The organism is Allobosea sp. 10N428 (assembly GCF_056394545.1).
In genome coordinates, this window is the sequence record NZ_JBFTIC010000004.1 from 55,824 (window position 1) to 111,275 (window position 55,452).

Consider the following 55,452-nt stretch of genomic DNA (forward strand, 5'->3'; position numbering starts at 1 on the left):
AGCTGCACCGCTATCTCGGAGTTTGACGGGCTTCGCCCGGATGCCGGCATCGCGCGGCCAAGAACACGGCGAAATGCCGACAACCACACCAGGGAGAACGACGATGAAACTGAAGACGATTCTTGCAACGACTGCGCTCGCCGCCCTGATGGCCAGCCCGGCACTGGCCCAGCAGATTTCGGTCAAAGCCGGCGTGCTGAACGACCGCTCGGGCCTCTATGCCGACCTCTCGGGCGAAGGCTCGGTCATCGCCGCGCGCATGGCGGTCGAGGACTTCAAGGCCGCCGACAAGGGCATCAAAGTCGAGATCGTCTCGGCCGACCACCAGAACAAGCCGGACGTCGGCTCGACCATCGCCCGGCAATGGTATGATCAGGACGGCGTCGACCTGATCCTCGACGTGCCGACCTCCTCGGTTGCGCTGGCGGTCAGCCAGATCACCAAGGAGAAGAACAAGATCCACATCAACTCGGGCGCCGGCTCGTCGGACCTGACCGGCAAGGCCTGCAGCCCCAACACCGTCCACTGGACCTACGACACCTACGCGTTGGCGCAGGGCACCGGCGGCGCCATGGTGAAGGCCGGCGGCGACACCTGGTTCTTCCTGACGGCAGACTACGCCTTCGGCCATGCGCTGGAGCGCGACGCCACGGCCGTGATCACCAAGGCCGGCGGCAAGGTCGTGGGTTCGGTGAAGACACCGTTCCCGGGCACCGACTTCTCGTCCTTCCTGCTCCAGGCGCAGGCCTCCAAGGCCAAGGTCATCGGGCTGGCGAACGCGGGCGGCGACACGATCAACTCGGTCAAGCAGGCGAGTGAGTTCGGCATCACCCAGGGCGGCCAGAAGCTCGCCGGCCTGCTCACCTTCATCAGCGACGTCAACGCGCTCGGCCTGCAGGCGGCGCAAGGCCTGGTCCTGACCGAAGCCTTCTACTGGGATCACGACGATCAGACCCGCGCCTGGTCGGAGCGCTTCGCCAAGCTCAACGGTGGCAAGAAGCCGACCATGGTCCATGCGGGCGTCTATTCCGGCATGCTGCACTACCTCAAGGCGGTCGAGGCCACGAAGAGCAAGGACAGCGCCACGGTCATGGCCAAGATGAAGGAAATGCCGACGGACGACCCGCTCTTCGGCAAGGGCACCATCCGCATCAACGGCCGCAAGGTGCACGACATGTATCTCTACGAGGTCAAGAAGCCCTCCGAGTCGAAGGGCCCGTGGGACTACTATAAGCAGATCGCCGTGCTGCCGGGCGAGCAGGCCTTCCAGCCGCTTTCCGAGAGCGAGTGCCCGCTCGTCAAGAAGTGAGCCACTGAAGCCCGGCTCGGCCGGGCTTCGAACCCTCCGACGTCATTCCGGGCCTGCGCTTCGCTGCGCCCGGAATGACGGACGAGGTTCCATGAAGACATCCAGATGATCTGAGCCCCGCATGTTCGAACTTCTTGGAGTCCCGCCCCAGGCGCTGTTCGGCCAGGTTCTTCTCGGCCTGATCAACGGCTCGTTCTACGCGATCCTCAGCCTCGGGCTGGCGGTGATCTTCGGGCTCCTGAACATCATCAACTTCACCCATGGCGCCCAGTACATGATGGGCGCCTTCGTCGCCTGGATGTGCCTGAACTATCTCGGCATCAACTACTGGGCAGCGCTGCTGCTGGCGCCGATCATCGTCGGTGCGACCGGTATCGCGATCGAGCGGCTGCTGCTCAAGCGCATCGCCCATCTCGACCATCTCTACGGGCTGCTGCTGACCTTCGGGCTGGCGTTGATCATCCAGGGCGTGTTCCGCAACTACTACGGCTCCTCAGGCCTGCCCTATGCCATTCCGCCGCAGCTCGCCGGCGGCCAGAATCTCGGCTTCATGTTCCTGCCGAACTATCGCGGCTGGGTGATCGTCGCCTCGCTCATCGTCTGCCTCGGCACATGGTTCCTGATCGAGAAGACCAAACTCGGCGCCTACTTGCGCGCCGCCACGGAGAACCCGACCCTGACCCAGGCGTTCGGCATCAACGTGCCGCTCCTGGTGACCCTGACCTATGGCTTCGGCGTTGCGCTCGCGGCCTTCGCCGGCGTGCTTGCAGCGCCGATCTACTCGGTCAATCCCAACATGGGCGGAGACCTGATCATCGTCGTCTTCGCTGTCGTCGTCATCGGCGGCATGGGCTCGATCATGGGTGCCATCGTCACCGGCTTCTCGCTTGGGGTGATCGAGGGCCTGACCAAGGTGTTCTACCCGGAAGCGGCCGCGACCGTGATCTTCATCATCATGGTGCTGGTGCTGCTGGTGAAGCCCGCCGGCCTGTTCGGCCGTCAGGCCTGACGCGAGCGAGGGACAATCTCATGACCGACCTTGCCTCGAGCGACACCCCGGCTGCCGCCGTCGTCACCGAGACCGACGACAGCACGGCGCGCCTGCACCGCAACCTGTTCATCGCCATCGCCGCGGTGCTCGTGGTCGCGCCCTTCGTCGCCTATCCCGTCTTCGTGATGAAGGTTTTGTGCTTCGCGCTGTTCGCACTCGCCTTCAACCTTCTCCTTGGGTATGGCGGGCTTCTTTCCTTCGGCCATGCCGCCTATTTCGGCATGGCGAGCTATGTCAGCGCCTACACCGCCAAGAACTGGGGCCTGACACCGGAGCTCGCGATCCTGCTCGGCACGGCAATCGCCGCCGTGCTCGGCACCGTCTTCGGCGCGCTCGCCATCCGCCGCCAGGGCATCTATTTCGCCATGATCACGCTGGCGCTCGCCCAGATGGTGTTCTTCTTCTCGCTGCAGGCGCCACGCTTCACCGGCGGCGAGGACGGCATCCAGGCGGTGCCGCGCGGTAAGTTCCTCGGCCTGATCAGCCTCGCCGACGACCGCGTGCTCTATTGGCTGGTGGCGGCGATCTTCATGATCGGCCTCTTGCTGATCTACCGCATCATCCACTCGCCCTTTGGCCAGGTCTGCAAGGCGATCCGCGACAACGAGCCCCGCGCCATCTCGCTCGGCTATCGCGCCAACCAGTACAAGTTGGCGGTCTTCGTGCTCTCGGCGACGCTCGCGGGGCTCGCGGGCGCAACCAAGGCGATCGTGTTCCAGCTGGCGTCGCTGACCGACGTCTACTGGTCGATGTCGGGCGAAGTCGTGCTGATGACGCTGGTCGGGGGCTTGGGCACCGTGTTCGGCCCGATCGTCGGCGCGCTCGTCATCGTCGCCATGCAGAACTACCTCGCCACGCTCGGCGCCTGGGTCACCGTCGTGCAGGGTGTGGTCTTCGTGGTCTGCGTGCTGCTTTTCCGCGAGGGCATCGTCGGCGTCATCGCCAAGGCGATCAAGAAGCCCCTCTGAGCCGGGACGGGGCCGTCACCGGATCAGCTTCGAGACCGGCCGGAACTGCGGATGCTCCGCCGTCCGCAGCCATTCGAACAGCACCATCTCGGTGGTGACGATCTCGGCGCCATGGCTCGCCATGCGGTTCAGCGCAATCGCGCGCGACTCCGGGACGCGCGAGCCGATCGCGTCCGCGGCGACGACCACCCGCTGGCGGCGATCGAGCAGGCTGAGCACGGTCTGGCCGACACAGACATGTGCCTCGCAGCCGCAGATAACCAGCCCATGATCTCCCGCTAAGGCATCGAGGAAGGCGGGCTCCGCGCAAGCGTCGAAACTCATCTTGGTGACGACCGGACCAGCCCCAGCAAGTTCCGGCACCGTCGTGCCCAGGCCGCGCGGATTCTGCTCCGTCAGAACCGCGGGGATATCGAGCAGGCGCGCCGCCTCGGCGAGACGGCCTGCATTGAGCAGCACCTTATCGCCGTCATGGATCGCCGGCATCAACCGCGTCTGGAAATCGATGACGACCAGCATCACATTCTCGGCGGCCAGCAGCGGCATCGCGAACCTCCTTTCGCCGTTTCCGGTTTACCCACCATAGCGCGCCTCGGCACCCTCAGCGTCAACCTGGCCGGTCACCCGCCGCGGGGTGCCGCTTGACTCGCTCCGGCGCGCCCACACGCCATCGACACGAATGAGGACGCGAGCGTTCCCCTTCGCGATCACGCTGCTGGTGCTCGCCGCCGCTCTCCCGATCTGGCAGAGCAGCCAGGCCGCCGTCGAGGCGGCATTGCCTGGGGACTCACCGAGGCACCGCCCGCCGCGTTGCGCGAGCTAGCCTAAAGAAGATCGCAGCCGCTCCGCCCCCATCGCAGAGCGGCCCCGACAACACGCGGCTGGCGCATGGCTCACGCCAGCACTAATTTCCGGCATTCTCAAAATGCAGATTGAAACACGGTTTCCATGGACAAGCGGCTCGACGCACCGGCCCAGGCCGCATCGCTGACACCTGCCGATATCCGCTCGATCTTGATCGGCGTCATGCTGGCGCTGTTCCTGGCCGCGCTCGACCAGACGATCGTCGCCACCGCGCTGCCGACGATCGGCCGCGAACTCAACGACGTCACGCATCTGTCCTGGGTCGTCACCGTCTACCTGCTGTCCTCGACCGCCGTGACGCCGCTCTATGGGAAGCTCGCCGATATCCACGGGCGGCGGGTGGTTCTGCTCTCCGGCATCGTCGTTTTCGTGATCGGGTCGATCGCCTGCGCGCTCGCACCGTCGCTCTGGCTGCTGGTGCTGGCGCGCTTCATCCAGGGGCTCGGCGGCGGCGGTTTGATCGCGCTTGCCCAGACCATCGTCGGCGACATGGTGCCGCCCAAGGAGCGCGGACGCTATCAGGTCTATTTCGCCAGCGTCTTCATGTCGTCCTCCCTCCTCGGCCCGGTCCTCGGCGGCGTGCTCGCGGAGCAGCTGAACTGGTCGGTGATCTTCTGGATCAACGTCCCGCTCGGCTTCGTGGCCTATTGGATGACGAGCTCGGCGCTGAAGCGCCTCCCGCGCCATGAGCGCCCCCACAAGCTCGACGTGCTCGGCGCCTTGCTAATGACGCTGGGAACCGTATCGCTGCTCCTCGCCCTGTCCTGGGGCGGCACCGCCTATCCCTGGCGCTCCCTGCCGATCGCCGGGCTGGTCGGCATATCCCTGGTGCTTTGGGCGCTCTTCGCCTGGCGGCTGCGGACGGCCGCCGAGCCGCTGATTCCGCTGGACCTGCTCGGCAACCGCGTCGTGCGGCGCGGCACCGTCGCAGCCGGTTTCGGCATGGGCACCTTCATCGGCCTGACGATCTATCTGCCGCTCTATTTCGAGACGGTGATGGGGATGAGCGCCACGCATTCCGGCCTCGGCCTGCTGCCGCTGACCTGCGGAACGGTGGTCGGCGCGTTGAGCTCCGGCCGGGCGATGTCGCATCTGACGAATTACAAGCGCGTGCCGCTGGCCGGCCTCTTCGTCGCGCTTGTCGGCACGGCCGGGCTGTCCGCCTTCTCGGGGCAGCTTCCGCTGTCGGCTTTCTCCGTGATCCTCGCCGTCGTCAGCATCGGCTTCGGCACGCTGCTGCCGGTCGCGACCGTCTCGATCCAGAATGCCGTGAACTCGCATCAGCTCGGCACGGCAACCGCAGTGGCCAACTTCTTCCGCCAGATCGGCGGCGCGCTCATCGTCGCGATCTTCGGCGCGATCGTGCTCGGCGGCGTCGGTGGCCCCTCCGCGCAGCTCTCGCCCGAGGCGCTCAAGCTCGGCACGGTCGATCGCGAGACGATGGTGACGCTGTTCCGCTATGTCTTCGGCGCAGCGAGCCTCGGCTTCGGCTGCGCCCTGATCTCGCTCGCCCGCATGAAACAACTCCCCCTGCGCGGCCGGGCGATCGAAGCGGCCGAGGCGGTCGGCGGCGAGTAGGGCCGGTATCGGATCGGATTGAAGCAACCTGAGCTGAAAACGGTCCCTGGCGGAACCGACAGCGCTGCTGCGCGTTGCCTTGTGCTTGTCATCTGCACGGGCCAGCATGCCACCATTCGCAGCAAGAGGTTCACGCCATGTCCGATCTCGTCGTCATCGTGTATCCGACCGAGGCCCGCGCCGAAGAGATGCGCCAGAAGCTCATCGGCCTGCAGAAGGAATATCTGATCGAGATCGGGGATGCCGCCATCGCGGTGATGCATGAAGACGGCAAGGTGAAGCTGAACCAGCTGCTCAACACCACTGCGATGGGCGCGCTCTCGGGCTCGTTCTGGGGGCTCCTGATCGGCGCGATCTTCCTGATGCCGATCTTCGGCGCGGCGCTCGGCGCGGCTTCCGGCGCGCTCGGCGGCGCCCTGACCGATTACGGCGTCGACGACAAGTTCATGAAGGATYTGTCGAGCAGCCTGCGGCCCGGCAATGCCGCGCTCTTCGTGCTGGTCAAGAAGGTGACAGGCGACAAGGTGCTGGAGGCGATCCGCGGCACGGGCGGCACCGTGCTCAAGACCTCGCTCGACCACACGCAGGAGCAGAAGCTGCGCGACGCACTGGCCGACGCCCATACGGCGACCCCGCCGGCCGCGGACTCGCCGCCCGAACCCTATCCGCAGGGAACCGGCGCGCCCTCGCCGGTGGGGTGAGGTATCCCGGCTTTCCGTCATTCTCGGGCGAAGCGGAGCCGACGCCCGAGAATCGCGTTGGTAAGATGCTCGGGTCAGGCCCGAGCATGACGCGTCGCGACCGACACGTCAGTCCCTGAGCAGTTCGTTGATGCCGGTCTTGGAACGGGTCTGGGCATCGACGGTCTTGACGATGACGGCGCAGGAAAGCGCCGGACCCGGCGTGCCGTCCGGGAAGGGCCTGCCCGGCAGCGAACCCGGCACCACCACCGAATAGGGGGGCACCTTGCCGATATGGACCTGGCCGGTGGCGCGGTCGACGATCTTGGTCGAGGCCGAGATGAAGACGCCCATCGAGAGCACCGAGCCCTCGCCGACGATCACGCCCTCGACGACCTCGGAACGGGCGCCGATGAAGCAGTTGTCCTCGATGATGGTCGGGTTGGCCTGCAGCGGCTCGAGCACGCCGCCGATGCCGACGCCGCCCGAAAGATGCACGTTCTTGCCGATCTGGGCGCAGGAGCCGACCGTCGCCCAGGTATCGACCATGGTGCCGCTATCGACATAGGCGCCGATGTTGACGAAGGACGGCATCAGCACGACGCCCGACGCGATGAAGGAGCCCTTGCGCGCGGCGGCCGGCGGCACGACGCGGAAGCCGGCGGCGCGGAAGCGGTTCTCGCCCCAGCCCTCGAACTTCGACGGCACCTTGTCCCAGAACACGCCCTCGCCCGGGCCGTTGGCGATAATCATGTTGTCGGTGAGGCGGAAGGAGAGCAGCACCGCCTTCTTCAGCCATTGATGCACGACCCAGTCGGCACCCTGCTTCTCGGCGACACGGGCCTGGCCGGCATCGAGCATCTCGATCGCCTGCTCGACAGCGTCACGCACGGCGCCTTTGGTCGAAACGCCGATCTCGGCCCGGTTCTCCCAGGCGGCGTCGATGGTGGCGGCGAGATCGGCGAGGGACATCGGGCAGCTCCGGCGCTTGGAAGGTCGCGGGAGCGATGGCGGATGAGGGGCGCTGCGTCAAGCCGCAGAGCGCCGGCGCAGCAGATAGGTATCCATGATCCAGCCGTGGCGGGCACGGGCCGCAGCCCTGACGCTGGTGATCTCGGCCGAGAGCTCGGCGAGCGACCCGGCACGCAGGATCTCGTCGGGCGTGCCGAGATAAGCGCCCCAGTAGATATCGAGTTCCGATGGATCGATCTTCGTGAAGGTCTGCTCACCGTCGAGCATGACGACGACGCTGTCTTGGTCGGCCGGGAAGCCTGCCGCCAGCCGGCGGCCGGTGGTGATCAGGATCGGCGCGCCGATCGTGTTGAGGGGGATGCGGTGGCGCGCAGCCAGCACCTGGATGCTGCTGATGCCGGGATAGACCTGCCAGTCAATGGCGAGGCCGGAGGCGGCGACGCGGTCCATGATGCGCAATGTACTGTCGTAGAGCGCGGGGTCGCCCCAGACCAGCAGCGCGCCGGTCTGCCCCTCGGCCAACTCGGCCTCGAACAACGCGCGGTAGCGCGTCGCGATGCGCTCATGCCAATCGTCGACCACGCCATGATAGTCGCTGCCGGCCTCGGCCCGGCGCGGGATGTCCACGGGAACGGTGCGGTAGCCCGGCTTGCGGATGAAGCGCGTGCAGATGCCTTCGCGCAGGGCCCGCAGCGCCGCCTTCTCCTCACCCTTGTCGGGGATGAACAGGACATCGGCGCGGTTCAGCGCCTCGATCGCCTCGACCGTCATATGGTCGGGATTGCCGGCCCCGATGCCGATGATGAGGATGTTGCGCATGCCGCTCCGAGGGTTCGCAGCGGCTTAGCATGGCCTGTTAGGGAAATGCGAGATCAGGCCCGGCCGAGCACGGCCATGCCGGCGAGGCTCGGCTGGGGAGCTGGCGTTGCGCTTAACGCCAGCGCCGTCTGACGCGCCTCCAGATCCGCCTGGAGGCGCGGCCGCCAGCCGCAAGGGCATGGCTGATCGCCGCAATGAGCATCCGCCACCTCTCTGTAGACAGAACCGACCGCCTGCGCCGCCAGCTCGATCAGGGTGAGAGGCGGCAGCCGAGTATCGTGGAGCGCCATGCAAAAAGCCGTCAGCACCGCCCGCCGGATCCTGCCCGGGCGGTTTCCAACGATTCTGCGCTCCCCTGATCAAGCCGCACGATCGAGCCCCTTCATGGCGGCATGGAGGCGGCTCGGTGGCCCCTGTTCGGGCAATGTGACGCCAAGCAGATCGACGAGGCGCTGCATGCGCGGCGGGAGTGCCGCATCGGCGGCAAGATCGCCCGGCCCCTTGGCGAGAGCGAGCGCGCGGCGCAGCTCCGGCCGGCTCGCGCCGGTGCGGACGATTTCTTGAATGATGATCTTGTCGATGCGGCCGATTGCGGCCGCGACATCGACCTCGGTGACTCCACCCATTCCGGTCCTCCGTCGGTTGATTCACTGATCGCGGCAGAGAGATAGGCAGTCAGGCGATTCGACGCAACCCTTTGTTATTAATACGTAAATAGAACTATTCGAAGGTAACGGGCCACTCTCGCCCGCGAGCGTGACCGGAAAATGACGCCGCCGGCTCAGGGCTCGCGGACGATCTCCAGCCGGGCGCCATGGGCCGGATCGACGTCGAGCACAGCGTCGTCCGGCCCATAGAAGGAAATCGCATAGGCGCCCTGGCCACGGGCGATGAGATGCGCCGCTGGGGCGGCTGCGGCCGCCGCACGCGGCTCCACCAGCGAGAGGGTCTGTCGCTCGATACGGAACTGGGCGAGACCGAAGCCGAGTCCGGGAACGCTGCCGGTTGCGATGGGTTCGCGGCCGAGCAGAGCACGATAGCGCGCCGTCGAACCCGCGAGGTCCTGAACGGCAACCGTGACGCCGGCGACCCCGGTGACGCCGTTCGGGTGACGACGTGCGGCACCGGTCGGGACGCGCAGATCGCGCGCGGTGACGTCGGTGACGAGGAAGGGAATGTCCGGCTCGGGCGGGCGTGCCGAGCGCCAGGCGAGGCGCGTGCCGTCCGGCTGGAGCCGGCCGCCCTCGATCGGGCCGTCCATGACGATGCCGGCGGCGCGGGCGCGGGCGAGATCGGCCTCGAAGTCATCCGGCAGCACCGCGTAGTCGACGAGGCCGGGCCCGGCGCTATCGAGCACCTGCCACCAGCGGAAACCCGGCACCGGCCGCGGGAAGGCGATGATCTCGAGATAGGCGCCGTCCTCGAACACGACGAGCGCATTGCGCGAGCCCCGCGGATGCTCGCCGCCCGGCAGCACGGTGAAGCCGAGGGCGGCGTAGTCCCGCATGGCCGCATCGAGATCGGCGACGGCGATGACGATATGGTCGATCGAAAGCGGCATGGCTGTCGTCCTGCGATGCGGTGATCAGTCGCTCTGCGCGATGGCTTCGATCCTGGCCATGCCGCCAAGCTGGCGGGCAAAGCTCGCCCAAACCTTGCGGGCGCCGTCCTGCCAGCCGGCGCGGTCCTCGGCCGGCACGGTCCTGCCGCCTTCGGAAGCGGCCTTGGCCATAGAGGCGGCCTCGTCAGCCAGCATGAGCTCGTCGAAATAGGCGGTTCCCTCGGCCACAGCTGCGGCCAACGCCTCGCGGTCGGACGGCGTCAGCGCCTTCCAGAACGGCGCGGCGAACATCACGACGCCGCTAGCCCAGATATGGCCGGTCTCGATCAGGACCGGCACGACCTCATGCAGCCGGAAGCCGACATAGGCGGATTTGGTCAGGTCCATGCAGTCGACCACGCCAGTCTTCAGGGCGTTGTAGGTCTCGGGGATCGGGATCGGCGTGGGATAAGCGCCGAAGCCGGACCAGAGCGCGGTGTGGAGCGGGCTCTGAATGACGCGAATGCGCTTGCCCTTGACGGAAGCGGGCGTCGTCAACGGCTCCTTGGCGAGGAGATGGCGGGCGCCGTAGTTGATGAAGCCCGGCACGATGAAGCCCTGCGCCTCGTAGCGCGCCTTGAGCTCGGCCCCGAGCGGGCCGGCCAGAACCCCTCCGAGATGGTCGCGATCCCGGAAAAGGAAAGGCAGGTCGAGGATCTGCCCCTCCGGCACCCAGCCGGACAAGGATGAGACTGTCGAGAGCGCCGCCTGAATGGAGCCAAGGCGTAAGCCCTCGGCGACCTCTTTTTCGCCGCCGAGCGCGGCATTGGGCACGATCCGCAGATCGAAGCGCCCCGGCGCCGTGCGCGCCAGGATCTCGGCGACGCGCCGCCAGATCTTGGTCTCCGGCTTGTCCTCTCCGAGCAGCGAGGCGACGGTGACCGGCCGGCCGGCGGCAAAGGCCCGCCCGCTTCGCAAAATAGCGGGCGCGGCGAGGGAGCCGGCGGCGAACTGGCGGCGGGTGATCGGCAAGGGTGTGCCTCCTTCAGCGCATGCCGCGGGATCGCGCGAAACGCGCCCCACGGCAAGAGGCGCGCGCGGTTCAGGCCGGGAAGGCGCCCTCGAAGGCGGTCGCCGAGATCGGGTTGCGCTGGCTGGGCGTCTCCCGCGCCTGCAAGGCTTCCGGCAGCTGCGCCTTGTCGCCGGGCTTGCCGATCGCGACCGCCGCCTCGACGCGGTAGCCAGCAGGCACCTTAAGCTCTGTCAGCGCACGCGCACGGTCGAAGCCGACCATGCCATGCGCCTGCCAGCCCAGCCGCACGGCCTGGAGGGCCAGATTGGCCCAGGCGGCGCCGGCATCGAAGGAATGGCTGTAGGACGGCACTTCCTCGGCCTTGCCAGGCACCGCCATGGTCTCCTTCGAGACGACAACGACAAGGGCCGCGGCGTTCTTCGCCCAGGACTGGTTGAACGCGTTGAGCAGGCCGAGCAGCGTCTGCCAGTGTGCCGTGCCACGGCGGGCGTAGACGAAGCGCCAAGGCTGGGAGTTGTAGGAGGATGGCGCCCAGCGCGCCGCCTCGAACAGTGCCTTCAGCTCAGCTTCGGAGATGACCTCGTCGGTGAAGGCGCGCGGCGACCAGCGCTCGAGAAAGAGCGAGTCGATCGCGTGATCGGCGGTGCGGCTGTTGGCAATACTGGTCATCGGAAATCCTGACGGCATGAACGAAACCCGGCACGAGATGCACCACCGCCGGAGCGCCCGCGGGGCCCCCGGCAGGATCGGCATAGGCGAAGGAGGGGTCAAGGAAAGGAAAAACCTTAAGAAGACCCGTTTCGGCAACGCGTTACTTGCCTGGCAGCGCGGCGGAGAACGATGCCGCTTTTGCATGGATTCCGGGGAATGCGGTGTCACTCTTGCGTGATATGCAGGGCGGACCGATCTGCCAGATCGCGGCGGCCAGCGGAGACGACGATGACGGACACCCACGAAATTGCTTCCGGCCGGCTGCGTGCGACGATCCGGGCACAGGGCGGCGAAATGATCGCGTTGTCCGATGCCAACGGGCCGCTGCTCTGGCATGGCGGGCCGGAATGGCCGCGCCATACACCCGTGCTTTTCCCCATCGTCGGGCGGCTCACCGACGACACGCTGATCCTAGGGGGCCAGTCCTATCATCTGACGCAGCACGGCTTCGCGCGCGACAGCCTGTTCCAATGGGTCGAACGAGCGGCGGACCGCGCCGTGCTGGAATTGCGGGAGAGCGCTGAGACGTTGGCACGCTACCCGTTCCGCTTCGTATTGCAGATGATCTACGAGCTCGCCGACGACAGGCTTTCGGTGACGACGCGCGTCACCAACCCGGCCGAGACGAAGCTGATCTGCGGCGTCGGCGCCCACCCCGCTTTCCTCTGGCCCTTGGCGGAGAGCATCGCGAAGGAGGCCCACCGTCTCAGCTTCATGCACGCCGAGCCCGGACCGGGCCTGGGCGTCGAAGGCGGGCTGCTCGGCGCGCCGATCCCCTTGCCTTTCGACGGCACCGAGCTGCCGCTCGCGGAGGCGCTGTTCGCCAACGATGCGATCGTGATCCCGGACGTCGCCAACAGCTCCGTGCGCTTTGCAGCCTTTGACACGGCCGGGCGCGAGGTTCGCGCCCTTACCGTGAGCTGGGAGGGCTACAAGGACCTCGGCATCTGGTCGAAGCCGACCGGCGCCCCCTTCATCTGCATCGAGCCCTGGTTCAGCATGGCGAGCCCCGTTGGCTGGCAGGGCGAGTTCGCGGAGAAGCCGGGCATCCTGACGCTGGCGCCGGGCGAAAGCCGCGATTTCGTCTGGCATGCCACGCCGCATTTCATCCCGACGGCTTCGCCAGCTTGAACGCCCCCGGCGCTATTTCTTCTCGATGTTCCAGAACAGCATGACCGGCGCCGCCAGCACGCCGGCGACATTCGTGCGGCGGGCATAGGGCTGATCGAACTGGCCGAGCACACGATAGGGCTGCACCTCGGCAAGACGCTTGTGCAGCGCTTCGAGCGCGATCTTGCGGCTGGCGTCATCGGGCGCATCGACGAAGGCGCCACGCAGCTTCTCGGCTTCAGCATCGCAAGGCCAGCCCGCCCAGGCGCGCTCGCAGGCCATGTTGGTGCCGATATTGGTCAAGGGCGACTGCATCGTCGCGCCAGAGGCATAGGTGACGAAGAGGTTCCAGCCACCCTGATCCGGCGGATTCTTGTTCTGCTGGCGCGTGGTGACGGCACCCCAATCCGCGAACTGCACGTCGACATTGAAGCCGACTTCCTTCAGCGAGGCGGCGGCAACCTCGGCCATGCGGCCGATCGGCGCGATGTCGTTGCTGGTCGAGAGAACCAGCTTCTCGCCCTTGTACCCGCTCTCCTTGAGCAGTTGCCGCGCCTTCGCCAGATCGGGCTTGGCGTAGCCTTCCGCACCGGCCTCGATGCCGTTCGGGCCGCCGCAGACGAAATAGGCGTTGCAGCGCTTCCACCATTCTTCATCGCCGAAGCCGGCGGCGAGGAAATCGGCTTGATCAGTGGCATATGCCAGAGCGAGCCGGGCCTTCGGATTGTCGAAGGGCGGGTAGAGGTGGTTCGGCCGCAGCATCACCTGATTGGCGAGGTTGGAATAGCGCTCGACCTTGACCTGATTGTTGGCCGAGACAACCGGGATCAGGTCCTGGCTCGGCTGCTCCCAGATGTCGATCTCGCCGGTCTGGAGCGCCGCGGCGGCGGTGGCGGCATCGGGCATGATCAGCCATTCGACGCGGTCGACCTTGACGACACGGCCACCTGCGAGGCCGTCGGCAGGCTCGGAGCGGGGCACATAGTCGGGATTGCGGTCGTAGACGATCTTCGAACCGCTGCGCCATTCCGCGCGGTTGAAGGTGAAGGGGCCGGAGCCGACCGTCTCGGTGATCGGCTTCATCGGGTCGCTCTTGGCATCGGCCTCGCGCATGATGACCGGGATCTGGCCCACAGCCGAGCCGAGCGCGAACGGCACCAGCGCCAGCGGCCGCTTGAGCTTCAACTTGAAGGTCCTGTCGTCGACCGCCTCCATGCCTTCGGTGTACTCGCCGAGCTTGCCTCCGATGGTGTCGCGCTTCATCCAGCGGGCGAGCGAAGCGATGACGTCCTTGGTGGTCACCGGCTGGCCGTCATGAAACTTCAGGCCGGGGCGCAGCGTAAAGCTCCAGCTCAGCTTGTCCGGCGCGGTCTCGAAGCTCTCGACCATCTGCGGCTTGGGCTGGAGGTTCGAATCCCAGGCGAAAAGCGTCTCGTAGATCATCAGCCCGTGCATGCGGGTGATGACGATCGAGGCTGCGACCGGGTCGAGCGTCTTGAGATCGGCATGCGGCGCGACACGCAGCACGCGGTTCGCAGCGGGCTGCGCCTGCGCGGCCGCCGGCAAGGGCAGCAGCGCGGATGCCGTCAAAAGCAGCGCGGCAGCGAAACGGGGCAATTGCATCGGGACGTCCTCCTCAATCGTCATCAACCCAGTTGCATCGCCCACGCGGAGCGGTGTCAGCCGACGCGTTTCAGTTGCAAAATCCTTGCCCTGTGCCCGGCGACCTGCAAGCCGCCGGCGCCATCGAGCCAGAGGCAGGGCCGCGAGCGCCAGGGGCCGTGCAGCAGATCGGCCAGCGCGCGGCCGTTCGGCAGCGGCGTCAGTCGCGAGACTATGCCGCCCGAGGGCCAGGGCATCAGCGCGGTGCCGTCGGCGCGCACCTCGATCTCGGTGCCGAAATGCGGATCGCGCCAGTGGCCCACGAGCCGGGCATCGAGTGCCGCATCGGCGGGGACGCGCCGCAGCGAACGCTGCACGCCGCCGATTGAGCCGGACAGGCGGTCAGCCCCCTCCTGCCGGAGACGGATATCGAGATAAGCCGGCAGGCTGCGCAGCCCGCCTGTGCCGTCCCTCACGAGGCGCTCATAGCCGCCCATGAAGCTGATCGAATCCGGCGTGAGTTCCGCCCAGAACGGACCTTCTTCGGCGGCGAAGAGGCCGGCGGGCGCGTCGGCCGGCACGGGCAGTTCCTGCCCGAGCAGCGCCGCCAGCACCGTCATGGCCGGCCAGAGCGCTTCTTCCTCGCGATTGGTCAGCACGACGACGCCGGCACCGTGGGCCGGCGCCATCAGAAAGTGGTTGCGATAGCCTGTGAGCGAGCCGCCATGGCCGACGATCTCGGTCTCGCCGAGGCGGCTGCAAACGAGCCCGAACCGGTAAACGCTCTCGCTGCCATCCGCGAAATGGCGCGGTATCGTCAGACGTTCGAGCGTGCCGGCGAGCGGTCCGCGCCCCGCCAGCAAGCCGGAGGCCCAGCCGGCAAGATCGGCAGCGGAGCCGGCGATGCCGCCGGAAGCCGAGAAATGGAAGCCGTAATGGCCGCGCCGCCAGCTTTCACCATCACGCCAATAGCCCGTGGCCAGGCCCGGCACGATCTCCGCGCTGTCATAGGGCAGCCGGAAGGCGAGGCCGAGTTCGCCCGACAGCTCCGCGACGATGTCAGCGTAGGGCCTGCCCGTGACCCGCTCCAGAATGCGCTGTCCGAGCCGCCAGCCGGTGTTGGAATAGGCCATCTCCGTGCCGGGCTCGGCACTCAGCGACGGGAAGCGGCAGGCGAGCGCGAAGACCTCGTCGGCGCTCAGCGTCGCCGTGAAGGGCACGCCCTGCTGCCAGAAGGCCTCCATCATGTCCGGCAGGCCGGCGGTCATGTCGAGGGCGCGGCCGAGCTCTACTTCTGCGAGCGGCGCCGACAATTCGGTCAGCCAGTGACCGAGCGGGGCATCGAACGGCACACCCGCACGCAGCAGCGCGACCGCCAGCACATGCTTGCTGATCGAGGCGAAGCGGTTCGGCGTCTGCGGCGTGAAGGGCAGCTGATAGTCGATGCTGGCGAGACCGCCGGCAAAGGCCTCGCGCACGCCGTCGCGATCGAACAGCACGACGGCGCCGCCGGGACCGGCCTCGCGCTGCCAGCTAGCGACAATTTCGTTCGCGCACGCAGCGGCGCGCATCCAGTCCAAAGCCATCCGGCTTGTCCTCAGGCTCGCGGGGCTTCGCCGACCAGATTGCGCAGCGCCCGCATGAAGACGCGCGCTCCGGTGTCGATCGCATCGTCCGGGAAGTCGTAATCGGGGTTGTGCAGATGGGCGGTATCGCCCGAGCCGAGCAGGAACATCGCCGACTTGGCCTTGCGGCCGAACAGGCCGAAATCCTCCGAACCGCGGGACGGCTTGGTCGGGCCGTGCGGCACCTTCTCCTCGTCCATCGCCCGGCGCAGCATCGCGACCGCCTCGGGCTCATTCTCGCAGTGGTGGAAGATGTCGTGATAGCTCATCTCGGCGTCGAGGCTGCCGGCGGCTGCGACCTCGCGCACCAGCGCCTCGGCCTTTTCGCAGAGCGCGCCCATCTGCGCGTCGTTGACGGTGCGAAGCGTCACCCAAAGCTCGCCACGGCCGGGCGCGATGCCGAAGGCCGGCTCGCCGATCCCGGCATGCGTCACGGTGACGAGCGTGAAATTCGCGTCGAGTTCGCCGCCCGGGCCGAGCGCCGTCAGCTCGGGGATGAGGCGGGCGATGGCGGGAGCCGGCGAGCGGCCGTGCTCCGGTGTCGAGGCATGCGAAGTCTCGCCGTTGAGCACGATCCTGAGGCCGCGCGAGGCGCAGTTGGCGGCGCCTTCCGAGATGCGGGCATGGCCGACCGGGACACCCGGGCGATTATGCAGGGAGAAAGCGTAGTCCGGCGCGATCTCGGGGAATTTCGGGTCGGCGATCACGGCGGCAGCGCCGGCTCCGGTCTCTTCCGCCGGCTGGAACAGCAGGATGGCGCGGCCGCGCTTGGGCGGATTGCGGTGAAGCCCGCGTGCCAGCCCGGCGAGGATGGTCATGTGACCGTCATGGCCGCAGAGATGGCCCTTGCCGGGAATTTCGGAGCGGTGGTCGCTGGTCGAGAGCTCCTCGATCGGCAGCGCATCGAGCTCGGCGCGGATCAGCACGGTCGGGCCGGGCTCGGCGCCCTCATAGATCGCGGCGACGCCGTGGCCGCCGAGTTCGGTGACAATGCGGTCGGGCCGGGTCGGCTCCAGAAACGCGACGATGGTGGCAGCGGTCTCGCGTTCCTCGCCCGAGATCTCGGGCCTGCGATGCAGCCGATGCCTGAGATCGACGAGATCGACCATATCGCTGTTGGTCAGGAACACGGATGAGCCTCCCGGGCTGTGGCCGGCGCGTGTGCCGGCTCTTTCCCGCAGAGGTTCGACAATTCATCCGCTTCGGCAACCCGCGTCGTCGCCGGGGGCGGCATGCGCGAGCGCGATGCCGGCCAGAATCAATTGCCGAGCTCGGCCTCGACCTCTGCGTCGAAGGCCTGCGCCAGCATGGCGCGACAAGCCTCGGCCTGCGCGCGGGCGGCGTCGAGCGCGATGTGCGGCATGATTTCCGCGAGATCGCGGAGCGCAAAATCGACAGCCGAAAGCAGACCGAGCACGGGCTCGGGCGCGGCTGGTGGCTGTTGCGGGCGACGGAACGCGATGACCTGACCCATAGGCATACTCACACTGAAGGCGAATCGGCGTTCAGTGTGCGGGCCCAAGCTTCAGAAAGTGGTTAACGGCAAAATTGCGGCAGAGAGACCGCGTCAACCATAGCCGTGCAGGCTCGCGCCGTGGCGCTTCAGCCAGGCCTCCGCCTCCTCGGTATGCGGGCAGAGCTTGTGGGTCAGCGCCCAGAAACGATGCGAGTGGTTCATCTCCTTGAGATGCGCCACCTCATGGGCTGCGAGATAGTCGAGCACCGAGGCCGGCGCGAGAATCAGCCGCCAGGAGAAGTTCAGATGTCCCTGCGAGGAGCACGAGCCCCAGCGGCTCGTGGTGTCGCGGATGGTGATCTTGCGGGCGGGGATGCCGAGCGCAGCAGTGTGGCGCCGCACCGCCTTCTCCAGATCCTCGAGCGCGAGCCGCCTGAGGAAATCCTTGACCCGGCGCGCGACATGGGCCGCCTCGCCCGCGACCGCGATGATGGGGGCGCCGTCCTTGTCCTGCGTCGCCTGCGTCAGCCCGCGGGCCTTCGACCAGTGGACGATCCGATGGGGCACGCCGCGCAACGGCACAACCTGCCCCGGCTCGAACGGCACCGCCAACGGGCGCTTCGCGACACGCGCGGCGATCCAGCCGCCATGATTCTCGGCAAAGGTACGCCCCGCAGCGAAGTCGACCCGTTCGGGCAGGGTCAGGGTGATCTCTCCGGTCGCTTGCGAGACGCGCAGCGTCATCCGCCGCGCATTGGCGCGCCGCTTGATCGATACGGGATAAAGCGTGCCGGCATGCCCGACCTCAATCCGGTCGGGGTCCGGCTGGCGCCTGAACAGGGAGATGCGCATCGCCTACGATTGTGCGGGATTCGCGAGCGATGGGAAAGAGCGGGGCTGCTGCGCCCCGTCAGCCGACGACCTTCAGAGCCTTGCGCTGCTCGTCCGCGCTCTCGCTGCGACGGCTCTTGGCCGCCTCCATGTCGAGGCTGACCATGAAATCGGAGATGCGGGGCTGGATCTCGGAGCGGAAGCGCGAGCCATTGAAAACGCCGTAATGACCAACCTTCGGCTGGAGATAATGGACGCGCTTCTCGGCGGGGATGTTGGCGCAGAGATCATGCGCCGCCTGGGTCTGTCCGACGCCGGAGATGTCGTCGTTCTCGCCCTCGACCGTCATCAGCGCGACGCGGCGGATAGCCTTGAGGTCGACAGGCTTGTCGCGATGCATCATCTCGCCCTTGGGCAAGGCGTGCTTGACGAAGACGGTGTCGACGGTCTGGAGGTAGAACTCCGCCGTCAGGTCCATCACGGCGAGGTATTCGTCGTAGAACTCGCGGTGCTTCTCGGCCGAATCGCCGTCCCCGCCGACAAGATGCTTGAACATGTCGTAATGGGCGGTGACGTGGCGGTCCATGTTCATCGCCATGAAGCCCGAGAGCTGCATGAAGCCCGGATAGACCTGCCGGAACGCTCCCATATGCGGGAAGGGAACGACGGTGATGCAGTTGCGGCGGAACCAGTCCGTGCCGCGCTCCATCGCGAGCTGGTTCACGGCGGTCGGCGAGCAACGGGTATCGATCGGCCCGCCCATCAGCGTCATCGAGCGCGGAGCGCAGGGATCGCTCTCGGCCTCCATGCGGGCGATCGCGGCAATGACCGGCACGGAAGGCTGGCAGATCGCCATGACATGGGTGTCCGGCCCCAGCGTCTGCAGCATGGCGATGACGTAATCGATATAATCGTCGAGATCGAAGCGGCCCTCCGTCAGCGGCACCAGACGCGCGTCGGTCCAGTCGGTGATGTACACCTCATGGCCGGGCAGGAAGGCCTCGACCGTGCCGCGGAGCAGCGTGGCGTAATGGCCCGACATCGGCGCCACCATCAGCACCTTCGGCTGCGGCTTGCGCCGGCCCGCGATCTTCCGGTCGAAATAGACGAGCTTGCCGAAGGGGCGTTCCCAGACGACCCGCTCCTCGACCGAGACCTTGACGCCGTTGATCGTCGTCTCGTCGAGACCGAAGGCCGGCTTGCCATAGCGACGCGTGGCGCGCTCGAACAATTCGCAGGAGGCCGCGACCGTACGCCCGAAAGGCGTATAGGTCAGCGGATTGGCCGGGTTCTTGAAGGCGAGGTGCATGGCGTCGGAGACCCCGCGCACCGGGCTCACCATCATGTGAACCGCTTCGTAGGCATGATAGGCAAACGACATTGTGTCCCCGTACATGCGATCGCGTGTCCTTCTGGCGACGCAGCAAGGAATGATGCGCCGCAATAACGCAGCTTACGTTGATTTTGTTCTCATTCAACCCAGCTAAAGGCTAAGATTCTCCTGCCATGTGGATGAAACCGTCATTCCCGCTCGCGGCGGGAGCCGCGCAGAAGGCCGATCAGCGGTGAGCGCCTCGGACCTCTCGACACCTCTTCTCGCCCGCACGGGCCGCCATCTGCGGCTCGACACGCTGGTCAGGCTGCGCTGGCTCGCCATCGCCGGCCAAAGCGCGGCCGTCGCCGGCGTGCATTTCGGCCTCGGTTTCCCCCTGCCCTTCGGCTGGTGCTTCACGATCATCGCCGTTTCGGCCGGGCTCAATATCGCGCTGCGGGTCCGCTTTCCGCTCAGCCATCGGCTGCAGGATGGCTCGGCGACCGCGCTGCTCGGCTTCGACATCGCCCAGCTTGCGGCCCTGCTCTTCATGACCGGCGGGCTGCAGAACCCGTTCGCAATCCTGTTCCTCGCGCCGGTGATGATCTCGGCGACGGCGCTGCCGCCGGAACGCACCCTGCTGCTCGGCCTGCTGGCGATCGTCCTGGCGACCCTGCTCAGCCGCTTCCACCTCCCGCTGCCCTGGGCGGGCGAGGATCGGCCTGTGCTGCCGCCCTTCTATCAACTCGGCAACTGGGTCGCGCTCGTGCTCGGCCTCGCCTTCACCGGCATCTATGCTTGGCGAGTCGCCAAGGAGGCGCGCGACCTCTCCGACGCGCTCGCTGCGACCGAGCTCGTGCTGGCGCGCGAGCAGCACCTGTCCCAGCTCGACGGGCTCGCCGCAGCAGCAGCCCATGAGCTCGGCACCCCGCTCGGCACCATCGCGCTGGTTGCCCGCGAACTCACCCGCCTCGCCCCGCCGGATGGCGAGATGGCCGAAGACATTGCACTACTGCGCGAGCAGGTCGAGCGTTGCCGCGGCATTCTCGGCAAGCTCTCCAGCCTGCAGGACGACGATGCCGGCCCGCTGGACCAGCTGACCCTCCGGCTGCTGATCGAGGAAGCGGCCGGGCCGCAGCGGCCCTTCGGCGTGCCCTTCGAGATCAGCATGACCGGCGACAAGCCGGAACCGGTCTGCCGGCGCAACCCCGGCATGATCTACGGACTCGGCAACATCGTCGACAATGCGGTCGATTTCGCACGCTCCACCGTCGCGATCACGGCCGAATGGACGCAAAGCCGCGTCGTGCTGACGATCGCCGACGACGGCCCGGGCTTCCCGCCGGATGTGCTGATGCGGGCGGGCGAGCCTTATCTGTCGCGGGGCTCGGCAGAGAACCGTGCCGGCGGCGGGCTCGGGCTCGGCCTCTTCATCGCCAAGACGCTGCTCGAACGCGGCGGCGCGACGCTGGAGTTCTCGAATCGCCCTGCCCCTTCGAGCGGCGCCTCGATCCGCATCGTCTGGCCCCGCGACATTTTTGAAGCGGACCTGCCCGCCATGGGGGGTACCAAGCCGGAAGCATCGGCATTACATGAGCTTAGCTGACCGCAAGCCCGAACGGGCGTGCGGCCGGCGTTTCGAAACCTCACTTCGCGCCACCGCAGCGCGCATGGACAAGCGGTCAGGAGATCAAAATGCAGGACGCGCCGAGCGAGACCGACAGGCCCGAAAACACGGACATGTCGTTGCTGCTGGTCGATGACGACAAACCATTCCTCACCCGCCTCGCCCGCGCCATGGAAGGCCGCGGCTATATCGTTCGCACGGCCGACAGCGTCGCCGCCGGAATCGCGGCGGTCGAGCAGGCCGCACCCGCCTTCGCGGTGATCGATCTGCGTCTCGGTGACGGCAATGGGCTCGACGTGATCGCCCGGCTCAAGGAGCGCCGGCCGGGAGCCCGCGGGGTGGTGCTGACCGGCTATGGCAACATCGCCACCGCTGTCAGCGCCGTGAAACTCGGCGCCTTCGACTTCCTCGCCAAGCCGGCCGATGCCGACGAGATCCATGCCGCACTTGCCGCCGCGCGCGACGCCCGGCCCCAGCCGCCGGAAAACCCGATGTCGGCGGATCGCGTGCGCTGGGAGCATATCCAACGCGTCTACGAGCTGTGCAGCCGTAATGTCTCGGAGACGGCGCGCCGCCTCGGCATGCACCGGCGCACGCTGCAGCGCATCCTGGCCAAGCGCGCTCCACGCTGATTCGACGACCTACAGAAGAAAGCCCGCCGGATGGCATGTCCGGCGGGCTTTCGCTTGTTCGTGAGTTTTCCCTGGCTCAGGTCGCGCAGGCGGGAACGATGCGGGCCGCGCGCCGGTCGAGCGCCACCGCGAAGACGGCGAGGCCGAGCGCGACCAGTGGAACCACAGCCGCGATCGGCGCGATGGCGCCATAGCCCAGTCCCTGCGTGATGACCGCGCCGCCAAGCCAGGCGCCGAAGGCATTGCCGAGGTTGAAGGCGGCGATGTTCAGGCTCGATGCCAGCCCCTGCCCGGCGCCACCGGCCTGCTGCAGCACCCACATCTGCAGCGGGGCTACAGTGGCGAAGGCGGCTGCGCCCAGGGCGAAGGCCGCGATGACGGCTCCGATCCGGCTGTGGAACCCGAAGGTCGAGGCGAACATCACCGCGGTCAGCAGCGCGATGGTTCCGATCAGGGCCGGTGCCAGAGCCCGGTCGGCCCAGCGCCCGCCGAGCAGGTTGCCGATGACGAGCCCGGCGCCGAAGACGAGCAGGATAGGCGAGACCGCCCCCTCGCTGTAACCGGCGAGCTCGACGAGGATCGGCTGGATGAAGGTGAAGACCGCGAAGATGCCGCCGAAGCCGAGCACCGTCATGACCAGGCCGAGCTGGACCTGCGGCCGCGTCAGAACCTTGAACTCCTCGGCAAGCGAGCCGGGGATGATGCGCTCGCGGTCCGCAGGGACGAGCGCGGCAAGGACGACCAAGGCGACAAGGCCGATCGCGCTCACGGCCCAGAAGGTCGAACGCCAGCCGAAGGCGAGGCCGAGCCAGGAGCCGAAGGGCACGCCGAGCAGGGTCGCAAGTGTGAGCCCGGTGAACATCAGGGCGATGGCCGAAGCCTTGCGTTCCGGCGCGACGAGACTCGTCGCGACGAGCGAGCCGACGCCGAAGAAGGTGCCGTGGGCCAGCGCGGTGACGATGCGGGCCGACATCAGCCAGGCGAAGCTCGGCGCCAGTGCGGCGGCGAGGTTGCCGAGAGTGAAGATCGCCATCAGCACCAACAGCGTCGTCTTGCGTGGCAGGGAGCGGGTCGCAATCGTCAGGACGGGTGCGCCGACGAAGACGCCGAGCGCATAGCCGGTCATCAGCAGGCCCGCGAGCGGCACGCTGACGCCGAGATCGCCGGAGACCTGCAGCAGCAGGCCCATGATCACGAATTCGGTGACGCCGATGCCGAAGGCACCGACGGTAAGGGCATAAAGGGCAACGGGCATGGGATGCCTCCGGGAACTTGTTCGGGCCCGGAGATAGCGCCGCGAAGGCTTGTGAATTAGACTACAGCAAAGATCAGCAATTGTGAGTTGAATTCACGATGCCGCGCTCCGAGATCAACCGTTCCGGCGAAATGGAAGTCTTCGCCCGCGTCGTCGAGCTCGGCGGCTTCTCGCCGGCGGCGCGTGCGCTCAGAATGACTCCCTCGGCGGTCAGCAAGCTCGTCGCGCGGCTGGAGGCGCGGCTCGGCGTCCGGCTGATCGTACGCTCGACCCGCAAATTCATGCTGACCGAGGAAGGCACGACATTTCATGAGCGGACGCTGCGCGTACTCGCCGAACTCGACGAGGCGGAGCGGGCGGTCGCAGCCTGCCAGATCCCGCGCGGCCGGCTGCGCGTCAACGCCAATGTCGCGGTCGGCTGGCATTTCCTGCTGCCGCTGGCACCGCGCTTCATGGCGGCCCATCCCGGCGTGCAGCTCGACATCACCATCACCGATCAGGTCATCGACCTGGTGGATGAACGCGCCGACGTCGCGATCCGCGTCGGGCCTATGCGCCCGTCGCAACTGATCGCGCGCAAGCTCGGCGAGAGCCCGACGGTCATCGTCGGCGCCCCGTCGTATCTGGCACGGCATTCGGCGCCGTCGTCGCCTGCCGACCTCGCCGCGCACGACCTGATCACCTTCAACTTCGCGCGCCTCCGCGACGAATGGCCGTTCAGAATCGACGGCGAACGGGTCTACCTGCCGATGCATGGCAAAGTGCTGATCGGTGATGGCGAGAGCGCCCGGCGCCTGGCCGTCGCGGGCCAGGGCCTCACCAGGCTGGCGCTATTCCACGTCGCCGCCGACATCGACTCAGGCGCCCTCGTGCCCGTGCTGCAGGAGTTCAACCCCGGCGATGTCGAGGAGATCAACGCCGTCTATGTCGGCCCTGGCGGGCGTCTGCCCGCCCGGGTACGTGCCTTCATCGATTTCCTGGTCGCCGAAATCGACCTGCGCCGTTTCGCCAAGCCACTGGAGCCGACAAAGGCCCAAGCAGGGCGGGAGCCCGTCTCAATCTGAGCCCACCGGGTCCTCGATCAATGCGAGCCGGCCCGAGGCCAGCCGCGCCAGCGCGATGGTCAGCATCTTGCGGCGTGCCGGGCTCAAGGGATGGCGCGGCGGCTCGCGCAGCAGCTCGCCGCCATAGGCATCGGCGACGATCAGGCCGACATCGTCGGGCAGGACCTCGCGCGGGAACTCCGGCGCGACCGCGAAGAGGAAGCCGTCGCAATAATCGCGATAATCCGGCCATTTGCCATCGACGCGGTAGTCGGCAATGCCGGACTTGACCTCGACGACCCAGAGCTCGCCCGACGGCGACAGGGCGACGATGTCGCCGCGCCGGCCATTGGCGAAGGTCATCTCCTTGACGATGGCATAGCCGCGCTCGCGCAGATGGCGGGCGGCGCCGCGGCAGACCATGCGCGTGATGTCGGGCCGGGCGGGCGATGGGTTGAGAACGGAATCCTGAAGGGACATCCGGTTATGTTCCCTCTTTGTTTCCGAATTTGCAAGCCTCGACCGCCGGTCTAGGGCAGGTTCTCGCGCAGGATGATCTCGATGCTCGGGGCCGCCGTCCCCTCCAGGGCAGGTCGCCCCGCCCGCAGATTGGCGAAGATCGCGATGCAGCTCATCAGCGCCGCATGCGGATGCTGGGTGATGACGGCGTCCATCGTGCCGTCGAGCAGGAGCACGCGAGTCTCGGGCGTCAAGCCATGGCCGACGAAGACGATCTCCTGCTGGCGCCCGACCTCCTTGAGCGCGCGGGCAATGCCCTCCGGCCCGCCGCCGATGTTGTAGATGCCGGCAAGATCCGGGTGCTTGCCCAGCAGGGCCTTGGCCTGGCGATAATTGCGCCCTTCATCGTCCAGCCCTTCGCGCAGCCCGACCACCTCGATTTGGGGAAACATCTCCTCGAAGAGATGGAGGAAGCCCATCTCTCGCTCCTCATGGGCGCGATAGCTCAGGCTTCCGGCGATCATCGCGACCTTGGCCGGGCGCCTGCCGATGAAGCGGGCGACGAGATAACCGGCCGTGCGGCCGGTCGAACGATTGTCGAGCCCGACATAGGCGGCGCGGCGCGAATTGGCGACGTCGGAGATCAGCGTCACCGTGGGCACGCCGCGCTCGGCCAGCGTGTTGACCGCCTCGCGCACGGCGGGGTGCTCCAGCGCCATGAAGGCTATGCCATCGACATCGCGCCCGATCTGCCGGAGCTGCTGGGCCAGCAGTTCGGGTTTGAAGCTCTCGATGAACTCGACGCGGGCGCGCATATTGAACGAGGCGAGCTGGTCCTGCGCCGCCGCGATATGGCGCCCGAGCATGGCCAGGAAGCGATTGCTGCCGGCCGGCAGGAGAAAGGCGAGCCGCATCGGCGTCAGGGCCTGCGCCGGCAAGCTGGAATCGAGGACGTAACCGAGCTCGCTCGCCGCCTTCAGGACGCGCTGCACGGTCACGGCACGTACGCCGGGGCGCTGGTTGAGCACCCGGTCGACCGTCGCGGTCGAGGCGCCCGACAGCGCCGCCACATCGGCGATGCGCGCCATCCGGCGGCGTTGCAGCCCGTCCGCAGCCTTCGAATCACTCATGGAGCAGCATCAAAAACCATCAATAATTGAGTTTGACGACCATCATTCCTGCTTTCTACTCTTGAGGCAAGAAGACCTCAAACAAATCAAATCGCATCAGCGATATCGGGAGGACCACCATGACGAACTTCACGCGCCGCACGATGCTGCGCACGCTGGCCGCCGCCCCCGCCGCCTCGCTCATCGGCATGCCGCACATCGCGCGCGCCGCCGAGATCGAGCTCAAATACGGCAACAACCTGCCGCTCAGCCACCCGCTCAACGTCCGCGCCCAGGAAGCCGCCGAGCGCGTGGCGAAGGAGACGAATGGGCGCGTCGAGATCAAGATCTTCCCGAACAACCAGCTCGGCGGCGACACCGACATGCTGAGCCAGGTGCGCAATGGCGGCATCACCTTCTTCACGCCGTCCGCGCTCGTCATCGCGACGCTGGTGCCGGTCGCGGCGATCAACGCGGTCGGCTTCGCCTTCGCCGACTACGATCAGGTCTGGAAGGCGATGGACGGCAAGCTCGGCGCCCATGTCCGTGACGCCATCTCCAAGGTAAACCTCTATGCCTTCGAGAAGATGTGGGACAACGGCTTCCGCCAGATGACCACCTCGGGCAAGGCGATCGAATCAGCCAAGGAAATGGCCGGCCTGAAGATCCGCGTGCCGGTGAGCCCGCTCTCGATCTCGATGTTCAAGGCGCTCGACGCCGCCCCGGCGAGCCTGCAGTTCTCGGAAGTCTATTCGGCGTTGCAGACCAGGGTCGTCGACGCGCAGGAGAACCCGCTGCCGATCATCCAGGTCGCCAAGCTCTACGAGGTGCAGAAGAGCTGCGCCGTCTCCAACCATATCTGGGACGGTTTCTGGTTCATCGCCAACGGACGCGCCTGGCGCGGCCTGCCCCCCGACATCCAGACGATCGTCGCCAATGCGATCAACGATGCCGGCGTCGCCCAGCGCGGCGACATCAAGAAACTCAACGAAACCGTGCAGGCGGACCTGCAATCGAAGGGCCTCGCCTTCAACAAGACCGACCCCGAATCCTTCCGCGCCAAGCTGCGCGATTCCGGCTTCTACAAGGAGTGGCAGGAGCGCTTCGGAGCGGAGGCCTGGAGCCTGCTCGAAGGCGCCGTCGGCAAGCTGGCCTGAGGAATGCGGGCGGGCCTATAAGGCACCCAACGCATAAAACAGGAAACGCCCCGATGGATGTTCACAGCGCGACCCTTCCCGCTGCCGCCATGCCCACGACCGGGATCGGCCGCTTCGCAGGCCATCTCGACCGCGTGCTGGGCGGGTTGGTCGAGACAGCGGCGGCGGTGCTGGTGCTGGTCGAGATCATCATCCTCGGGGCGGGCGTGGCGGCCCGCTACGTTTTCCACGCACCGCTCGTCTGGTCGGACGAGCTCGCCTCGATCCTGTTCCTGTGGCTGTCGATGCTCGGCGCCGTCGTGGCGCTGCGGCGCGGCGAGCATATGCGGATGACCGGCCTCGTCAGCCGCGTCTCGCCGCAGACGCGGGCGCTGCTGGAGGCGGTCGCGATCACCGCCTCCATCGCCTTCCTGCTGCTGATCATCCCGCATGCGATCGAGTATGCGCAGGAGGAGAGCTTCATCGTCACCCCGGCGCTGGAGATCACCAATGCCTGGCGGGCAGCGGCGATTCCGGTCGGCGTCGGGCTGATGCTGATCGCGGCGGGTTGCCGGCTGCTGCGCTTCGGCTCGCTGAAGCCGGTGCTCATGGCGATCGGGCTGACGGCGCTGCTCGTGCTGCTGTTCTGGCTCATCGGGCCGATACTGAAGCCACTCGGCAAGCTCAACCTCATCGTCTTCTTCGTCGGCGTCGTCGCACTCAACGTCTTCTCCGGCGTGCCGATCGCCTTTTCCTTTGCGCTCGCCACCTTCGGTTACCTCGCCTGTACGACGTCAACGCCGATGCTGGTCATGGTCGGCCGGCTCGACGAAGGCATGAGCCATCTCATCCTGCTCGCCGTGCCGCTCTTCATCTTCCTTGGCGCGCTGATCGAGATGACCGGCATGGCGCGCGCCATGATCCAGTTCCTGGCGAGCCTGCTCGGCCATGTCCGGGGCGGCCTGTCCTATGTGCTGGTCGGCGCGATGTATCTGGTCTCCGGCATTTCCGGCTCGAAGATCGCCGACATGGCGGCGATCGCGCCGGTTCTCTTCCCCGAGATGAAGAAGCGCGGCGCCGAGCCCGGTGACCTCGTTGCCCTGCTTTCGGCGACGGGCGCGCAGACCGAGACGATCCCGCCCTCGATCGTGCTGATCACCATCGGCTCGGTGACCGGCGTCTCGATCGCGGCGCTGTTCACCGGCGGCATGCTGCCCGCCGTGGTGCTGGGCGCGGCGCTCTGCTTCGTGGTGTGGTGGCGCTGCCGCGGCGAGGACCTCAGCAACGTCACCCGCTTCTCCAAGCGCGAGATCGCCAAGCTTGCCCTGATCGCGGCCCCGGCCATCGCCCTCCCCTTCGTCATCCGCGCCGCGGTGGTCGAGGGCGTGGCGACAGCAACGGAAGTCTCGACCATCGGCATCGCCTATGCGGTGCTGGCCGGCATCCTGCTCTATCGCCAGTTCGACTGGCGCCGCCTGCCGCGGATGCTGGTTGAAACCGCCTCGCTGACCGGCGCGATCATCTTCATCATCGGCTGCGCCACCGCGATGGCCTGGGGCCTGACGCAATCAGGCTTCTCGCGCGACCTCGCCCAGATGATGGCGGCCGTGCCGGGCGGAAGCTGGGGCTTCCTCGCCATCTCGATCATCGCATTCACCATCCTCGGCAGCGTGCTCGAGGGCATCCCCGCGATCGTGCTGTTCGGGCCGCTGGTCTTCCCGATCGCCAAGCAGGTCGGCGTGCATGAGGTGCACTATTCGATGGTCGTGATCTTCGCGATGGGCATCGGGCTTTTCGCCCCGCCCTTCGGCGTCGGCTATTACGGCGCCTGCGCGATCAGCAAGATCAATCCCGACGAAGGCCTGAAATACATCTGGGGCTACATCCTCGCCCTGCTCATCGGCCTCGTCGTCGTCGCTGCCGTGCCGTGGATCTCCATCGGCTTCCTCAGAACCTGATACTCAGAAAGCAACGCCCATGAGCCGCTTCTTTGGCCAGATCCGTCAGGCCGGCTATGTCGTCCCGGATATCGAGGCGGCGATGGACTATTGGAGCCGCGTGCTGGGCGTCGGGCCGTTCTTCTACAATCCGAAGGTTCCGATCAGGAACTACCGCTACAAGGGCGAGGCCTACGAGCCGCACAACTCGGTGGCATTGGCCAATTCCGGCCCGCTCCAGATCGAGCTGATCCAGTGCCGCAACGCCGTGCCGTCCATGTACAAGGACTTCACCGATGCGGGGCTGACCGGCCTGCAGCACGTCGCCTACTGGACCTCGGACTACGACGCCGACATGGAGCGCCTCCTTGCCGAGGGTTTCAAGCCGGTGATGTCAGGCGAGGTCGGCGAACGCGGCCGCTTCGTCTATTTCGACACGCATTACCATCCGGGCACGGTGATCGAGCTCTCGGAGGTCGCCGGACCCAAGGGCGAGATGTTCCGGCTGATCCGCGAGGCCTCGGAGACCTGGGACGGCAAGGACCCCGTCCGGCCCTTCCCGGACCTGAGCAAGCTCGCTGCGGCGGCGGCCTGAGATCGCGAAAGCGCCACGTCATGGTCGGGCTTGACCCGACCATCTCCGGACCAGCGCCCTCTGGTCCTGAGATTCTCGGGTCAAGCGCGAGAATGACGCCTTATGAACGGCCTGGATGCGTGCGATGACCGAGAGCCGCTTCGAAGCGACCTACCTGATCGAAACCCCGCTCGACCCGGCTGAGGTCGCGGAGGTGATGGCGGGCGAGCAATCCTGCGGCACCTTCGCCCGCGTCGCGGGCGAGACCGACGAACTACGCGAGCGGGCGCGCGCTGTGGTCACGCGGATCGAAGAGCTGGAACCTGCCACGGAACCCAGCCTGCCGAATGCGTGGCTCACCCGGAAAGGCGTCGGCGGGCCGTGGCGGCGGGCACGGGTCACGATCTCCTTCCCGGTCGACAATGTCGGCGCCAATCTCGCGACGCTGGCCGCCGTCGTCGCCGGCAATCTCTACGATCTCGGCGAGGTCACGGGCCTGCGGCTCGAAAGCATCGCCCTGCCCTGGTCCTACCGCCAACGCTTCCCGCTGCCGGCGCAAGGCATTGCCGGCACGCGCCGCCTGACCGGCGTGGCAAAAGGGCCGCTCGTCGGCTCGATCATCAAGCCGAATGTGGGTTTGAGCGCTGCGCAGGCCGCCGAGCTCGTCGCCAACCTCTGCGAGGCCGGGCTCGACTTCATCAAGGATGACGAGATCTCGGCCGACCCGGTGCATGCGCCGCTGGCCGAGCGCATTCCGGCGGTGATGGCGGCCGTGCGCCGGCATCAGGACCGGACCGGCAAGCATGTCATGGTCGCCTTCAACATCACCGACGAGACCGACGCGATGCGCCGCCATGCCGATCTCGTCGCGCGCGAAGGCGGCTCCTGCGTGATGGCGAGCCTGAATTGGTGCGGTTTCTCCGCGATCGAGAGCCTGCGCCGCTCGACCGATCTTGCCCTGCACGGCCACCGCAATGGCTATGGCGCCTTCTCGCGCCACCCGCTGCTCGGCATCGGCTTCCAGGCCTATCAGGTGCTGTGGCGGCTGGCCGGCGTCGATCATATGCATGTCCATGGCCTGAAGGGGAAATTCGCGCAGGAGGACGAGGAGGTCGTGACCTCCGCCAGGGATTGCGTGACGCCGTTGACGGAAGGAGCCGACGACCGGGTGATGCCCGCCTTCTCCTCCGGGCAATGGGCCGGCACCGCGCAACCGACCTGGGACGCGATCGGCCATGACGACCTGCTGTTCATGGCCGGCGGCGGCATCCTCGCCCATCCCGGCGGGCCGAAGGCCGGCGTCGCCAGCATCCGGCAGGCCTGGGCGGCGGTCGCCGCCGGCATGCCAATCGCCGAGGCAGCCCGCGCGCATCCCGAGCTGCAGCAGGCACTCGACACCTTCGGCGGCAAGGCGGGTTAGCGCGCCGTGACCGCGAAGCGCACGCCTCTCTATGGCTGGTATGGCGACGATTTCACCGGCTCGACCGATACGCTGGCAACGTTGGCCGAAGGCGGATTTCGGGCCCTGCTTTTCCTAAGCCAGCCGAGCGCCGCACAGCTCGACGCCGCCGGTCCGCTCGACGCGATCGGCATCGCCGGGGCGAGCCGGGCCATGGCGCCGGAGGCGATCACAGCCGAGCTTGCCGAGATCGGGCGCTTCTTCGCCGAACGCGGCGTCGGGCTGATGCACTACAAATGCTGCTCCACCTTCGACAGCGCGCCCCATATCGGCAGCATCGGCGCGGCGGTTGCGGCGCTGAGACCCTTCTTTCCGAACCCGCTCGTGCCGATCCTCGGCGGTCAACCCAATCTCGGGCGCTTCTGCCTGTTCGGAAACCTGTTCGCGGCTGGCGGCGACGGCACGATCCACCGCATCGACCGGCACCCGACGATGAGCCGCCACCCGGTGACGCCGATGGCGGAGGCCGATCTGCGCCGGCATCTTGCCGCGCAAGGCCTCGACGATGTCGGGCTCGTCGACTTCCGTGCCTATGCGGGCCACTCGGTCGCACAGGCCGATGCTCTCTCCAACGGAAACGCGGCCGTTCTCTTCGATGTCGCCGCCGAAGCCGACCTCGGGGCGATCGGCGGATTGCTTGCGACTTCGCTGGAGAATGGGCCGATGCTGGCCGTGGGCGCCAGCTCGGTTGCACGCGCCTTCGCGGCCGGACATCCAAGGGAGGTCTCCGCCGCGCCGGCCGACGAGACCCATCAGCGCGGTGGCGGGCCTTTGCTTGCCCTCGTCGGCAGTCTGTCGCCGGTGACCCGCGCTCAGGTCGAAGCGGCCAGGGGCTATGCGATGCTTCCTGTTCGGCCGGAACGGCTGCTCTCGGACGAAGCCTATGCCGCCCATCTGCGGGCAGCGACCCTTTCCGAGCTTGCCCAAGGTGGCGTGATGCTGGTGACCGAGCAGCCGGCGAGCGCGCCGGCGTCAGCAGCTGAAGTGGCGGGCGCGACCGGGCGGCTGCTTGCCGCGATCATCGCCGAGGCGCGCCTTAGCCGGCTCGTCATCGCAGGTGGCGACACCTCGACCATGGCGATCCGCGCCCTGCCGCTCTGGGGCCTGTCCTATCGCGGACCGTGTGTGCCCGGCGCCCCGCTCTGCCGCGCCCATTCCGACGTTTCCCGCCTCGACGGGCTCGATATCGTGCTGAAAGGCGGGCAGATGGGCCCGCCCGGCTTCTTCAACGACGAAGCACGCGCCTAACCCGGCAGGCAGCCATCGGTGCCGGCACCGCAGACCAGCGCGCAGACCTTCTCGCCGCCGGACAGCTCTAAACGTCTCGACTGGAGTGCCGCCAGCGCCGCCGCGCCCGACAGATCCGCGGCGATGCCGAACTCGAACCAGAGCGACTTCGCCGCCTGTTCCATCTCGGCATCGGTGATCAGCACAATCTCGTCGACATTGCGAGCCACCGCCTCGTAGATCGCCTGGTCGGTCTGGCGGCAGGACATGGTGGCGACGCGGGTCTCCAGCCGGTCGAGCGCGACCAAGCGCCCGGCAGCGAGGCAGGCATGCAAAGTCGGGGAGCCCACAGGCTCGATGCCGATGATCCGCGTCTGCGGGCGCAAAGCCTTCACAGCAGTCGAGAGGCCGGTGATCAAGCCGCCGCCGCCGATGGCGACGAGGATGACGTCGACGTCCGGCATGTCGTCGAGGATATCGAGGCCGAGCGTGCCCTGCCCGGCGACCACGACCGGATCGCTGAAAGGATGGGCATAGGTCGCGCCGGTCTTGGCGGAATGGGCGAGCGCGGCGGCATTGGCGTCGTCCCAGATCGCGCCGACGATATGGACGTCGGCGCCCCAGTCGCGCAGCTTGGCGATCTTGTCCGGCGCGGCATTGGACGGCAGGAAGATCGTCGCGGGCACGCCGAGCACATGGGCCGAGCGCGCGATGGCGAGGCCGTGATTGCCGCCCGAGGCCGTAACGACGCCGCGCGCCAATTCATCCTGCGACAGGGTCAGGAGCCGGTTCATCGCGCCGCGCGCCTTGAAGGAGCCGGCGGCCTGCAGCAATTCGAGCTTCAGCATGACGTCGCCGCCGAAATCGCCGCCGCGCGTCTTCGCATAGGGCAGCATCGGGGTTTTCCGGATGTGGGGCGCGATGCGCTCACGGGCGGCGCGGATCTCGTCGAGCGCGATCATCACAGGGTTCCGCGATAGGGCGCCGCGACGATCAGGCAGCAATTGCCCGGCTTCACGCGGCCGGGTTGGCGACGGCCATAAAGGATGCCGTCGGCGGCGTAGTGCAGCGTCTCGGGCGGGCGCGCCGGGTCCCAGGTGCAGTGGATGCGGCCGGCCGGTTCGCCGGCGCTGACCTTGGTGCCATTGGCGTGGAAGGGCTCGAAGATGCCGTCCGCCGTCGCATAGACGTAAGCGGAGATGCCGGGCAGTTCGAGGATCTGGCCGTCGCCGCGCTTCGGCTCAGGCTTCTCCCTGACGACGACGCCGAGATGGTCGAGCACATTGGCGACGCCGCGCCGGCAGACCGAAAGCGCTTCGAGCGAGACCGTGCCGGCGCCGGCCATCTCCGTGCCGACCGTGACGAGCCCGGCCCGGCAGGCGGCGGCGGTCGCCGTACGGGGCTCGCCGAGATTGCTGATGACGACGGTCATCGGTGCGTCGAAGGCCTGCACGGCGGCGACGTTGCGCTTGTGCAGCGCCGGGTCATCAGTCGGCTCGACGATGGCGCTCGGGATGATGTCGAGCGAGGAGCCGCCCGAATGCAGGTCGAGGAAGGCGTCGCCGATCGGCAGGATATGGTCGCTGACGAAGGCCGAGATCTGCTGGGTGATGGTGCCGCGCGGATCGCCCGGGAAGGTGCGGTTGAAGTTCAGCCCGTCGACCGGCGAGGTGCGTTGACCGGCCATGACGGCATGGACATTGTTCGCCGGCATCAGGATGAGGCGGCCCTGGACGCGGCCGGGATCGAGATCGCGGATCAGATCGCAGATCGTGATCGGGCCCTCGTATTCGTCGCCATGGTTTCCGCCCTCCATGATCACGGTCGGGCCGGCGCCGTTCTTGATCACGGCGATCGGCACGCGCGTCGCGCCCCAGGCATCGTCATGCGGCGAGTGCGGGATCATCAGGAAGCCGGTCTGCTTGCCCTCCCGGTCGAGATCGACGGTGAGGAAGGCGCTGGAGGGGCGCGGGTTCGGCTTGGGGCGGGAGCTGGTCATGGCGGGCTCGATGGGACGTGGCTTGGGAGCCCTCCCCGAGGAGGGGAGGTTCGAGATAAGCCGTCATGCTCGGGCTTGACCCGGGCATCTCTGGCCAAATGAGGTTCCGACCAGCGCCTTCTGGTCCGGAGATTCTCGGGTCTGCGCTACGCTTCGCCTGAGAATGACGGATATCGGCCCGATTAGAGCGTCGGCAGCGGGTCCATTGGCATGTCCAGATATTTGCGGTGCAGCCGGTCGAGCTCGCCGTTCATCGAATTGAAGAAGATGAAGCCGTCGAGCCAGCGCACGAGATTATGTTGGTCCATCTGCACGCCCATATGGGCCGGGCTGCGGCGGATGACGAATTTGCGCTCGAACTCCTTGTTCGGGTTCTGCTTGGCGAGCGCCTGCGCCACGATCGAGTTGGTTGCGAGCAGATCGGCCTGGCCGGTGATGTAGGCCGCCGCTGCCGTCGCGTCGTCCTCGGTCCGCATCAGGCTGGCCTTGGGGGCCGTGGCCGAGATGGCGAGCTCCTGCGTCGTGCCCTTGGCGGCGGCGACACGCGCGGAGCCGATCGTCTCCGGGCTGCTCACCGTCGAATTCTTGGCGCCGTAGACCGCCAGGAAGGTATTGGCGTAGGGCGCCGTGAATTGGATCTGCCGGGCGCGCTCAGGGGTCAGGCCCATCACCGAGATGACGATGTCGACCTTGTCGGTCATCAGGAAGGGGATGCGGTTGGCGCCGGTGATCTGCTGCATCTCCAGCTTCACGCCGAGACCCTTGGCGACCATTTCGGCCATCTCGATGTCGAAGCCGATCGGCTTGCGGTCGGCATCCTGGGCGCCGAAAGGCGGCGCGTCGAGCGGCACGCCGATGCGCACCACGCCCTTGGCCAGGATGTCCTGAAGCTTGTCGGCCTTGGCCTCCGCCGCACCGAAGGCTGCGACCGCCAGGGCGGCTAAACCTGCGAACAATGAACGCATCGTCTTTTCTCCCCTCGTTGATGTCGGTTTGTGCTTCCGCCTCAGTGCAGGACAGCGCTGAGGAAGGTCTGAAGCTCCGGCGTCTTCGGCTCGGCCAGAACGGCAGCGGCCGGGCCCTGCTCGTGGATGCGCCCCTCATGCATGAAGACGACGCGCGAGCCGAAGCGGCGGGCAAAACCCATTTCATGCGTCACCAGGATCATGGTCATGCCTTCCTGCGCGACGGATTCGAGCACCTTGAGGACTTCACCGGTCAGTTCGGGATCGAGGGCGGAGGTGACCTCGTCGAACAGCATCAGCTTCGGCCGCATGGCGAGCGAACGGGCGATGGCGACGCGCTGCTGCTGGCCCCCGGAGAGCTGCGCGGGATAGGCGTCGAGCTTGTCCTCCAGCCCGACGCGGGCGAGCACCTCGCGCGCCACCTCGCGGGCGGCCTGCGGCGCCTGCTTCTTCACGACGCGCGGGGCGAGCGTGATGTTGTCGCAAACCGAGAGATGCGGGAACAGGTTGAAGCTCTGGAAGACGATGCCGACCTCCTGCCGCAGCTTGCGCAGATTGGTCTTGGGATCGTTGACCTGCATGCCGTCGACACGGATCACGCCGGCCTGCACCGGCTCCAGCCCATTGATGCAACGGAGCATCGTGCTCTTGCCCGAGCCGGAGCGGCCGATCACGGCGATGATCTCGCCCTTGGCGACGTCGAGCGTCACATCCTTCAGCACCTGGACGGCACCGTAACTCTTGTTGATCCCATGGATTTCAACGAGCGACATCGAGCTTCCGCTCGATCGAGCGGCTCCATTGCGTGAGGGGGAAGCACATTGCGAAATAGATCGCGGCGACAGTGATGTAGACGGCGAAGGGCTTGTAGGTGCCGGCCGCCGTGAGCTGCCCCTCGCGGGTGATCTCGACAAAGCCGATCACTGCGGCGAGCGAGGTATTCTTGATCAGCTGGACGAGGAAGCCGACCGTCGGCGGGATCGCGACCCGGATCGATTGCGGCACGATGATGTGGCGCAGCTGCTCCCATAGCGAGAGCCCGAGCGAGGCACCGGCCTCCCACTGCGTCTTCGCGATCGAGACCAGTGCGCCGCGCCAGATCTCGCCCAGGAAGGCGCTGCCATAGACCGAGAAGGCGGTCGCGGCGGCAATCCACGGATTGACCGAGATGCCGATCAGCGGCAGGCCGAAGAAGATCACGAACAGCCAGACCAGCAGCGGCGTGCCCTGGACGATGTGGATATAGGCCGCCGAAACCCAGCGCAGCGGCGCGAAGGGCAGGATGCGGGCGATGGCGATGAGGATGCCGATCAGCGAGGCGCCGATGAAGGCGGTGACGGTGAGCGCCAGCGTCCAGCGCGCCGCCGCGATCAGATACATCACATCGATGAGGCCGAATTCGCGGATCATCGCCTGACGAACGCCCAGTAGTAGATGCCCGCGAACAGGCCGCGGAAGGCAATCGCGAGCCCGAGATAGAGCACGCCGATGACGGTGTAGACCTCGAAGTCGCGGAAGGTGCGCGACTGCACGATCGAGGCCGCGTGGAAGAGGTCCTCGACCGAGATCTGCGAGACGACGCTGGTCGCAAGCATCAGCAGCACGAACTGGCTGGCGAGCGCCGGGAACATCGCCTTCAGCGCCGGAAACATCACGACATAGCGGAAAACCTGCAGGCCGGAGAGACCGAGCGAATGGCCGGCTTCGACCTGCGCCTTGGGCACGGCCTCGAGCCCGGCGCGGACGATCTCGGTGGTATAGGCGCCGAGATTGACGACGAGCGCGATGATCGCGGCGGTGAAACCGTCGAGCCTCAGGCCGAAGCTGGGCAGGCCGAAGAAGATCAGGAAGAGCTGCACCAGCAGCGGCGTATTGCGGATGATTTCGACATAGCTGCCGACGATCCGGCGCAGCCAGGCCGGGCCATAGACGCGGGCCGCCGCGCAGGCGATGCCGATGACGAGGCCGCCGATCATCGCCGCGGCGGACAGCAGCAGCGTGACCCAGACGCCGTCGAGGATCGATTCCCAGGCCGCGAAAACGTCACGGAACTGCAGGCCATATTTCATGCCCGGCCGCCTTGCGGCTGTCTCGCAGCGTTGTTCGAACGCGCGATATGATCAGGCCACCGCACCATCCGCCTCCCCTTTACGAGGAGGCTAGGTTTGTTTCTTATTTGATGTCAAGCTTCATATATGAAACAGGAAGATATGAGCGACCTGCCCGACTCCGAGAACGGAGACAAAAGTTCCTACGCGGCGCCCGCGCTGGAGAAGGGGCTCGACATCCTCGAGCTCCTCGCCGAGGTCGGCGAGCCGCTCTCGACGCGCGAGATCGCCGAGCGCCTCGCCCGCTCGAAAAGCGAGATCTTCCGCATGGTCTTCGTGCTGCAGCAGCGCGGCTATCTCGCCCGCGAGGCCGGCACCGACCGCCTCGCCCTGTCACGCCGATTGTTCGACCTCGGCATCCGCACGCCGGGCGGGCGCCAGCTCACCTCGATCGTGCTGCCGCTGATGGAGCGCTTCAGCGAGGATAGCGGGCAGGCCGCGCATCTCGTCGTGCTGAGCCGGGCGCAGACCGTGGTGCTCGCGACCACCTCCGGCCATCTCGACGCCAGCGTCATCGTGCGGCCGGGCTATGGAAGGCCGGCGCTCGATGCGAATTCGGGCCTGCTTATCCTCGCCTTCCAGAGCGAGACCCGGCGCCGGCAATTGATGAAGGAGGCCTCCGAGGCCGACCGCGACAAGCTGGAGAGCGACGAGACCAATCGCATCCTCGCGGAAATCCGCGCCACCGGACATCGCGTCGCGCCGAGCCGCGACATCATGGCGGTGACCGACATCGCCTGCCCGGTGATCGGCCCGAGCGGCCATGCCGAGGCGGCGATCCTCGTGCCCTGCCTGCAGCGGCACGGCATCGCGACCGATGAAGCGGCGATCCTGCTCGCGCTCAAGGCCTCCTGCCGGGAGGCGGGTTCGCAGCTCTCGCTCTGAGAAAGTCCCGATTGAGAACGCCGTTGCGACCAGCGCGAGAGGCCTTGACGGTCGCAGTCTTCGGGTGATCCCCTCCTGCCGAAACAATGGGCTTCGCGTGGCTGCCGACAGCACCGATTCCCGGTCGCCGCCGTTCAAACCATCAGGAGATCGTCATGGAGATCATGCGCGCGGGCTCGCGCCCATCCGGAAAAGGACCGGCCGACTGGTTCACCGGATCGGTCCGGATCGACCCGCTGTTCAATCCGCATGCGCCGGAGCGCGTGCAGGGCGCGAGCGTCACCTTCGAGCCGGGGGCGCGGACGGCCTGGCATACGCATCCCCTCGGCCAGACGCTGATCGTCGTCAGCGGGGTCGGCCGGGTGCAGCGCTGGGGCGGTCCGATCGAGGAGATCCGGCCCGGCGACGTTGTCTGGTTCCCGCCCGGCGAAAAGCACTGGCACGGCGCGGCGCCTTCGACCGGGATGACCCATATCGCCGTTCAGGAAGCCGAGAACGGCAAGGTCGTGGAGTGGCTGGAGCAGGTCTCCGACGACCAGTATGGCGGCTGATGGCCGGCATAGTGGGGCGAAACGATGAAGCCTGAGCTCTCCAGCCTCCTGCGCGAGGCCCGCCACGTTCTGCTCGACACTCCGACGCCGCTTCAGCGGCTGCACCGTTTCGAGGAGAAGCTCGCGCGGCCCGGCATCTACGCCAAGCGCGATGATCTGATGCCGATCGCGCTCGGCGGCAACAAGCTGCGGAGCCTTGAATACTGGCTGGGGGACGCGCTGCGGCAGAAGGCCGATATCCTCCTGGTCGGCGGCGGCGCCAGCTCCAATCTCTGCCGTCTGACGGCCGCGGCGGCCTCGCTCGTCGGGCTCGACTGCCTCGTCCTGCACAATGCGGCCGACACGCAGGAGAACCGCCAGGCCTCCTTCCTCAACCGGCTTTTCGGCGCGGAGTTGCGCTTCCTCGGACCTGTCGATGAAAGCCAGCGCAACGCGGCGCTTGCAGCGGCCGCCTCAGAACTCGCCCGGCAGGGCCGGACGCCCTACATCGTCGGCGATCCCGTGCTGGGCGCGATGGGTTATGTCCGGGCCGCCTTCGAGCTTCACGAGCAGTCGCAAGGTGAAGAAGCCCCGATCAAGCATGTCTTTCTTGCCGGCTCGATGGGGCCGACCGAGGCTGGCTTCCTCTTCGGCAACGCCCTGCTGGGGCACCCCTTCCGCATCCATCTCGTCAGCGTCGAGTATGCGCTGACGGAGCTGGCGGGGCGTGTCCGGGCGATCTACGAGGGCCTGCGGGAGCGAACGGGGCTCGACGTCGACTCGCTGGAGGCCGCGCCCCTGCATTATCACATGGGCTATCTCGGCGACGGCTGGGGCGCCCCGACTCCGGCCTCGGAAGCGGCCATCCTGAGCTTCGCGCGCACCGAGGGCATCCTGATCGAACATGTCTACACCGCGAAGACCTGCGCCTGCTTCCTCGAGCGGCTTGCCGATGGAGGGATTGCCAGCGGCGAGCCCGCTTGCATTCTCCATACCGGCGGCACCGCCGCGCTCTTCTCGCAATTCAGCCTGTTCCGGACGCTGACCTAACGTCGTATCGCTTGACGGGCTTCGGCACCGCTCTATGGTGCCGCTCGATCGAGGTTCTCCGGGTCACGCCCGGAGCTAAGAGGGAATTCGGTGAGGCGCTTCCCGCGCCAATGCCGAGGCTGCCCCCGCAACTGTAAGCGGCGAGCCCTCCGTCCATCGTCCACTGGCGCCCTGCGCCGGGAAGGCCGGGCGGATCAGGCGTCGACCCGTGAGCCAGGAGACCTGCCGCGATCGCAAGGCGTCTTTCGGGCGGGGTGTTCCGGAGGGGTGCGCGTCGGCGGCCGGCTCCAGAGCTGCGCCTTCCGGCCGTATCCATCGAAGCTCCCCCGCCTCATCTCGGAGAGCGATGAATTCCATGTCCATGATCTTCGGCCGGGCCGCCACAAAGGCCGCGACACGCTTGACGCGTCCACGTCGTGCGACCTATGAGAAATGCAACATTGTTACATCTTGTGAACATCGCGCCGAAACCTCCCGGTTTCGCCGACGCGGTGCCCGCGTCAGCCCGGTTGCCCGCATGCGTCCCGCCTTTTCGCTGCTGCCCGCCCTCTTCGCCGCCGTAGCCGGCCTTGTCCTGTTCGCCGCGCCGGTTGCCGCAGCGCCGACGCAATATCCGCTGACGCTGGAGAATTGCCGGGAGACCATCACCTTCAACGCCGCGCCCAAGCGCGTCGTCGCGATCGGCCAGACCCAGACCGAGATTCTCTACGCGCTCGGCCTCGGAGACCGGGTGGTCGGCACCGCCGTCTGGTTCTCGCCGGTGGCCAAGCCCTACGAGGCTATCAACGCCAAGGTGAAGCGCCTCGCCGACAATGATCCGAGCTTCGAGGCGGTGGTCGGGCAGGAGCCCGATCTCGTCACCGCGATGTTCGAATGGCATGTCGGGCCGAACGGCATCGTCGGCAAGCGCGACCAGTTCCACAAGGTGAAGGTGCCGACCTATGTCTCGCCGACCGATTGCGTCGGCAAGGATAATTCCGGCCCCGGCGACGGCGTGCGCAAGCAGATGTTCTCGATGGAGCTGGTCTATCGCAACATCCGCGAGTTCGGGCAGATCTTCGATGTCTCCGACCGGGCCGAGACGCTCGTCGCCGAGCTCAAGGCGCGCGAGGACAGTGCGGTCGAGCAGGTCGCGAAGCTGAAAGCGCAGGACGTCCCCGTCGTCGTCTGGTTCTCCAGCAAGGACATCAAGGGCGACGGCTTCATGGCCGGCAGGAACGGCGTGCCCGCCTATATCCTGTCCAAGCTCGGGGCGCGCAACATCATCACCACCAATGAGGAATGGCCGCTGGTCGGCTGGGAGAGCATCGCCGCCGCCAACCCGGCCGTGATCGTCACCGTGAAGATGGACCGGCGCCGCTTCCCCGCCGACGATATCGAGAAGAAGCTCGCATTCCTGAAGACCGACCCCGTTGCCAGCAAGCTCGACGCGGTGACGAACAACCGCGTCGTGATCATCGACGTGGGCGCGACCCGCGCGGGGCTCGATACGGTCGATGGGATCGAGACGCTCGCCAAGGCGATCGCCAGCTTCGGCCTCACCCCTTGAGCCACGCCGCCCACGGCCCGAACTGGCCGGCGCGGATCGGCATCGCGCTCCTCTCGCTGATGGCGCTCACCGTCTCGGTGGCGCTGGCGGTGACAATCGGCGAGATGGCGATCCCGTTCGATGTCGCACTCAAGGCGCTCGGCAACGGGTTGTTCGATCTCGGCCTGCCGGTCGGCGCGATCCAGCAGGGCGTCATCTTCGACTACCGCCTGAGCCGGGCGCTGATGGCGGGGCTATGCGGCGGGGCGCTGGCGCTGTCGGGCGTGATCCTGCAGGCCCTGCTGCGCAACCCGCTGGCCGAGCCCTATATCCTCGGCATCTCGGCCGGCGCCTCCACCGGCGCCGTCGCGGTGCTGATCCTCGGGGTCGGCATCGGCGGCATGGCGGTCAGCCTGTCGACCGGGGCCTTCATCGGCGCCTGCGCGGCGCTTGCCGTCGTCGCGCTGCTCGCGGCGGGGGCCGGCGGCGCGAGCGACCGCGTCATCCTGGCCGGCGTTGCCGCCTCGCAGCTTTTCAACGCCGCGACCGCAACCATCGTGACGACCCTCGCCAGCGCCGAGCAGGCGCGCGGCGTGATGTTCTGGCTGCTCGGCAATTTCGGCGGGGTGCGCTGGCCTGATCTGTGGATCGCGACCCCGGTCGCGCTGATCGGCTTCGGCGTCTGCATGCTGCACGCCAAGGCGCTCGACGCCTTCGCCTTCGGCGCCGACGCCGCGGCTTCGCTGGGCGTGGCGGTGATGCGTGTGCGGATCGTCCTGTTCGCGACGACCGCCGTGATGACCGCCGCGATGGTCAGCATCGTCGGCACGATCGGCTTCGTCGGCCTCGTCATCCCCCATGCCGCGCGCTTCCTCGTCGGCTCGGGCCATGCCCGGCTGCTGCCGGCCAGTCTCGTCATCGGCGCCATCTTCATGATCCTCGCCGATATCCTCTCGCGCGTGCTGGTGCCGCAGCAGGTCCTGCCGATCGGCGTGGTCACCGCGCTGTTCGGGGCACCGGCCTTCGCGCTGATCCTCTACCGCGCCCGGAAGCCGGCATGACGCTCGCAACCCAAGATGTGCGCTGGGGCGCCGCCGGACGGATGATCGTCGACGGCGTGACGCTTCATGCCGCTCCCGGCCGCATCCTCGGCCTGATCGGCCCCAACGGCTCGGGCAAATCGAGCCTACTCCGGCTGCTCTGCCGATTGCGCAACGTGGCGAGCGGCGTCGTGACGCTCGATGCGCGCGACATCGCCGCCGTGCCGCGCCGCGAATTGGCGCGCCGGCTCGCCTTCGTCGAACAGCAGGCCACGACCGAGATCCAGCTCTCGGTCTGCGACGTGGTGCGGCTCGGCCGCACGCCGCATCGCGCCGCGCTCGCCTCCTGGGCCGCTGCGGACGAGGCCGCCGTCAACGAGGCGCTCGCCCGCGTCGGGCTCGCCGAGAGGCACGAGCAGCTCTGGCACACGCTATCGGGCGGGGAGCGCCAGCGTGTCCACATCGCCCGGGCGCTGGCGCAGGAGCCGAGCGAGCTGATCCTCGACGAGCCGACCAACCATCTCGACATCCAGCACCAGCTCTCGATTCTGACGCTGATCCGGCGGCTCGGCATCACCTGCATCGTCGCGCTGCACGATCTCAACCTCGCCGCGCTGTTCTGCGACGAGATCGCGCTGCTGCATCACGGGCGCCTGCTGGTTGCGGGCGCTCCGGAATCTGTGCTGACGGAGGAGACGATCCGCGAAGTCTTCGGTGTCGCCGTGGCGATCCGGCCGGGCACCACCGGACGCCGCCATATCGAGTATCTGGTCGATCTGGAGCGCGGCGAAGCGGGCGCGTGACGGCCGGCACCAATATGCCACAGGTCTTGCACCCCGCTCACGAGCCGGAGGTCTTGCCTCCGGGATGCACAGCCTCTTCGGCATAGCGCGCGACCAGCTGCTTCTGGATCTCCGTCTCCGGCCCCGAGCCGGCGGCGGCGATGGCTGCGACCGCGTCGGCACCACTCAGGCCGAGCGCAACCAGGATACAGGTCGCGACCATGCCGGTCCGGCCGATGCCGGCGGCGCAGTGAACAAACAGCTGCCTGCCCGCTTCGAGATCGCGAGCAGCCTGTTCGGCGAGAGCCTTCAGGCCGCCGCCATCATCGGGAACGCCGAAATCGCCGATCGGGAAGCATGTGACGGGGATGCCGAGGTCGGACTGCCGCGCGGCGTAGTCCGGCGCCTTCAGCTCGATCTCCTCGAAGGGCGTCAGGCAGATGATGCGGGCGATGCCTTGCCGGGCCAGATCGGCCAGATCGTCCCCCAGCGGCCGCAGCCTGCCCGGCATCGGCCCGAGCCAGAGGCCACCGGCGATCGCCGCCGGCAGGTCGACGCGTCGCATGAAACCCGTTCGGGTGCTGATCATCGCAGCCTCCCCTGCTTATCGCTCAGGCGAGCAGCGCCTTCGCCTGAACAGCCATGACCTTCTCCTCATTAGCCGGGATCACCAGAACCTTGAAATCGCCGAGGAAGGTGAGGCGATCGAGGATCGCGCTACGGACCGGCGCGGCATGTTCGCCGATGCCGCCGGTGAAGACCAGGCCATCGATGCCGCCCATCGCCGCCGCCATCGCCGCGCTGAACTGCGCGACCTTCAGCGTGAAATAATCGAGGGCGAAGCGCGCGCGGGGATCGTCGCTGTTCAGCAGTGTCTCGACGTCGTTGGAGAGGCCGGAGAGGCCGAGCAGGCCGGAGCGCTCATAGAGCGCGTTCGAAACCTCCTCCGCATTCATGCCCAGGCTCTGGAACATGTAAAGCACCGCTCCGGCGTCGAGCGCGCCGCAGCGCGTACCCATCGGCAGCCCGTCGAGCGCCGTCATGCCCATGGTCGTGTCGATGCTGCGGCCATCGCGGATAGCGCAGAGGCTCGCGCCATTGCCGAGATGGGCAGCAACGACGCGGCCGGCATGGAGGTCGGGATGCCGCTCGGCCAGCACCATCTCCAGCCATTGATAGGAGAGACCGTGGAAGCCGTAGCGGCGGATGCCCTTGTCGCGCAGTCCCTGTTCGAGCGCGAAGTTGTGGGTCAGCGCATCGTGCCGGGCATGGAAGGCCGTGTCGAAGCAGGCGATATTGGGCACGTCGCCCATCAGGCGCCAGGCGGCGGCGACTGCGGCGAGGTTGTGCGGCTGATGCAGTGGCGCCAGCGGCGAGAGCGCCTCCAGCGCGGCAAAGATCTCGGGCGTGACCACGACCGGATCGACATAGCGCTCGCCGCCATGGGCGATGCGGTGGGCGACCGCCTGCATCCGCCAGCCATCGTCATGGCGGTCGACGAAGGCGAGGACGGCGGAGAGCGCCGTATCGTGGTCGCAGGCCTGCGGCAGCGCGATGCGCTCGCGCGGGCCGTCCGCGAGGCCTGCATCCATGGCCGGCTCCGGCTCGCCGAGACGCACCGCCTTGCCGCGCGCGAGCACGCTAAGGTCGTCGCTGCGGAAAACCTGAAATTTCAGGCTGGATGAGCCGGCGTTGAGGACGAGGATGGTATCGATCACTTGAGCCGCCCCGTGCGCCGCGCATCAGCCAGAAGAACCGCCAGGACGCAGGAGAGTAGGCGCGCCCGCAGATTGTCGGCCCGGCTCGTCAGGATGATCGGGACACGCGCGCCAAGCACGATCCCGGCCGCATCGGCGCCGCCGAGGAAGGTGAGCTGTTTGGCCAGCATGTTGCCGGCCTCGATCTCGGGCACGAGCAGGATGTCGGCATGGCCGGCAACGGCCGAGACGATGCCCTTCTCCTTCGCCGCTTCCGCGCTGATGGCGTTATCGAAGGCGAGCGGCCCGTCGACGATGGCGTCGGTGATCTGGCCTCGATCAGCCATCTTCGAAAGCGCGGCAGCATCGAGCGTCGCTGTCATGCGCGGGTTCACGGTCTCGACGGCCGCCAGCACCGCGACCTTCGGCAACTCGTCGATGCCGTTCAGCGCGACATGCCAGAGATTGACGGCGTTCTGGACGATGTCCGCCTTGGCGGCGAGATCGGGCGAGATGTTGACCGCGGCGTCGGTGATGATGAAGGGCTTGGGATAGCTCTCGATGTGCATCACGAAGGCATGGGAGATTCGCCGCTCGGTCCGCAGGCCGGAATCGGCGTGCACGACCGCGCCCAGCAGTTCGTCGGTGTGCAGCGAACCCTTCATCAGAGCCTCGAGCTCGCCGGCGGCGGCCAGCGATACCGCCTTCGCCGCCGCCTGATGGCTGTGCTCGGTGTCGATGACCTGCCAAGGCGAGATGTCGATGCCGGCCTCCTGCGCGGCGGCATGGATGCGCGCGGCCGGGCCGATCAGCACGGGATCGATGAGCTGCTCGGCCACCGCGTCGGCCACCGCCGCGATCACATTGGCCTTGACGGGATGCACCACCCCGGTCCGCACCGCCGGGAGATCCTCGCAACGGCCTAGCGCGAGGCGGAAATATTCGGTGGAGGTTAGCGTCGTCATGGCACCTCTCTAGCTCTGCGCGGCGATCCAGCGGGCGATTCCGGGCCAGGTTTCGCCAAGCGTCTTGCGGCCCATGAACAGGCCGATATGGCCGCCGGGCACCAGCTTCTTCTCGATCTTCTTCTTCGGCGTGCCGACGAGGTCCTCCGCCGCGAAAACCTGCTCGTGGGTGGTGATGTCGTCCCCGGCGCCAGCCAGGAGATAGACCGGACAGGTCACGTCCTTCAGGCTCAGGCGCCGGCCCAGCCCGACGAACTCGCCCTTGGCGAAGCGGTTGTCCTTGAAGATCTGCTCGATGGCCTGGAGGTAGTAGACGCCGGGCAGGTCGAGCGGGTTCTCGTACCAGGCCGCGAAGGTCTCGGTCCGGTCGAGATAGTTCTTGTCGGCGATGTTCTGGTAGAGCCGGACGTACTTGTCGACGTAGTGCTCGTCGGGATGCATGTTCTTCCAGCCCGCCAGCATGAAGCGCCCCGGCATCAGGCCCCGCCCCGTCCGGACCATGGCGCGATAGCTCTTCAGCGGCATGGTCTTCGCCATGCGCTTGATCGGCCCGTCGCCGGCATCGGCGTCGATCGGCGCGCCGGCCAGCACCAGCGACTTGACCTTGTGCGGGAAGCGGGAGGCCAGCATCGCGCTCAGCCAGCCGCCCTGGCAGAGGCCGACCAGATGCACGACGCCGCCGAGATCGTCGATCGCGGCGTTGAGCTCGGCCAGATAGGTGTCGATGCTGAAATAGCGCATCTCCTGCGTCGCCGGCTTCCAGTCGGTGACGAGGACGTGTTCGAGGCCGTTCGCGAGCAGCGTCTCGACGAGGCTCTGCCCCTTATCGTAGTCGGCGATGGTCGCGCTGTGCCCGGCATAGGGCGCGTCGACCAGAACGGGAATACCATCCGAGCCGGCCTTCCCGAATTCGCGCAAGGACATCGTCGGCAGGTCGAGGCGGACGGTGTGTGGCGTCGCCCAGCCCGGCGGCGGCGGCCGGGTGATCTTCACTGCTTCGGAGAGAAAATCGAGATTGCGCTCCGTCAGGCGCAAGGCGGCGTCGACAGGCCAGAACCAGGGCAGGCTGAGCTCGTCGGAACCGCTCGCCGGCTGGTGAGRTGGCATTGTCGCGTTCGGGCTGCTTGCCATGGTCGAAACATCCGTTTTCTCGATCACATTCGGAAGGTAGGCAGCCGATCTTGCCGAGGCAACCGCGACAGCCTTGCGACAGGTCAAAGCCCTTCCGCGATTCGCGGCGCCGGAGCGGCCTCCGCAGTCGGGCGCCGCGCCATAGGGCCCACCAGCGTGCGCAGGGCGTTGAGGATGACGGCGATGTCGATGCCCTGCTGCAGGAACGCGCCGACGACCGGCGGAATGTAACCGAAGGCGGCGAAGACCATGGCGATCCCGGACAGGCCGAGGCCGACGACGATGCTTTGCTGCGCGATCGCCCGCGTCCGCTGCGCGATCACGACCGCTTCCGCGACCCGGTCGATCCGGTCGACGAGGATCACCACGTCGGCCGCTTCGGAGGAGGCCGTCGCACCCCGGGCGCCCATCGCCACGCCGACATCCGCAGCCGCTAGCGCCGGCGCATCGTTCAAGCCATCCCCGACCATCATCGTCGGCCGGCGAGCCTTCTCCGCGGCGATGGCAGCAACCTTTTGGGCGGGGCTGCACTCGGCCTTGACGTCGTCGATAGCGAGGTGGGCGGCAACCTCCGCCGCCGTGCCGGCATCGTCGCCCGTGACCATCAGGATGCGATCGACCCCGGCACCATGCAGCCGATCCAGCGTCTCGCGCGCGTCGGGCCGCACCGCATCCGCCATGGCGAGAAAGCCGACGAATTGCCCGTCTATGGCGACGAAGACGGCAAGCGCGGCGGCCCCGTCGAGGCCCGCCTGTGCCGTCCGCGCCCAACTCGGGAGCGGCTCGTCTCCCAGGACGAGATTGCGCGAGCCGGCGCGGACATGCCTGCCGTTCACGACGCCTTCGAGGCCCGAGCCCCGATATTCCCGCACCTCGGTTGGCTGCGACAGGGGCAGCGCCTTCTGGCGCGCCAGCGCGACCAGGGTCTCGGCGAGCACATGATGCGAGGCCTGTTCGAGCGAGGCGACGAGACGAAGGATCTCGGCCGCTTCGACATCTGGCGCCGCCTCCAGCGCCACCAGCCGAGCTCCGCCCTCGGTCAGTGTACCCGTCTTGTCGAAGATCGCCGTGCGGACTTGCCCGAGCGCCTCGATGGCCGAGCTGCCCTTCATCAGGATGCCGGCACGGGCAGCGCGCGAGACGCCGCCGATGAAGGCGACCGGCGCCGCGAGGATCAGCGGGCAGGGCGTGGCGACGACGAGCACGGCGAGGGCGCGGATCGGATCGCCCGACAGCCACCAGGCGAGGCCGGCGACGACCAGGGTCGCCGGCAGCAGCAGCAGCGCGAAGCGATCGGCCATGCGGATGAAGGGGGCCTTCGCTGTCTGCGCCGCCTCGACCATGCGGACGATACCGGCATAGGTGCTCTCACGCGCCGGCGCCGAAGCGCGGTAGCGGAACGCCTCGCCGGCGTTGACTGTGCCACTGCGCAGCGCCTCGCCCTTCGCTTTCGCCTCGGGCAGCGGCTCGCCGGTGACCGCGGATTCGTCGAGCCGGGCCTCGGCATCGAGAAGCTCGCCATCCACCGGCAGCATCTCGCCCGCCCGCACCAGCAGCTCGTCGCCAACCGCCACCTCCTCCGCAGCGATATCGACGAGCCCGTCCGCGTCCTGCCGGTGGGCGATGCGCGGTGTCCGGTCGCGCAGCGACCTGAGTTCGCGCTCCGCCTTTCCGCGCGCATAATCCTCGAGCAGGTTGCCGCCGGAATACATCATGGCGACGACCGCTCCGGCAAGCGGCTCGCCCATCGCGATCGACGCGATCATCGCGACGAGCGCGATCGCATCCACGCCGAGCCGCCCGGCCAGCATGTCGCGGAGCATCGAGACCGCCAGCGCAACCGCCACGGGGATGGTGGCCGCCGTCCAGATCAGGTCCGGCGACCATGCGCTGCCGACACTGCCTACGATCAATCCAGCGATGGCACCGGCCAAGGCGATGGCGAACAGGCTCAGATGGACGACCATCTCACGCATCGACGCTGCTCCCGTTCCGCCTCTGCCCGGTGCGCCTCAAGCGAAAATCACCTTGCGGAACCGGGCGAGCGCGAAGGCGAAATAGGCCGCGCCGATCGCAACGATCTTGGCAATCTCCGGCCAGACCACGTCGAACCCCGCGCCGCGATAGAGCACGCCTTGCGAGAAGGAGACGAAATGCGGCGTCGGGCTGAAGATCCGCATGATCCATTGCAGCCAGACCGGCATGCTCTCCATCGGGGTCGTCGCGCCGGACAGGAGCTGCGTGACCACGAAGACCGGGATTGCGAGAAGGCCGAACTGTCCCATCGTCGTCGCCAGCGTGCCGAGCAGGATACCGAGCGCCGCGACGGAAAAGGCATATATCGCCGTCCCCAGCACAAAGAGCAGGAGCGAGCCGGCGATCGGCACACCGAGCGCCCCTTCGACGATGAAGACGAGCGAGGCGACCGCCGCGACCAGGATGACCAGGGCGTTCGCCACCATCTTGGCAAGCATGATCTCGACCGGCGTAACCGGCATTACCAGGAGATGCTCGACCGTTCCCTGTTCGCGCTCGCGAATCAGTGCCGCACCGGTCAGGATGATGGTCAGCAGCGTGACGTTGTTGAGCACCTGCATCACCGAGCTGAACCAGCCGGAATCGAGATTGGGGTTGAAGCGCGCCCGCACCACGAGATTGATCGGCAGCGTGGTCGTCGTCTCGCGCCCGGCCTGCCGGTTCGCGATCTCCTGCGCGATGATCTGCTGGATATAGACCGCGCCATTGCCGGCCTGACTCATCGCAGTGGCATCAATGTTGAGCTGCAGCGTCGCGGCTCGCCCCGCCTGCAGGTCGGCCTGGAACCTGGGCGGAATCTCGAGCACGAAAACGAGCCGGCCGGAATTCATCTCGGCATCGATCTCGTTGGCGGCGATGCGCTTCGAGACCTTGAAGAGCGGGGGGTTGAAGGCGCCGAGCAGCGTGCGCGAGAACTCCGACTGGTCCTCGTCGACGATGCCAATGGTGAGGTCGCGCGCCTCGAGCTTCCCCCCGGTTGCGACCGAGTAGACGGCGATAGTGAAGGTGTAGACCACGAGCACGAGCATGATCGGATCGGCCCGCAGGCTGCGCAGCTCCTTCACGACCAGGCGCAGGATGTTCTGAAGGTGGATGACGAGCGCGGCCATCTCAGACCTCCTGCTTGCGCAAGGCGAGTTGGGCTACGACGAGGAAGAGCAGGAAGAAGAAGGCCAGCATCACGAGATTTGGCCAGAGCTGGGCCGCGCCCAGCCCCTTGGTGAAGACGCCGACACTGACCGGCTGATACCAGGCCGGAGGAAAGCTCATACCGATGATGCGGCCACCGCCCGAGAGCGAGGCGACCGGCACCATCAGGCCGGAAAAATTGACCGCGGGGATGATCGACAGGATCGCGGTCGCGAAGACCGCGGAGACCTGTGTGCGGGTGAAACTGGAGATGAGCTGGCCGAAACCGGTCGCCGCCGAGACATAGAGCAGCGTCGCCAGCACCAGCAGCCAGGCGGAGCCCTTGATCGGGACCTGGAAGACGAACAGCGCGATCAGGACCAGCATCGCGAAGCTCATCATCGCGATGGCGATGTAGGGCAACTGCTTGCCGAACAGGAATTCGAATTGGCTGATCGGGGTCGAGCGGAAATTGGCGATCGAGCCGGTTTCCTTCTCGCGGACAACGCCGATCGCCGACATGATCGCCGGAATGAGGATCAGCATCAGCATGATCACGCTCGGCACCATCGCATTGGCGCTCTTGAAATCCTGATTGTAGCGGAAGCGGGTCTCGATCGTGACGGACGACGGCACATGGCTCGACGCTGCCTGGGAAGCCATGAAGCCCTGCGCGTATTGCGTCGCCAGCCCGGTGACGTAGCCGCGCGTCGTCTCGGCCCGGAACGGCATGGCGCCGTCGAGCCAGACCGAGAGCTCAGGCGTCCGACCGGCCATCAGGTCGCGGCCGAAGGAGGGCGGGATCTCGATCGCGAGCTGCAGCTCGCCGCTTCTCAGGCGCTGGTCCAGCTCGGCTGCGGAGCGGATCGGCGGCTGCTCGCTAAAGTAGCGCGAGCTGGAGAAGGCCTCGACCAGTTGCCGGCTCTCCATCGAGTTGTCCTGATCATAGGCCGCGAATTTCAGGTTCTCGACATCTAAGGAAATGCCGAAGCCGAAGGCCAGCATCAGCAGTACCGGCCCGAGAAAGGCGAAGCTCAGCCGGATCGGATCGCGCAGCAATTCCATGGTTTCGCGGCGGGTGCAGGCCCAGAGCCGCCGTGGATCGAAGCGGAGGGCTGGCGGCGCGGGCTGCGCGGCGGCGGCCGGGATGGCCGTAGCTTCCACCGGGACGTCCTCGATGCCGGCCGCCTCTTTGAGATAGACGATGAAGGCCTCTTCCAGCGTGTCGACGCCGCGTTTCTGCACCAGCTCTTCCGGCGTGCCGACCGCCAGAACCTTGCCGGCATGCATGAAGGAAATGCGGTCGCAGCGCTCCGCCTCGTTCATGAAATGGGTCGAAAGGAAGATGGTGACGCCGTCGTCGCGCGAGAGATCGATCAACGTGCGCCAGAATGCGTCGCGCGCGATCGGGTCGACGCCCGAGGTCGGCTCGTCGAGGATCAGCATCGCCGGGCGGTGCAGGACGGCGACAGCGAGCTGGAGGCGCTGGCGGATGCCGAGCGGCAGGCTGTCGGGCCGCTCATCGGCGACGGTCTCGAGGTCGAAGCGGGTCAGGAGCTCGGCGATGCGGCCGGGTATCTCGGCGGGGGGCAGATGGTAGAGCTCGGCGTGGAGCACGAGGTTCTGCCGGACTGTGAGCTCGCTGTAGAGCGAGAAGGCCTGCGACATGTAGCCGACATTGCGCCGCGTCTCCATGTCGTCGGCGGCGAGCGGCTGGCCGAACAGCTTCGCGGTCCCCTCAGTCGCCGGCAACAGGCCGGTCAGCATCTTCATCGTCGTCGACTTGCCGCAGCCGTTCGAGCCGAGGAAGCCGAAGATCTCGCCGCGGCCGATGCGGAAGTTGACGTGGTCGACGGCGACGAAATCGCCGAAGCGGCGCGTCAGCCCCTCGGCCTCGATCGCAGGGGTCGCGTCATCGCTCGCGACCCGCGGCCGGAGCACGACCTCGCGGTGCTGCGCGCGCTTGGCTTCAGGCAGCAGAGCAACGAAGGCAGCTTCCAGCGTCGACTGCCCGGCATTGTGGCGCAGCTCTGCGGGCGTTCCGGTGGCGATCGCCTTGCCGTCATCCATCGCCACGAGCCAGTCGAAGCGTTCGGCCTCCTCCATATAGGCGGTGGCGACGATGACGCTCATGCTGGGCCGGCGGGCGCGGATCGTATCGATCAGATCCCAGAACTGGCCGCGCGAGAGCGGATCGACGCCGGTCGTCGGCTCGTCCAGGACGAGCAGGTCGGGATCGTGGATCAGCGCGCAGCAGAGGCTGAGCTTCTGCTTCATGCCGCCGGAGAGCTTGGCGGCAGGGCGGCCCTCGAAGGGATCCAGCCCCGTCGCCGTGAGCAGTTCATCGATGCGCTGGCGGCGCTCGGCCGCGTCCTGCCCGAAGAGCCGCGCATGGAAGTCGATATTCTCGAAGACGGACAGCGTCGGATAGAGATTCCGGCCCAAACCCTGCGGCATATAGGCGATGCGCCCGCGCCGCGCCTCGCGTTCGGCCTTGACGCCGAGATCGCCGCCGAGCGCGTGCACGCTGCCCTGCTGGATCGCCCGCACGCCGGCGACGAGTGCCAGCAGGGTCGACTTGCCCACGCCGTCCGGCCCGATCACGCCGATCATGCGGCCAGCGGGGATATCGAGCGTCAGCGCATCGAGGGCGATCACCTTGCCGTAGCGGTGCGTGACGCCCGCGAGGCTGGCGGCAGGCCCGGCCTCCGTCATGGCAGCTTCACAGCGAGCGAGTCGGGCCATTTCGCGGAGGGAGAGGTGCGAACGAAGCCGAGGCCGCGCACGCCGGTCTTCACCTGCCGGTGGTATTTGGCGAGCAGATCCTTGTCGACCTGAAGTTTAGCGCGGAAGACCAGCTTCTCGCGCTCCTCGGCAGTCTCGACGGCCTTCGGCGTGAACTGGGCGTCGGCCGCGACGAAGCTGACCGTCGCCGGGATGACGTATTGCGGCACGGGATCGAGAATGATGCGGGCCTCGTCGCCCAGGGCGAGCTGACCGGCCTGCGCCGCCGGCAGGTAGATCGTCATGTAGACATCCGACAGGTCGAGGATGGTGATGACGCGCGTGCCGGCCGAGACCACCTCGCCGGTCCGGGCCAGCTGGTACTGCACGCGCCCGCTCCGCGGCGCGAGGAGCACGAGATCGACCAGGATCGCTCTGATCTGCTCGGCATCGGCCTCGGACGCGTGGATCGCGAACTGAGCCTGGTCGCGCTGCGCCTGGGCGGCTCGCAGGGCCGCGTCGGTGGCATCGGCCTTGGCCGAACGCTGGTCGAAGATCTGCTTGCTGAGATAGCCCTTCTCGACCAGCTCCTTGCCGCGATCGGCATCGGTCCTGGCAAGGATCTGATCGCTCTTGCGCTGGGCGATCAGGGCTTCGGCCTCGGCGAGCGCCTGGCGTGCCCGCAGCACCTGCGCCTGCGCGGCCCGCAGCTGCGCCTCGTATTCCGGCGAGGCGATCCGGGCGATCACCTGGCCGGCCGTGACCTCGTCACCTTCCTTGACCGTGACCTCCGCCAGGCGGCCGGCATATTTCGAGGCGACATCGACCTGCGTCGCCTCGATGCGCCCGTTGGTCTTGACGATCCCTTCCGGCATCGTATCGCCGCGCAATCTTTCGATCAGCGCCTTCAGTCGCGACTGCGCCTGCGCGGAAGGCGGCGATAGCAGAAGCACAGTGAAGGCAACTGCGGCGGCTACTCGACAAAATCGCATGGAGCGTCTCCAACGGAGCAGGCTTGGAACGTTCAGCTCTGCAGCCTTCATAGCATGCACGAAGCTGTCCGCGAGGCCCATACTCGCATCACCCCGCTTTCAATTGCGCACCAAAGCGCGGCCAGATGCCGCTGATCCTGCCCGCGACTTGACGCTCAGCCGGCTATTCAAAGAGGTCCGGATGCGCAGCCTCGGTCTTCGGGAGGGCGCGCAGGATCTCGGTGAGATGATGGCGCATCGCGGCTTCAGCCGCCGCGGGGTCGCCTGCATCGATCGCCGCCACGATGCCCCGATGCTGCTCGACCAGCGGCAGCATCGCGCCGGGCCCCGGCAGGGTGAGCTGGCAGACCCTGTCCATATGCGCCTTGATATCCCGGATCGCCTCCCAGGCGAGCGGCATGCCGACGCCTTCCGTCAGCTCGACATGGAAAAGCTCGTCATAGCGCTGGAAGGCGGCATGGTCGTTCCGCGACGCGGCCTTGTCCTGCATCTCCAGGAGATCGGCGATGCGCTGCCGGCTTTGCGCGGAGAAGGACAGGCAGGCCTGCCGGACGATCGCGACCTCCACCGCCTCGCGCACGAAGCGCGCCTCCATCATCTTGCGGACGGAGAACTTGACCACGACCGTGCCGCGCTGCGGCTGCACGTCGACGAGCCGCGTCTTGGCGAGCGCGATCAGCGCCTCGCGCACCGGCTGGCGGGATACGCCGTATCGCAGCGCGATCTCCTGCTCCGAGAGACGCGTGCCGGGCGGCAGATCGAGCGCGATGATCGCCCGGCGCAGTTCGGCTTCGACACGGCCGGCCGCCGAAGCGCCCGGAAAAGCGGCGGGTGACGCCAGCGAAAGGCTCAAGCCAAAAACCTCCAGGGCCTGTTGCGTACCATACAATTACATACTACCATACAATGACTGTCGCGGCCAAGCTCGGCTCGTGGACAGAAAGCTTACGTTCGACGCGCCACCCAACAAGCCGGGAAACGGCGAGGCGTTCGAACCCAGGGGAGAACGCACCATGACCGCACGCCGCAGTTTCCTTGCCTATACCGCCGCGCTGGCCATCTCGGCCGTTGCGGCGACCTCCGCCCTCGCCCAGAGCGTGACGCTGCGCTCGGCAGACATCCATCCGACCGACTACCCGACCGTCGAAGCGGTCCGCTACATGGGCAAGCTGCTCGAGGAGCGCACCCAGGGCCGCGTCAAGATCAACGTCTTCCACTCCGCCCAGCTCGGCCAGGAGAAGGACACGATCGACCAGACCCGCTTCGGCGTCATCGACATCAACCGCATCAACATGGCGCCGTTCAACAACCTGATCCCGGCGACCAACATCCCATCCCTGCCCTTCATCTTCCGCTCCGTCGACCACATGCGGAAGGCCATGGACGGGCCGATCGGCGACAACCTGCTGAAGGAATTCGAGAAGCACGACCTCATCGGCCTCGCGCTCTACGATTCCGGTTCGCGCTCCTTCTATAACTCCAAGCGCCCGATCAACAGCCCGGCCGATATGAAGGGCATGAAAATCCGCGTCCAGCAGTCCGACATGTTCGTCGCGCTGGTCTCGGCGCTCGGCGCCAACGCCACGCCGATGCCCTTCGGCGAAGTCTATTCCGCGCTACAGACCGGCGTGATCGACGGCGCCGAGAACAATTGGCCGTCCTATGAATCGACCCGCCATTTCGAGGTCTCGAAGTTTTACTCGGTGACCGAGCACTCGCTCTCGCCGGAAGCTCTGGTGATGTCGAAAAAGAGCTTCGACAAGTTCAACGCAGCCGATCAGGCGATCATAAAGGCCGCGGCGAAGGAGTCGGTCCTGAAGATGCGCGAACTCTGGGACGCGCGCGAGAAGGCGTCCGAAGCCAAGGTCAAGGCCGGCGGCGCCCAGATCAACCAGGTCGACAAGAAGCCCTTCATCGATGCGATGAAGCCGGTCTACGACAAGTTCGTCACCGACCCGAAGCTCAAGGACAT

At 67.2% G+C, this 55,452-nt stretch carries 53 protein-coding genes and 1 riboswitch (2 of these 54 running past the window's edge); of the genes, 22 read left to right on the forward strand and 31 right to left on the reverse strand.

All coding sequences use genetic code 11. The features are described from left to right. The 4 genes from AC1DDA_RS14345 to AC1DDA_RS14360 all read left to right on the forward strand — a co-directional run. Nucleotides 1–26 carry the final stretch of an ABC transporter ATP-binding protein gene (locus tag AC1DDA_RS14345; protein WP_476796238.1) on the forward strand. The gene continues 721 nt to the left of window position 1, outside the view, so only the last 26 of its 747 coding nucleotides appear in the window; its start codon lies beyond the left edge, outside the window; it ends in the stop codon at nucleotides 24–26. A gap of 77 nt (nucleotides 27–103) precedes the next feature. Then, entirely contained in the window at nucleotides 104–1,309 is a 1,206-nt protein-coding gene (locus AC1DDA_RS14350; protein ID WP_441509453.1) for an ABC transporter substrate-binding protein, read from the forward strand. Between the two features lie 121 nt (nucleotides 1,310–1,430). Then, the gene (locus tag AC1DDA_RS14355; protein ID WP_476796239.1) at nucleotides 1,431–2,318 is read left to right on the forward strand and encodes a branched-chain amino acid ABC transporter permease; all 888 of its coding nucleotides are present in this window, start codon (nucleotides 1,431–1,433) and stop codon (nucleotides 2,316–2,318) included. Between the two features lie 20 nt (nucleotides 2,319–2,338). Further along, a complete protein-coding gene (locus AC1DDA_RS14360) occupies nucleotides 2,339–3,328 on the forward strand; it encodes a branched-chain amino acid ABC transporter permease (RefSeq protein WP_441509455.1) in 990 nt (329 codons plus the stop codon). A 15-nt stretch (nucleotides 3,329–3,343) separates the two neighbouring features. Here the strand turns inward: AC1DDA_RS14360 and AC1DDA_RS14365 are convergent, their stop codons facing one another. Then, complete coding sequence (locus tag AC1DDA_RS14365) at nucleotides 3,344–3,874, reverse strand: isochorismatase family protein (RefSeq protein WP_476796240.1); 531 nt, start codon at nucleotides 3,872–3,874, stop codon at nucleotides 3,344–3,346. Nucleotides 3,875–4,276: 402 nt separating this feature from the next. Between AC1DDA_RS14365 and AC1DDA_RS14370 the strand changes: the two genes are divergently transcribed. Next, nucleotides 4,277–5,770 (forward strand): MDR family MFS transporter, encoded by a 1,494-nt coding sequence (locus AC1DDA_RS14370; protein ID WP_476796241.1) that lies wholly within the window; start codon nucleotides 4,277–4,279, stop codon nucleotides 5,768–5,770. A gap of 137 nt (nucleotides 5,771–5,907) precedes the next feature. Continuing rightward, a complete protein-coding gene (locus tag AC1DDA_RS14375; RefSeq protein WP_476796242.1) occupies nucleotides 5,908–6,471 on the forward strand; it encodes a DUF1269 domain-containing protein in 564 nt (187 codons plus the stop codon). A gap of 108 nt (nucleotides 6,472–6,579) precedes the next feature. On the opposite strand, the gene dapD is transcribed toward AC1DDA_RS14375, so the two are convergent. The 6 genes from dapD to AC1DDA_RS14405 form a co-directional block, all read right to left on the reverse strand. Then, nucleotides 6,580–7,422 carry a 2,3,4,5-tetrahydropyridine-2,6-dicarboxylate N-succinyltransferase gene (gene dapD, locus AC1DDA_RS14380; RefSeq protein ID WP_476796243.1) on the reverse strand — a complete coding sequence of 281 codons (843 nt, stop codon included), beginning with the start codon at nucleotides 7,420–7,422 and terminating at the stop codon, nucleotides 6,580–6,582. Between the two features lie 57 nt (nucleotides 7,423–7,479). Next, nucleotides 7,480–8,241: a precorrin-6A synthase (deacetylating) gene (cobF, locus tag AC1DDA_RS14385; RefSeq protein ID WP_476796244.1), complete on the reverse strand. Its 762-nt coding sequence runs from the start codon at nucleotides 8,239–8,241 to the stop codon at nucleotides 7,480–7,482. 359 nt (nucleotides 8,242–8,600) lie between these two features. Beyond that, complete coding sequence (locus AC1DDA_RS14390) at nucleotides 8,601–8,867, reverse strand: hypothetical protein (protein ID WP_476796245.1); 267 nt, start codon at nucleotides 8,865–8,867, stop codon at nucleotides 8,601–8,603. 155 nt (nucleotides 8,868–9,022) lie between these two features. After that, entirely contained in the window at nucleotides 9,023–9,802 is a 780-nt protein-coding gene (locus AC1DDA_RS14395; protein WP_476796246.1) for a VOC family protein, read from the reverse strand. Between the two features lie 24 nt (nucleotides 9,803–9,826). After that, entirely contained in the window at nucleotides 9,827–10,813 is a 987-nt protein-coding gene (locus AC1DDA_RS14400) for a TRAP transporter substrate-binding protein (RefSeq protein WP_476796247.1), read from the reverse strand. Nucleotides 10,814–10,883: 70 nt separating this feature from the next. Beyond that, complete coding sequence (locus AC1DDA_RS14405; protein WP_476796248.1) at nucleotides 10,884–11,483, reverse strand: nitroreductase family protein; 600 nt, start codon at nucleotides 11,481–11,483, stop codon at nucleotides 10,884–10,886. Between the two features lie 270 nt (nucleotides 11,484–11,753). Here AC1DDA_RS14405 and AC1DDA_RS14410 point away from each other — a divergent pair, with 270 nt between their 5' ends. Beyond that, entirely contained in the window at nucleotides 11,754–12,656 is a 903-nt protein-coding gene (locus AC1DDA_RS14410; RefSeq protein WP_476796249.1) for an aldose 1-epimerase family protein, read from the forward strand. A gap of 12 nt (nucleotides 12,657–12,668) precedes the next feature. Here the strand turns inward: AC1DDA_RS14410 and AC1DDA_RS14415 are convergent, their stop codons facing one another. The 6 genes from AC1DDA_RS14415 to AC1DDA_RS14440 all read right to left on the reverse strand — a co-directional run bounded on the left by AC1DDA_RS14415 (nucleotide 12,669) and on the right by AC1DDA_RS14440 (nucleotide 19,530). Next, nucleotides 12,669–14,258 carry an ABC transporter substrate-binding protein gene (locus AC1DDA_RS14415; RefSeq protein ID WP_476796250.1) on the reverse strand — a complete coding sequence of 530 codons (1,590 nt, stop codon included), beginning with the start codon at nucleotides 14,256–14,258 and terminating at the stop codon, nucleotides 12,669–12,671. Between the two features lie 56 nt (nucleotides 14,259–14,314). Continuing rightward, nucleotides 14,315–15,823, reverse strand: a complete 1,509-nt coding sequence (locus tag AC1DDA_RS14420) for a serine hydrolase domain-containing protein (RefSeq protein WP_476796251.1) — start codon at nucleotides 15,821–15,823, stop codon at nucleotides 14,315–14,317. 11 nt (nucleotides 15,824–15,834) lie between these two features. Next, complete coding sequence (locus AC1DDA_RS14425; protein ID WP_476796252.1) at nucleotides 15,835–16,992, reverse strand: amidohydrolase; 1,158 nt, start codon at nucleotides 16,990–16,992, stop codon at nucleotides 15,835–15,837. 128 nt (nucleotides 16,993–17,120) lie between these two features. Further along, nucleotides 17,121–17,336 carry a hypothetical protein gene (locus tag AC1DDA_RS14430; RefSeq protein ID WP_441509469.1) on the reverse strand — a complete coding sequence of 72 codons (216 nt, stop codon included), beginning with the start codon at nucleotides 17,334–17,336 and terminating at the stop codon, nucleotides 17,121–17,123. Nucleotides 17,337–17,429: 93 nt separating this feature from the next. Further along, nucleotides 17,430–18,170 (reverse strand): M48 family metallopeptidase, encoded by a 741-nt coding sequence (locus tag AC1DDA_RS14435; protein ID WP_476796253.1) that lies wholly within the window; start codon nucleotides 18,168–18,170, stop codon nucleotides 17,430–17,432. A 58-nt stretch (nucleotides 18,171–18,228) separates the two neighbouring features. Next, nucleotides 18,229–19,530 (reverse strand): polyhydroxyalkanoate depolymerase, encoded by a 1,302-nt coding sequence (locus AC1DDA_RS14440; RefSeq protein ID WP_476796535.1) that lies wholly within the window; start codon nucleotides 19,528–19,530, stop codon nucleotides 18,229–18,231. A gap of 184 nt (nucleotides 19,531–19,714) precedes the next feature. Between AC1DDA_RS14440 and AC1DDA_RS14445 the strand changes: the two genes are divergently transcribed. Further along, a complete protein-coding gene (locus AC1DDA_RS14445) occupies nucleotides 19,715–21,067 on the forward strand; it encodes an ActS/PrrB/RegB family redox-sensitive histidine kinase (RefSeq protein ID WP_476796254.1) in 1,353 nt (450 codons plus the stop codon). Between the two features lie 89 nt (nucleotides 21,068–21,156). Further along, the gene (locus AC1DDA_RS14450) at nucleotides 21,157–21,720 is read left to right on the forward strand and encodes an ActR/PrrA/RegA family redox response regulator transcription factor (RefSeq protein WP_441509472.1); all 564 of its coding nucleotides are present in this window, start codon (nucleotides 21,157–21,159) and stop codon (nucleotides 21,718–21,720) included. A gap of 76 nt (nucleotides 21,721–21,796) precedes the next feature. On the opposite strand, the gene AC1DDA_RS14455 is transcribed toward AC1DDA_RS14450, so the two are convergent. Next, nucleotides 21,797–22,975 (reverse strand): MFS transporter, encoded by a 1,179-nt coding sequence (locus tag AC1DDA_RS14455; RefSeq protein WP_476796255.1) that lies wholly within the window; start codon nucleotides 22,973–22,975, stop codon nucleotides 21,797–21,799. Nucleotides 22,976–23,073: 98 nt separating this feature from the next. Between AC1DDA_RS14455 and AC1DDA_RS14460 the strand changes: the two genes are divergently transcribed. Beyond that, nucleotides 23,074–24,039 (forward strand): LysR family transcriptional regulator, encoded by a 966-nt coding sequence (locus AC1DDA_RS14460; protein WP_476796256.1) that lies wholly within the window; start codon nucleotides 23,074–23,076, stop codon nucleotides 24,037–24,039. Here the strand turns inward: AC1DDA_RS14460 and AC1DDA_RS14465 are convergent. Together AC1DDA_RS14465 and AC1DDA_RS14470 are read right to left on the reverse strand one after the other, a co-directional pair. Further along, the gene (locus tag AC1DDA_RS14465; protein WP_476796257.1) at nucleotides 24,031–24,498 is read right to left on the reverse strand and encodes an MmcB family DNA repair protein; all 468 of its coding nucleotides are present in this window, start codon (nucleotides 24,496–24,498) and stop codon (nucleotides 24,031–24,033) included. The two genes, AC1DDA_RS14460 and AC1DDA_RS14465, sit on opposite strands and share 9 nt — an antisense overlap. Before the next feature lie 50 nt (nucleotides 24,499–24,548). Beyond that, a complete protein-coding gene (locus tag AC1DDA_RS14470; protein ID WP_476796258.1) occupies nucleotides 24,549–25,607 on the reverse strand; it encodes a LacI family DNA-binding transcriptional regulator in 1,059 nt (352 codons plus the stop codon). Between the two features lie 119 nt (nucleotides 25,608–25,726). Between AC1DDA_RS14470 and AC1DDA_RS14475 the strand changes: the two genes are divergently transcribed. From AC1DDA_RS14475 to AC1DDA_RS14495, 5 genes are all read left to right on the forward strand, one after another. Next, nucleotides 25,727–26,743, forward strand: a complete 1,017-nt coding sequence (locus AC1DDA_RS14475; RefSeq protein WP_476796259.1) for a TRAP transporter substrate-binding protein — start codon at nucleotides 25,727–25,729, stop codon at nucleotides 26,741–26,743. Nucleotides 26,744–26,832: 89 nt separating this feature from the next. Continuing rightward, nucleotides 26,833–28,680 carry a TRAP transporter large permease gene (locus AC1DDA_RS14480; RefSeq protein WP_476796536.1) on the forward strand — a complete coding sequence of 616 codons (1,848 nt, stop codon included), beginning with the start codon at nucleotides 26,833–26,835 and terminating at the stop codon, nucleotides 28,678–28,680. A gap of 19 nt (nucleotides 28,681–28,699) precedes the next feature. After that, the gene (locus AC1DDA_RS14485) at nucleotides 28,700–29,254 is read left to right on the forward strand and encodes a VOC family protein (protein ID WP_476796260.1); all 555 of its coding nucleotides are present in this window, start codon (nucleotides 28,700–28,702) and stop codon (nucleotides 29,252–29,254) included. A gap of 124 nt (nucleotides 29,255–29,378) precedes the next feature. Continuing rightward, nucleotides 29,379–30,653, forward strand: a complete 1,275-nt coding sequence (locus tag AC1DDA_RS14490; protein ID WP_476796261.1) for a ribulose-bisphosphate carboxylase large subunit family protein — start codon at nucleotides 29,379–29,381, stop codon at nucleotides 30,651–30,653. A gap of 6 nt (nucleotides 30,654–30,659) precedes the next feature. After that, on the forward strand, nucleotides 30,660–31,940 hold the full coding sequence (locus tag AC1DDA_RS14495) for a four-carbon acid sugar kinase family protein (RefSeq protein ID WP_476796262.1): 1,281 nt from the start codon (nucleotides 30,660–30,662) through the stop codon (nucleotides 31,938–31,940). Here AC1DDA_RS14495 and AC1DDA_RS14500 read toward each other — a convergent pair. From AC1DDA_RS14500 to AC1DDA_RS14525, 6 genes are all read right to left on the reverse strand, one after another. Next, entirely contained in the window at nucleotides 31,937–32,881 is a 945-nt protein-coding gene (locus tag AC1DDA_RS14500; protein ID WP_476796263.1) for a threonine ammonia-lyase, read from the reverse strand. The two genes, AC1DDA_RS14495 and AC1DDA_RS14500, sit on opposite strands and share 4 nt — an antisense overlap. Beyond that, nucleotides 32,881–33,918, reverse strand: a complete 1,038-nt coding sequence (locus AC1DDA_RS14505; RefSeq protein ID WP_441509482.1) for a succinylglutamate desuccinylase/aspartoacylase family protein — start codon at nucleotides 33,916–33,918, stop codon at nucleotides 32,881–32,883. Before AC1DDA_RS14505 ends, AC1DDA_RS14500 begins: the two co-directional genes overlap by 1 nt. A gap of 182 nt (nucleotides 33,919–34,100) precedes the next feature. After that, nucleotides 34,101–34,883, reverse strand: coding sequence for a transporter substrate-binding domain-containing protein (locus AC1DDA_RS14510; protein ID WP_476796264.1), 783 nt, complete (start codon nucleotides 34,881–34,883; stop codon nucleotides 34,101–34,103). 41 nt (nucleotides 34,884–34,924) lie between these two features. Next, on the reverse strand, nucleotides 34,925–35,656 hold the full coding sequence (locus AC1DDA_RS14515; RefSeq protein ID WP_476796265.1) for an amino acid ABC transporter ATP-binding protein: 732 nt from the start codon (nucleotides 35,654–35,656) through the stop codon (nucleotides 34,925–34,927). Beyond that, the gene (locus AC1DDA_RS14520; protein WP_476796266.1) at nucleotides 35,643–36,293 is read right to left on the reverse strand and encodes an amino acid ABC transporter permease; all 651 of its coding nucleotides are present in this window, start codon (nucleotides 36,291–36,293) and stop codon (nucleotides 35,643–35,645) included. The genes AC1DDA_RS14515 and AC1DDA_RS14520 overlap by 14 nt, the downstream gene beginning before the upstream one ends. Then, nucleotides 36,290–36,952 (reverse strand): amino acid ABC transporter permease, encoded by a 663-nt coding sequence (locus AC1DDA_RS14525; protein ID WP_476796267.1) that lies wholly within the window; start codon nucleotides 36,950–36,952, stop codon nucleotides 36,290–36,292. Before AC1DDA_RS14525 ends, AC1DDA_RS14520 begins: the two co-directional genes overlap by 4 nt. A 141-nt stretch (nucleotides 36,953–37,093) precedes the next feature. On the opposite strand from AC1DDA_RS14525, the gene AC1DDA_RS14530 reads away from it, so the two are divergent. The 6 genes from AC1DDA_RS14530 (at nucleotide 37,094) to AC1DDA_RS14555 (ending at nucleotide 42,827) form a co-directional block, all read left to right on the forward strand. After that, nucleotides 37,094–37,876, forward strand: coding sequence for an IclR family transcriptional regulator (locus AC1DDA_RS14530; protein ID WP_476796268.1), 783 nt, complete (start codon nucleotides 37,094–37,096; stop codon nucleotides 37,874–37,876). A gap of 155 nt (nucleotides 37,877–38,031) precedes the next feature. After that, a complete protein-coding gene (locus AC1DDA_RS14535; RefSeq protein ID WP_441509488.1) occupies nucleotides 38,032–38,427 on the forward strand; it encodes a (R)-mandelonitrile lyase in 396 nt (131 codons plus the stop codon). 24 nt (nucleotides 38,428–38,451) lie between these two features. Beyond that, the gene (locus AC1DDA_RS14540) at nucleotides 38,452–39,456 is read left to right on the forward strand and encodes a 1-aminocyclopropane-1-carboxylate deaminase/D-cysteine desulfhydrase (RefSeq protein ID WP_476796269.1); all 1,005 of its coding nucleotides are present in this window, start codon (nucleotides 38,452–38,454) and stop codon (nucleotides 39,454–39,456) included. Between the two features lie 34 nt (nucleotides 39,457–39,490). Next, nucleotides 39,491–39,700: riboswitch (cobalamin riboswitch) on the forward strand. A gap of 273 nt (nucleotides 39,701–39,973) precedes the next feature. Then, complete coding sequence (locus AC1DDA_RS14545; protein ID WP_476796270.1) at nucleotides 39,974–41,005, forward strand: ABC transporter substrate-binding protein; 1,032 nt, start codon at nucleotides 39,974–39,976, stop codon at nucleotides 41,003–41,005. Between the two features lie 59 nt (nucleotides 41,006–41,064). Continuing rightward, a complete protein-coding gene (locus AC1DDA_RS14550; RefSeq protein ID WP_476796537.1) occupies nucleotides 41,065–42,045 on the forward strand; it encodes a FecCD family ABC transporter permease in 981 nt (326 codons plus the stop codon). After that, nucleotides 42,042–42,827 carry an ABC transporter ATP-binding protein gene (locus AC1DDA_RS14555; RefSeq protein WP_476796271.1) on the forward strand — a complete coding sequence of 262 codons (786 nt, stop codon included), beginning with the start codon at nucleotides 42,042–42,044 and terminating at the stop codon, nucleotides 42,825–42,827. The genes AC1DDA_RS14550 and AC1DDA_RS14555 overlap by 4 nt, the downstream gene beginning before the upstream one ends. A 37-nt stretch (nucleotides 42,828–42,864) precedes the next feature. Here AC1DDA_RS14555 and AC1DDA_RS14560 read toward each other — a convergent pair whose 3' ends face one another. The 9 genes from AC1DDA_RS14560 to AC1DDA_RS14600 form a co-directional block, all read right to left on the reverse strand. Continuing rightward, nucleotides 42,865–43,395: a protein-tyrosine phosphatase family protein gene (locus AC1DDA_RS14560; protein ID WP_476796272.1), complete on the reverse strand. Its 531-nt coding sequence runs from the start codon at nucleotides 43,393–43,395 to the stop codon at nucleotides 42,865–42,867. A gap of 22 nt (nucleotides 43,396–43,417) precedes the next feature. Continuing rightward, nucleotides 43,418–44,524, reverse strand: coding sequence for an acetate/propionate family kinase (locus AC1DDA_RS14565; RefSeq protein WP_476796273.1), 1,107 nt, complete (start codon nucleotides 44,522–44,524; stop codon nucleotides 43,418–43,420). Then, the gene (locus AC1DDA_RS14570; protein WP_476796274.1) at nucleotides 44,521–45,468 is read right to left on the reverse strand and encodes a bifunctional enoyl-CoA hydratase/phosphate acetyltransferase; all 948 of its coding nucleotides are present in this window, start codon (nucleotides 45,466–45,468) and stop codon (nucleotides 44,521–44,523) included. The genes AC1DDA_RS14565 and AC1DDA_RS14570 overlap by 4 nt, the downstream gene beginning before the upstream one ends. Before the next feature lie 9 nt (nucleotides 45,469–45,477). After that, the gene (locus AC1DDA_RS14575) at nucleotides 45,478–46,599 is read right to left on the reverse strand and encodes an alpha/beta fold hydrolase (RefSeq protein WP_476796275.1); all 1,122 of its coding nucleotides are present in this window, start codon (nucleotides 46,597–46,599) and stop codon (nucleotides 45,478–45,480) included. 83 nt (nucleotides 46,600–46,682) lie between these two features. Further along, nucleotides 46,683–48,575 carry a heavy metal translocating P-type ATPase gene (locus AC1DDA_RS14580; protein WP_476796276.1) on the reverse strand — a complete coding sequence of 631 codons (1,893 nt, stop codon included), beginning with the start codon at nucleotides 48,573–48,575 and terminating at the stop codon, nucleotides 46,683–46,685. 36 nt (nucleotides 48,576–48,611) lie between these two features. Further along, on the reverse strand, nucleotides 48,612–49,745 hold the full coding sequence (locus tag AC1DDA_RS14585; protein ID WP_476796277.1) for an ABC transporter permease: 1,134 nt from the start codon (nucleotides 49,743–49,745) through the stop codon (nucleotides 48,612–48,614). 1 nt (nucleotide 49,746) lies between these two features. Continuing rightward, on the reverse strand, nucleotides 49,747–52,479 hold the full coding sequence (gene rbbA, locus AC1DDA_RS14590) for a ribosome-associated ATPase/putative transporter RbbA (protein ID WP_476796278.1): 2,733 nt from the start codon (nucleotides 52,477–52,479) through the stop codon (nucleotides 49,747–49,749). Beyond that, a complete protein-coding gene (locus AC1DDA_RS14595; protein WP_476796279.1) occupies nucleotides 52,476–53,480 on the reverse strand; it encodes an HlyD family secretion protein in 1,005 nt (334 codons plus the stop codon). Before AC1DDA_RS14595 ends, rbbA begins: the two co-directional genes overlap by 4 nt. Before the next feature lie 163 nt (nucleotides 53,481–53,643). Further along, nucleotides 53,644–54,333 carry a GntR family transcriptional regulator gene (locus AC1DDA_RS14600; RefSeq protein WP_476796280.1) on the reverse strand — a complete coding sequence of 230 codons (690 nt, stop codon included), beginning with the start codon at nucleotides 54,331–54,333 and terminating at the stop codon, nucleotides 53,644–53,646. Nucleotides 54,334–54,493: 160 nt separating this feature from the next. On the opposite strand from AC1DDA_RS14600, the gene AC1DDA_RS14605 reads away from it, so the two are divergent. Next, nucleotides 54,494–55,452, forward strand: the 5' portion of a protein-coding gene (locus AC1DDA_RS14605; RefSeq protein ID WP_476796281.1) for a TRAP transporter substrate-binding protein. 28 nt of this gene lie beyond the right edge of the window; 959 of the gene's 987 nt are visible here — the first part of the coding sequence; it begins with the start codon at nucleotides 54,494–54,496; its stop codon lies beyond the right edge, outside the window.

Excerpts from the sequence above, each read along its gene's own strand:
- AC1DDA_RS14350 (WP_441509453.1), top strand. The coding sequence starts at position 104 with ATGAAACTGAAGACGATTCTTGCAACGACTGCGCTCGCCGCCCTGATG.
- AC1DDA_RS14355 (WP_476796239.1), top strand. The coding sequence starts at position 1,431 with ATGTTCGAACTTCTTGGAGTCCCGCCCCAGGCGCTGTTCGGCCAGGTT.
- AC1DDA_RS14360 (WP_441509455.1), top strand. The coding sequence starts at position 2,339 with ATGACCGACCTTGCCTCGAGCGACACCCCGGCTGCCGCCGTCGTCACC.
- AC1DDA_RS14365 (WP_476796240.1), bottom strand. The coding sequence starts at position 3,874 with ATGCCGCTGCTGGCCGCCGAGAATGTGATGCTGGTCGTCATCGATTTC.
- AC1DDA_RS14370 (WP_476796241.1), top strand. The coding sequence starts at position 4,277 with ATGGACAAGCGGCTCGACGCACCGGCCCAGGCCGCATCGCTGACACCT.
- dapD (WP_476796243.1), bottom strand. The coding sequence starts at position 7,422 with ATGTCCCTCGCCGATCTCGCCGCCACCATCGACGCCGCCTGGGAGAAC.
- cobF (WP_476796244.1), bottom strand. The coding sequence starts at position 8,241 with ATGCGCAACATCCTCATCATCGGCATCGGGGCCGGCAATCCCGACCAT.
- AC1DDA_RS14390 (WP_476796245.1), bottom strand. The coding sequence starts at position 8,867 with ATGGGTGGAGTCACCGAGGTCGATGTCGCGGCCGCAATCGGCCGCATC.
- AC1DDA_RS14395 (WP_476796246.1), bottom strand. The coding sequence starts at position 9,802 with ATGCCGCTTTCGATCGACCATATCGTCATCGCCGTCGCCGATCTCGAT.
- AC1DDA_RS14405 (WP_476796248.1), bottom strand. The coding sequence starts at position 11,483 with ATGACCAGTATTGCCAACAGCCGCACCGCCGATCACGCGATCGACTCG.
- AC1DDA_RS14410 (WP_476796249.1), top strand. The coding sequence starts at position 11,754 with ATGACGGACACCCACGAAATTGCTTCCGGCCGGCTGCGTGCGACGATC.
- AC1DDA_RS14415 (WP_476796250.1), bottom strand. The coding sequence starts at position 14,258 with ATGCAATTGCCCCGTTTCGCTGCCGCGCTGCTTTTGACGGCATCCGCG.
- AC1DDA_RS14420 (WP_476796251.1), bottom strand. The coding sequence starts at position 15,823 with ATGGCTTTGGACTGGATGCGCGCCGCTGCGTGCGCGAACGAAATTGTC.
- AC1DDA_RS14430 (WP_441509469.1), bottom strand. The coding sequence starts at position 17,336 with ATGGGTCAGGTCATCGCGTTCCGTCGCCCGCAACAGCCACCAGCCGCG.
- AC1DDA_RS14435 (WP_476796253.1), bottom strand. The coding sequence starts at position 18,170 with ATGCGCATCTCCCTGTTCAGGCGCCAGCCGGACCCCGACCGGATTGAG.
- AC1DDA_RS14440 (WP_476796535.1), bottom strand. The coding sequence starts at position 19,530 with ATGTCGTTTGCCTATCATGCCTACGAAGCGGTTCACATGATGGTGAGC.
- AC1DDA_RS14450 (WP_441509472.1), top strand. The coding sequence starts at position 21,157 with ATGCAGGACGCGCCGAGCGAGACCGACAGGCCCGAAAACACGGACATG.
- AC1DDA_RS14455 (WP_476796255.1), bottom strand. The coding sequence starts at position 22,975 with ATGCCCGTTGCCCTTTATGCCCTTACCGTCGGTGCCTTCGGCATCGGC.
- AC1DDA_RS14460 (WP_476796256.1), top strand. The coding sequence starts at position 23,074 with ATGCCGCGCTCCGAGATCAACCGTTCCGGCGAAATGGAAGTCTTCGCC.
- AC1DDA_RS14465 (WP_476796257.1), bottom strand. The coding sequence starts at position 24,498 with ATGTCCCTTCAGGATTCCGTTCTCAACCCATCGCCCGCCCGGCCCGAC.
- AC1DDA_RS14470 (WP_476796258.1), bottom strand. The coding sequence starts at position 25,607 with ATGAGTGATTCGAAGGCTGCGGACGGGCTGCAACGCCGCCGGATGGCG.
- AC1DDA_RS14475 (WP_476796259.1), top strand. The coding sequence starts at position 25,727 with ATGACGAACTTCACGCGCCGCACGATGCTGCGCACGCTGGCCGCCGCC.
- AC1DDA_RS14480 (WP_476796536.1), top strand. The coding sequence starts at position 26,833 with ATGCCCACGACCGGGATCGGCCGCTTCGCAGGCCATCTCGACCGCGTG.
- AC1DDA_RS14485 (WP_476796260.1), top strand. The coding sequence starts at position 28,700 with ATGAGCCGCTTCTTTGGCCAGATCCGTCAGGCCGGCTATGTCGTCCCG.
- AC1DDA_RS14490 (WP_476796261.1), top strand. The coding sequence starts at position 29,379 with ATGACCGAGAGCCGCTTCGAAGCGACCTACCTGATCGAAACCCCGCTC.
- AC1DDA_RS14500 (WP_476796263.1), bottom strand. The coding sequence starts at position 32,881 with ATGATCGCGCTCGACGAGATCCGCGCCGCCCGTGAGCGCATCGCGCCC.
- AC1DDA_RS14505 (WP_441509482.1), bottom strand. The coding sequence starts at position 33,918 with ATGACCAGCTCCCGCCCCAAGCCGAACCCGCGCCCCTCCAGCGCCTTC.
- AC1DDA_RS14510 (WP_476796264.1), bottom strand. The coding sequence starts at position 34,883 with ATGCGTTCATTGTTCGCAGGTTTAGCCGCCCTGGCGGTCGCAGCCTTC.
- AC1DDA_RS14515 (WP_476796265.1), bottom strand. The coding sequence starts at position 35,656 with ATGTCGCTCGTTGAAATCCATGGGATCAACAAGAGTTACGGTGCCGTC.
- AC1DDA_RS14520 (WP_476796266.1), bottom strand. The coding sequence starts at position 36,293 with ATGATCCGCGAATTCGGCCTCATCGATGTGATGTATCTGATCGCGGCG.
- AC1DDA_RS14525 (WP_476796267.1), bottom strand. The coding sequence starts at position 36,952 with ATGAAATATGGCCTGCAGTTCCGTGACGTTTTCGCGGCCTGGGAATCG.
- AC1DDA_RS14530 (WP_476796268.1), top strand. The coding sequence starts at position 37,094 with ATGAGCGACCTGCCCGACTCCGAGAACGGAGACAAAAGTTCCTACGCG.
- AC1DDA_RS14535 (WP_441509488.1), top strand. The coding sequence starts at position 38,032 with ATGGAGATCATGCGCGCGGGCTCGCGCCCATCCGGAAAAGGACCGGCC.
- AC1DDA_RS14540 (WP_476796269.1), top strand. The coding sequence starts at position 38,452 with ATGAAGCCTGAGCTCTCCAGCCTCCTGCGCGAGGCCCGCCACGTTCTG.
- AC1DDA_RS14545 (WP_476796270.1), top strand. The coding sequence starts at position 39,974 with ATGCGTCCCGCCTTTTCGCTGCTGCCCGCCCTCTTCGCCGCCGTAGCC.
- AC1DDA_RS14550 (WP_476796537.1), top strand. The coding sequence starts at position 41,065 with ATGGCGCTCACCGTCTCGGTGGCGCTGGCGGTGACAATCGGCGAGATG.
- AC1DDA_RS14555 (WP_476796271.1), top strand. The coding sequence starts at position 42,042 with ATGACGCTCGCAACCCAAGATGTGCGCTGGGGCGCCGCCGGACGGATG.
- AC1DDA_RS14560 (WP_476796272.1), bottom strand. The coding sequence starts at position 43,395 with ATGATCAGCACCCGAACGGGTTTCATGCGACGCGTCGACCTGCCGGCG.
- AC1DDA_RS14570 (WP_476796274.1), bottom strand. The coding sequence starts at position 45,468 with ATGACGACGCTAACCTCCACCGAATATTTCCGCCTCGCGCTAGGCCGT.
- AC1DDA_RS14580 (WP_476796276.1), bottom strand. The coding sequence starts at position 48,575 with ATGCGTGAGATGGTCGTCCATCTGAGCCTGTTCGCCATCGCCTTGGCC.
- AC1DDA_RS14585 (WP_476796277.1), bottom strand. The coding sequence starts at position 49,745 with ATGGCCGCGCTCGTCATCCACCTTCAGAACATCCTGCGCCTGGTCGTG.
- rbbA (WP_476796278.1), bottom strand. The coding sequence starts at position 52,479 with ATGACGGAGGCCGGGCCTGCCGCCAGCCTCGCGGGCGTCACGCACCGC.
- AC1DDA_RS14595 (WP_476796279.1), bottom strand. The coding sequence starts at position 53,480 with ATGCGATTTTGTCGAGTAGCCGCCGCAGTTGCCTTCACTGTGCTTCTG.